At 74.4% G+C, this 55,891-nt stretch carries 56 protein-coding genes (1 of these 56 cut by a window edge); 23 read left to right on the forward strand and 33 right to left on the reverse strand.

From position 1 onward, the window contains the following. The 3 genes from AC0IVP_RS09965 to AC0IVP_RS09975 form a co-directional block, all read left to right on the forward strand. Positions 1–207, forward strand: a 207-nt coding sequence (locus AC0IVP_RS09965; RefSeq protein ID WP_471756322.1) for a hypothetical protein, incomplete at its 5' end; no start/stop codon positions are given. Positions 208–494: 287 nt separating this feature from the next. Continuing rightward, on the forward strand, positions 495–1,964 hold the full coding sequence (gene eccE / locus AC0IVP_RS09970; protein WP_471756324.1) for a type VII secretion protein EccE: 1,470 nt from the start codon (positions 495–497) through the stop codon (positions 1,962–1,964). Beyond that, positions 1,961–2,668, forward strand: a complete 708-nt coding sequence (locus tag AC0IVP_RS09975) for a hypothetical protein (RefSeq protein ID WP_471756326.1) — start codon at positions 1,961–1,963, stop codon at positions 2,666–2,668. Before eccE ends, AC0IVP_RS09975 begins: the two co-directional genes overlap by 4 nt. A 9-nt stretch (positions 2,669–2,677) precedes the next feature. On the opposite strand, the gene AC0IVP_RS09980 is transcribed toward AC0IVP_RS09975, so the two are convergent. Both AC0IVP_RS09980 and AC0IVP_RS09985 read right to left on the reverse strand, forming a co-directional pair. After that, positions 2,678–3,073: a hypothetical protein gene (locus tag AC0IVP_RS09980; protein ID WP_471756328.1), complete on the reverse strand. Its 396-nt coding sequence runs from the start codon at positions 3,071–3,073 to the stop codon at positions 2,678–2,680. Beyond that, entirely contained in the window at positions 3,070–4,026 is a 957-nt protein-coding gene (locus AC0IVP_RS09985) for an SseB family protein (protein ID WP_471756330.1), read from the reverse strand. The genes AC0IVP_RS09980 and AC0IVP_RS09985 overlap by 4 nt, the downstream gene beginning before the upstream one ends. 64 nt (positions 4,027–4,090) lie before the next feature. On the opposite strand from AC0IVP_RS09985, the gene AC0IVP_RS09990 reads away from it, so the two are divergent. Then, positions 4,091–5,752 (forward strand): AAA family ATPase, encoded by a 1,662-nt coding sequence (locus tag AC0IVP_RS09990; RefSeq protein WP_056289845.1) that lies wholly within the window; start codon positions 4,091–4,093, stop codon positions 5,750–5,752. Positions 5,753–5,788: 36 nt separating this feature from the next. Here AC0IVP_RS09990 and AC0IVP_RS09995 read toward each other — a convergent pair whose 3' ends face one another. Further along, entirely contained in the window at positions 5,789–6,733 is a 945-nt protein-coding gene (locus AC0IVP_RS09995; RefSeq protein WP_471756332.1) for an AAA family ATPase, read from the reverse strand. A gap of 129 nt (positions 6,734–6,862) precedes the next feature. On the opposite strand from AC0IVP_RS09995, the gene AC0IVP_RS10000 reads away from it, so the two are divergent. Then, a complete protein-coding gene (locus AC0IVP_RS10000; RefSeq protein ID WP_157518956.1) occupies positions 6,863–7,375 on the forward strand; it encodes a hypothetical protein in 513 nt (170 codons plus the stop codon). Between the two features lie 10 nt (positions 7,376–7,385). Here AC0IVP_RS10000 and AC0IVP_RS10005 read toward each other — a convergent pair whose 3' ends face one another. Then, positions 7,386–8,753 (reverse strand): amidohydrolase family protein, encoded by a 1,368-nt coding sequence (locus AC0IVP_RS10005; protein ID WP_471756334.1) that lies wholly within the window; start codon positions 8,751–8,753, stop codon positions 7,386–7,388. 47 nt (positions 8,754–8,800) lie between these two features. After that, a complete protein-coding gene (locus tag AC0IVP_RS10010; protein WP_157518960.1) occupies positions 8,801–9,670 on the reverse strand; it encodes an MBL fold metallo-hydrolase in 870 nt (289 codons plus the stop codon). Between the two features lie 76 nt (positions 9,671–9,746). On the opposite strand from AC0IVP_RS10010, the gene AC0IVP_RS10015 reads away from it, so the two are divergent. Further along, on the forward strand, positions 9,747–10,262 hold the full coding sequence (locus tag AC0IVP_RS10015) for a hypothetical protein (protein WP_471756336.1): 516 nt from the start codon (positions 9,747–9,749) through the stop codon (positions 10,260–10,262). Between the two features lie 132 nt (positions 10,263–10,394). On the opposite strand, the gene AC0IVP_RS10020 is transcribed toward AC0IVP_RS10015, so the two are convergent. The 4 genes from AC0IVP_RS10020 to AC0IVP_RS10035 form a co-directional block, all read right to left on the reverse strand. After that, positions 10,395–11,774: a M23 family metallopeptidase gene (locus tag AC0IVP_RS10020; protein WP_082556506.1), complete on the reverse strand. Its 1,380-nt coding sequence runs from the start codon at positions 11,772–11,774 to the stop codon at positions 10,395–10,397. 186 nt (positions 11,775–11,960) lie between these two features. Next, a complete protein-coding gene (locus AC0IVP_RS10025) occupies positions 11,961–12,755 on the reverse strand; it encodes an ATP-binding cassette domain-containing protein (protein ID WP_056289858.1) in 795 nt (264 codons plus the stop codon). Then, positions 12,752–13,804, reverse strand: coding sequence for an ABC transporter permease (locus AC0IVP_RS10030; protein ID WP_056289861.1), 1,053 nt, complete (start codon positions 13,802–13,804; stop codon positions 12,752–12,754). Before AC0IVP_RS10030 ends, AC0IVP_RS10025 begins: the two co-directional genes overlap by 4 nt. A gap of 72 nt (positions 13,805–13,876) precedes the next feature. Continuing rightward, positions 13,877–14,839: a sugar ABC transporter substrate-binding protein gene (locus AC0IVP_RS10035; protein WP_056289864.1), complete on the reverse strand. Its 963-nt coding sequence runs from the start codon at positions 14,837–14,839 to the stop codon at positions 13,877–13,879. A gap of 243 nt (positions 14,840–15,082) precedes the next feature. Here AC0IVP_RS10035 and AC0IVP_RS10040 point away from each other — a divergent pair, with 243 nt between their 5' ends. Beyond that, positions 15,083–16,144, forward strand: coding sequence for a Glu/Leu/Phe/Val family dehydrogenase (locus tag AC0IVP_RS10040; protein WP_471756418.1), 1,062 nt, complete (start codon positions 15,083–15,085; stop codon positions 16,142–16,144). Between the two features lie 183 nt (positions 16,145–16,327). Continuing rightward, positions 16,328–16,549 carry a DUF3073 domain-containing protein gene (locus AC0IVP_RS10045; protein WP_056289869.1) on the forward strand — a complete coding sequence of 74 codons (222 nt, stop codon included), beginning with the start codon at positions 16,328–16,330 and terminating at the stop codon, positions 16,547–16,549. 151 nt (positions 16,550–16,700) lie between these two features. Here AC0IVP_RS10045 and purM read toward each other — a convergent pair whose 3' ends face one another. Genes purM through AC0IVP_RS10070 form a run of 5 tightly spaced genes read right to left on the reverse strand, consistent with a single transcriptional unit; the run spans position 16,701 to position 21,821 of the window. Continuing rightward, complete coding sequence (purM, locus tag AC0IVP_RS10050; RefSeq protein ID WP_471756338.1) at positions 16,701–17,756, reverse strand: phosphoribosylformylglycinamidine cyclo-ligase; 1,056 nt, start codon at positions 17,754–17,756, stop codon at positions 16,701–16,703. After that, on the reverse strand, positions 17,753–19,333 hold the full coding sequence (purF, locus tag AC0IVP_RS10055) for an amidophosphoribosyltransferase (RefSeq protein ID WP_471756340.1): 1,581 nt from the start codon (positions 19,331–19,333) through the stop codon (positions 17,753–17,755). Before purF ends, purM begins: the two co-directional genes overlap by 4 nt. 58 nt (positions 19,334–19,391) lie before the next feature. Next, complete coding sequence (locus AC0IVP_RS10060; RefSeq protein WP_471756342.1) at positions 19,392–20,120, reverse strand: DUF72 domain-containing protein; 729 nt, start codon at positions 20,118–20,120, stop codon at positions 19,392–19,394. Positions 20,121–20,127: 7 nt separating this feature from the next. Continuing rightward, entirely contained in the window at positions 20,128–20,736 is a 609-nt protein-coding gene (locus AC0IVP_RS10065; protein WP_471756344.1) for an MBL fold metallo-hydrolase, read from the reverse strand. Continuing rightward, positions 20,736–21,821 carry an S-(hydroxymethyl)mycothiol dehydrogenase gene (locus tag AC0IVP_RS10070; protein ID WP_056289886.1) on the reverse strand — a complete coding sequence of 362 codons (1,086 nt, stop codon included), beginning with the start codon at positions 21,819–21,821 and terminating at the stop codon, positions 20,736–20,738. The genes AC0IVP_RS10065 and AC0IVP_RS10070 overlap by 1 nt, the downstream gene beginning before the upstream one ends. Positions 21,822–22,007: 186 nt before the next feature. Here AC0IVP_RS10070 and AC0IVP_RS10075 point away from each other — a divergent pair, with 186 nt between their 5' ends. After that, entirely contained in the window at positions 22,008–23,414 is a 1,407-nt protein-coding gene (locus tag AC0IVP_RS10075; protein ID WP_056289890.1) for an OFA family MFS transporter, read from the forward strand. After that, a complete protein-coding gene (locus AC0IVP_RS10080; protein ID WP_200938689.1) occupies positions 23,411–23,548 on the forward strand; it encodes an MFS transporter small subunit in 138 nt (45 codons plus the stop codon). Before AC0IVP_RS10075 ends, AC0IVP_RS10080 begins: the two co-directional genes overlap by 4 nt. 69 nt (positions 23,549–23,617) lie before the next feature. Here AC0IVP_RS10080 and AC0IVP_RS10085 read toward each other — a convergent pair whose 3' ends face one another. Genes AC0IVP_RS10085 through purS form a run of 4 tightly spaced genes read right to left on the reverse strand, consistent with a single transcriptional unit; the run spans position 23,618 to position 27,205 of the window. Continuing rightward, positions 23,618–24,016: a sterol carrier family protein gene (locus AC0IVP_RS10085; RefSeq protein WP_157518964.1), complete on the reverse strand. Its 399-nt coding sequence runs from the start codon at positions 24,014–24,016 to the stop codon at positions 23,618–23,620. Further along, the gene (gene purL, locus AC0IVP_RS10090) at positions 24,016–26,286 is read right to left on the reverse strand and encodes a phosphoribosylformylglycinamidine synthase subunit PurL (protein WP_056289893.1); all 2,271 of its coding nucleotides are present in this window, start codon (positions 26,284–26,286) and stop codon (positions 24,016–24,018) included. Before purL ends, AC0IVP_RS10085 begins: the two co-directional genes overlap by 1 nt. Continuing rightward, on the reverse strand, positions 26,283–26,954 hold the full coding sequence (purQ, locus tag AC0IVP_RS10095; protein WP_200938690.1) for a phosphoribosylformylglycinamidine synthase subunit PurQ: 672 nt from the start codon (positions 26,952–26,954) through the stop codon (positions 26,283–26,285). The genes purL and purQ overlap by 4 nt, the downstream gene beginning before the upstream one ends. A gap of 2 nt (positions 26,955–26,956) precedes the next feature. After that, positions 26,957–27,205: a phosphoribosylformylglycinamidine synthase subunit PurS gene (purS, locus tag AC0IVP_RS10100; RefSeq protein WP_056289896.1), complete on the reverse strand. Its 249-nt coding sequence runs from the start codon at positions 27,203–27,205 to the stop codon at positions 26,957–26,959. Positions 27,206–27,380: 175 nt separating this feature from the next. Between purS and AC0IVP_RS10105 the strand changes: the two genes are divergently transcribed. The 5 genes from AC0IVP_RS10105 (at position 27,381) to AC0IVP_RS10125 (ending at position 30,404) form a co-directional block, all read left to right on the forward strand. After that, positions 27,381–27,851 carry a hypothetical protein gene (locus tag AC0IVP_RS10105; RefSeq protein WP_056289900.1) on the forward strand — a complete coding sequence of 157 codons (471 nt, stop codon included), beginning with the start codon at positions 27,381–27,383 and terminating at the stop codon, positions 27,849–27,851. Positions 27,852–27,890: 39 nt separating this feature from the next. After that, positions 27,891–28,421, forward strand: coding sequence for a hypothetical protein (locus tag AC0IVP_RS10110; protein ID WP_471756346.1), 531 nt, complete (start codon positions 27,891–27,893; stop codon positions 28,419–28,421). Then, on the forward strand, positions 28,418–28,894 hold the full coding sequence (locus AC0IVP_RS10115; protein WP_471756348.1) for a hypothetical protein: 477 nt from the start codon (positions 28,418–28,420) through the stop codon (positions 28,892–28,894). Before AC0IVP_RS10110 ends, AC0IVP_RS10115 begins: the two co-directional genes overlap by 4 nt. A gap of 121 nt (positions 28,895–29,015) precedes the next feature. Further along, complete coding sequence (locus AC0IVP_RS10120; RefSeq protein WP_056289910.1) at positions 29,016–29,687, forward strand: PilZ domain-containing protein; 672 nt, start codon at positions 29,016–29,018, stop codon at positions 29,685–29,687. A 69-nt stretch (positions 29,688–29,756) separates the two neighbouring features. Then, a complete protein-coding gene (locus AC0IVP_RS10125; RefSeq protein ID WP_056289912.1) occupies positions 29,757–30,404 on the forward strand; it encodes a PilZ domain-containing protein in 648 nt (215 codons plus the stop codon). Here AC0IVP_RS10125 and AC0IVP_RS10130 read toward each other — a convergent pair. Together AC0IVP_RS10130 and purB are read right to left on the reverse strand one after the other, a co-directional pair. Beyond that, the gene (locus AC0IVP_RS10130) at positions 30,397–31,257 is read right to left on the reverse strand and encodes a phosphoribosylaminoimidazolesuccinocarboxamide synthase (protein WP_471756350.1); all 861 of its coding nucleotides are present in this window, start codon (positions 31,255–31,257) and stop codon (positions 30,397–30,399) included. The two genes, AC0IVP_RS10125 and AC0IVP_RS10130, sit on opposite strands and share 8 nt — an antisense overlap. Further along, a complete protein-coding gene (gene purB, locus AC0IVP_RS10135) occupies positions 31,254–32,561 on the reverse strand; it encodes an adenylosuccinate lyase (protein ID WP_471756352.1) in 1,308 nt (435 codons plus the stop codon). Before purB ends, AC0IVP_RS10130 begins: the two co-directional genes overlap by 4 nt. A 164-nt stretch (positions 32,562–32,725) precedes the next feature. On the opposite strand from purB, the gene AC0IVP_RS10140 reads away from it, so the two are divergent. Further along, complete coding sequence (locus tag AC0IVP_RS10140) at positions 32,726–34,225, forward strand: AI-2E family transporter (RefSeq protein ID WP_471756354.1); 1,500 nt, start codon at positions 32,726–32,728, stop codon at positions 34,223–34,225. Here AC0IVP_RS10140 and purD read toward each other — a convergent pair. Together purD and rsgA are read right to left on the reverse strand one after the other, a co-directional pair. Next, complete coding sequence (gene purD, locus AC0IVP_RS10145) at positions 34,215–35,486, reverse strand: phosphoribosylamine--glycine ligase (protein WP_056300334.1); 1,272 nt, start codon at positions 35,484–35,486, stop codon at positions 34,215–34,217. The two genes, AC0IVP_RS10140 and purD, sit on opposite strands and share 11 nt — an antisense overlap. A gap of 11 nt (positions 35,487–35,497) precedes the next feature. Next, positions 35,498–36,502, reverse strand: a complete 1,005-nt coding sequence (gene rsgA, locus AC0IVP_RS10150; RefSeq protein ID WP_471756356.1) for a ribosome small subunit-dependent GTPase A — start codon at positions 36,500–36,502, stop codon at positions 35,498–35,500. A gap of 103 nt (positions 36,503–36,605) precedes the next feature. On the opposite strand from rsgA, the gene AC0IVP_RS10155 reads away from it, so the two are divergent. Then, a complete protein-coding gene (locus AC0IVP_RS10155; RefSeq protein ID WP_471756358.1) occupies positions 36,606–37,646 on the forward strand; it encodes a glycerophosphodiester phosphodiesterase family protein in 1,041 nt (346 codons plus the stop codon). 131 nt (positions 37,647–37,777) lie between these two features. On the opposite strand, the gene AC0IVP_RS10160 is transcribed toward AC0IVP_RS10155, so the two are convergent. Next, positions 37,778–39,067, reverse strand: a complete 1,290-nt coding sequence (locus AC0IVP_RS10160; protein WP_056300342.1) for an adenylosuccinate synthase — start codon at positions 39,065–39,067, stop codon at positions 37,778–37,780. A 64-nt stretch (positions 39,068–39,131) separates the two neighbouring features. Here AC0IVP_RS10160 and AC0IVP_RS10165 point away from each other — a divergent pair, with 64 nt between their 5' ends. Then, a complete protein-coding gene (locus AC0IVP_RS10165) occupies positions 39,132–39,761 on the forward strand; it encodes a hypothetical protein (protein ID WP_471756360.1) in 630 nt (209 codons plus the stop codon). Between the two features lie 7 nt (positions 39,762–39,768). Here AC0IVP_RS10165 and AC0IVP_RS10170 read toward each other — a convergent pair whose 3' ends face one another. Next, entirely contained in the window at positions 39,769–41,016 is a 1,248-nt protein-coding gene (locus tag AC0IVP_RS10170; protein WP_157519625.1) for an MFS transporter, read from the reverse strand. Positions 41,017–41,166: 150 nt separating this feature from the next. Here AC0IVP_RS10170 and AC0IVP_RS10175 point away from each other — a divergent pair, with 150 nt between their 5' ends. Both AC0IVP_RS10175 and AC0IVP_RS10180 read left to right on the forward strand, forming a co-directional pair. Further along, entirely contained in the window at positions 41,167–42,225 is a 1,059-nt protein-coding gene (locus AC0IVP_RS10175; protein ID WP_056300352.1) for an ABC transporter permease, read from the forward strand. Then, positions 42,222–43,103 carry an ATP-binding cassette domain-containing protein gene (locus tag AC0IVP_RS10180; RefSeq protein ID WP_471756362.1) on the forward strand — a complete coding sequence of 294 codons (882 nt, stop codon included), beginning with the start codon at positions 42,222–42,224 and terminating at the stop codon, positions 43,101–43,103. The genes AC0IVP_RS10175 and AC0IVP_RS10180 overlap by 4 nt, the downstream gene beginning before the upstream one ends. Before the next feature lie 113 nt (positions 43,104–43,216). On the opposite strand, the gene AC0IVP_RS10185 is transcribed toward AC0IVP_RS10180, so the two are convergent. From AC0IVP_RS10185 to pyrE, 5 genes are all read right to left on the reverse strand, one after another. Further along, a complete protein-coding gene (locus AC0IVP_RS10185; protein WP_056300364.1) occupies positions 43,217–43,624 on the reverse strand; it encodes a DUF3151 domain-containing protein in 408 nt (135 codons plus the stop codon). Continuing rightward, on the reverse strand, positions 43,621–44,652 hold the full coding sequence (gene fbaA, locus AC0IVP_RS10190; RefSeq protein WP_056300367.1) for a class II fructose-bisphosphate aldolase: 1,032 nt from the start codon (positions 44,650–44,652) through the stop codon (positions 43,621–43,623). The genes AC0IVP_RS10185 and fbaA overlap by 4 nt, the downstream gene beginning before the upstream one ends. Positions 44,653–44,760: 108 nt before the next feature. After that, the gene (locus AC0IVP_RS10195; RefSeq protein ID WP_471756364.1) at positions 44,761–46,128 is read right to left on the reverse strand and encodes an FAD-dependent oxidoreductase; all 1,368 of its coding nucleotides are present in this window, start codon (positions 46,126–46,128) and stop codon (positions 44,761–44,763) included. Positions 46,129–46,145: 17 nt separating this feature from the next. Then, positions 46,146–47,615 (reverse strand): FAD-binding oxidoreductase, encoded by a 1,470-nt coding sequence (locus AC0IVP_RS10200; RefSeq protein ID WP_471756366.1) that lies wholly within the window; start codon positions 47,613–47,615, stop codon positions 46,146–46,148. Between the two features lie 40 nt (positions 47,616–47,655). Next, a complete protein-coding gene (gene pyrE / locus AC0IVP_RS10205; protein WP_056300374.1) occupies positions 47,656–48,207 on the reverse strand; it encodes an orotate phosphoribosyltransferase in 552 nt (183 codons plus the stop codon). Positions 48,208–48,243: 36 nt separating this feature from the next. Here pyrE and AC0IVP_RS10210 point away from each other — a divergent pair, with 36 nt between their 5' ends. Further along, positions 48,244–48,708: a TspO/MBR family protein gene (locus AC0IVP_RS10210; protein WP_471756368.1), complete on the forward strand. Its 465-nt coding sequence runs from the start codon at positions 48,244–48,246 to the stop codon at positions 48,706–48,708. Between the two features lie 69 nt (positions 48,709–48,777). Here AC0IVP_RS10210 and AC0IVP_RS10215 read toward each other — a convergent pair whose 3' ends face one another. Together AC0IVP_RS10215 and AC0IVP_RS10220 are read right to left on the reverse strand one after the other, a co-directional pair. Continuing rightward, entirely contained in the window at positions 48,778–49,455 is a 678-nt protein-coding gene (locus AC0IVP_RS10215; RefSeq protein WP_471756370.1) for a fasciclin domain-containing protein, read from the reverse strand. Positions 49,456–49,605: 150 nt separating this feature from the next. Further along, positions 49,606–51,300 (reverse strand): molybdopterin-dependent oxidoreductase, encoded by a 1,695-nt coding sequence (locus tag AC0IVP_RS10220; protein ID WP_471756372.1) that lies wholly within the window; start codon positions 51,298–51,300, stop codon positions 49,606–49,608. Between the two features lie 109 nt (positions 51,301–51,409). On the opposite strand from AC0IVP_RS10220, the gene AC0IVP_RS10225 reads away from it, so the two are divergent. Then, entirely contained in the window at positions 51,410–51,865 is a 456-nt protein-coding gene (locus AC0IVP_RS10225; RefSeq protein WP_471756374.1) for a hypothetical protein, read from the forward strand. Between the two features lie 63 nt (positions 51,866–51,928). Here AC0IVP_RS10225 and AC0IVP_RS10230 read toward each other — a convergent pair whose 3' ends face one another. Continuing rightward, positions 51,929–52,735: a hypothetical protein gene (locus AC0IVP_RS10230; RefSeq protein ID WP_471756376.1), complete on the reverse strand. Its 807-nt coding sequence runs from the start codon at positions 52,733–52,735 to the stop codon at positions 51,929–51,931. Positions 52,736–52,819: 84 nt separating this feature from the next. Beyond that, complete coding sequence (gene clpB / locus AC0IVP_RS10235) at positions 52,820–55,438, reverse strand: ATP-dependent chaperone ClpB (protein ID WP_471756378.1); 2,619 nt, start codon at positions 55,436–55,438, stop codon at positions 52,820–52,822. A 177-nt stretch (positions 55,439–55,615) separates the two neighbouring features. Between clpB and AC0IVP_RS10240 the strand changes: the two genes are divergently transcribed. After that, on the forward strand, positions 55,616–55,891 hold the 5' portion of the coding sequence (locus AC0IVP_RS10240) for a MarR family winged helix-turn-helix transcriptional regulator (RefSeq protein WP_056300395.1). 186 nt of this gene lie beyond the right edge of the window; 276 of the gene's 462 nt are visible here — the first part of the coding sequence; its start codon is at positions 55,616–55,618; its stop codon lies off the right edge, out of view.

The following is a 55,891-nucleotide window of genomic DNA, read 5'->3' on the forward strand; positions in this document are numbered from 1 at the left end:
CCACCCGCCGGACCGCCCCCGTCGCCGCGCACCCGCCGGCGACCCGACGACGAGGACGGTGCCCCGGTGGAGAAGGTCGGCGACGCGGAGCTCTTCGACGTGGCCGACTCCGGCGACGGCGTCATCGACCGACCTGCGGAGCGTCGACCCGACCGGCGCCCGGGCCCGGCGATCGGTCCCGACGGCCGCGGCCGGGGCGACCGGTGACCGCGCCTCCTCCGGCGGCCGCCCCGGACCCGTCCCGACCGGCAGCCACCCCGGCCGACCAGCCCGTCGAGGCACCGCGCCCGGCGCGCACCGCGCGGCACGCCGGCCCCGCCGGTGCTGACGCCGGTGCCGTGCTGCGGGCCCCGCGGGCAGCAGCGGCACCCCAGGGCGCGGTGCTCCCGCCCCCGGCGGCAGCCCAGCACCTCGCCGAACCCGCCCCCGCATCGCGGCCGGTGCCCGGTACGGCCGCGGTGGACGCGCAACCGGCCCCTGCTGCGCTCCCCCCGATGCCCTACGGCGCACGCCGGGCAGCCGCCTGGGAGGGCACCGCCCACCAGGTCGGCAGCCCGCAGGCCGGCGACCTGCTGACCACGGTCACCCAGGACACCGGCACCGGGCTCGCCGCCGGGGCGGCGGACACCGCGGCCGCAGTGGTCGCCGAGGAGGCGGCCGCCCCGCAGGCGGAGGCCGCCGCAGCTCCCCAGGGCGCGGCCGTCGCCGCCCTGGACACCGCTGTGGCCGCGCCGGACGGCGACGTGCCGACCCGTCCCCGGCCGACCCGGCCGGTCCGCCGCCGCCGGCCGTGGACGGTCGGCGGCCTGCACGTGCTGCAACTGGTCGTCTGGGAGGCCGCGGTGGCCGCCGTGCTGACGGTGCACCGCCAGTCGCCCGCCGTGCTGGTCCCGGTCGCCGTCGTCGCGACGCTCGCGGTGCTGCTCACCGCCGTCCGGGTGCGGGGCAGGTGGCTGCACCAGTGGCTGGGACTGTGGCTCCGCTTCCGGGCGCGCCGCCGCTCGGTCGCCCTCGGCGGGCCCGGCGACACCACCGCCGACGTCGCCCGCACCGTGCTGGACTCCCTCGCCCGGGGCAGCAGCCTGGGCCTGCTGAGGGTGGGCGACGACGAGGTCGGCACGATCGTGCACACGACCGGTCTCAGCGTCCTGGTCGAGACCAGCCCCGAGGGCGGCGACCCCACCGCCGAGGCCACCCGGACCCTGCCCCCGCTGACCGCCCTGCTGCCCCCCGTCGAGGACGACGACGCGACGGTCCCGGCGTTGGCCGTCCAGCTGCTGGTGCAGACCGTGCCCGCCCCGGCATGGGCGGGCGCCGACGACCCGGCGGCGTTGTCCTACCGGCAGCTCACCGGCGGCACGGTCCCGGCCCGGCGGCGCTGCTGGGTCGCCCTCCAGGTCGTCCGCCGCCCTGACGACGACGGCACCGCCGACCTGGAGGCTCCCCTGGTCAACGGCCTGCGCCGGCTGCGCCGCCAGCTGGAGCGCGCCGGGCTGCGGACCCAGGTGCTCGGGCCCGACGACCTGGCCGCGGCCCTGATCGGCGTCGCGGGCCTGGAGGCCGGCCCCCAGGGCCTCCCACGAGGCGGTGACGCGGCGTTGACCGGCGCGAGGGTCACCGAGACGTGGACCGGTTGGTCCGCCGGCACCGTCGTCCACACGACCTTCCGGCTGTTGGACTGGCCGTCACTGGAGTCCCCGGCCGGCCAGGAACTGGTCGACCGGCTGGGCACCAGCACCGCGGTGTCCACCACCGTGTCGCTGGCCGCCCGCCGGGTCTCGGCCGACCAGGTCGAGCTCGCGACCTCGCTGCGGGTCGTCCTGCCGGGGTCCGCCGCGCTGGACGACGTCACCGCACGGCTGCAGGCCGAAGCCACCTCGTGCGGTGCGCGGGTCGAGCGGCTGGACGGCCGGCAGGCCGCCGGGATGGCCGCTGCCGTGGCGTTCGGGGGGTTCCTCCGATGAGCCCCCGACCCCGGCTGCCCAGCACGGCTCCCGTGGTGCCCCAGGCGCTGGACACCCACCTCGCCGACCTGCCCACGGCCGCGGCGGTCACCCTGCGCACCGGGGGCTCCGGGGTCGTGCTGGGCACGGCACCCGACGGCGGCACCGCCAGCATCGCGCTCTTCCGGCCCGAACCCACCACCGCCGTGGCCGTCGGCGGCCTCCCGCTGGCCCAGCTGCTCGCCTTCCGCGCCCTCGCGGTGGGGGCCCAGGTGTCGGTGGAGACCCGCCGTCCCGCAGCCTGGCAGACCTTCGCCAACCTCTCCCCCGGCGCCACCGGGAGCATCGTCCTGACCCCGCACGCCGACGACGACGCCAACGGCAGCGTGCACACCCCCCGCCTGCTGGTGGTCGACGCGCAGTCCGCGGCCAGCGCCGAGCCCCGGCGGGTGGGCCGGTGGAGCACGGTGGTCACCGCGCACGACCAGCTCAGCAGCTGGAGCGCCCCCCTGCTGGGCACCTGCGACCTGTCCCTGCTGCTGTCGCCGAGCCTGGCAGAGGCCCGGCTCGCCGCCAGTGCGCTGAACCTGCCCGACGCCGCCCGTCAGCTGGCCGGGCACCCGGCGACCACCGTCGTGGTGGCACACCGTGGCGGCTGGCGGACCGTGGAGGTCGGCCCCACCGACGTCGAACGCTGGCTCATCGGGGGGCTGGAGCGCCGCTGAGCCCCCGGGTCAGTCCGTCTCGAGCAGGGCGGTGTCCTCCCGCAGTCCGCGGACGTCGTCCCGGGGCACCCAGCGCCGCCACACCCCGCGGTCCACCCGGTCGAAGCCGGCGGCACGGGCCGCCGTCCAGGACCCGCCGGTGGCCTCGACCAGGAGCTCGTCGGCCCGGTCGTCCAGGACCACGACGTCGGCCCCCCGCCAGGTGCCGACCGTGCGCACCGAGAGGACGGCGTCGCACTCCCGGGCCGGCACCGACCGCACGTGCAGCCCGGGCGCGACCTCCTCGAAGCCCTCCTCGGGAGCGACCGAGCGCAGCCGGACCCGGAGGCCCTCGACGGTGGCCTCCAACGCTGCCGGGTGCTCCTGACCGCGCCAGCGCGCCCGGTGGGTGGCCCAGCCGGTCACGGGGCGCCGCCCTCGGGAGCCGTGCCGTCAGGAGCCGGGCCGTCAGGAGTCGGACCCTCGGGAGCCGCATCCGGGTCGACCCGGACGGCCCACAGCCAGCGGCCGGCGTCCCCGTCCCACTGCGCCCGGCGGCGCTCGGTCCCGTCGGGCGCCATCTCCCAGACCTCGGCCGCGTGCGGCAGCAGCAGGCCGTGCACCCGGTACTCGCGCACCAGGGAGTCCACGTCGGCGGTGAAGCCGAGGCCGGTGAACGGCTCCTCCTCGACCACCCAGCCGCCGACGGCGTCGCGTCGCTCGTCGTCCGTGCCGCCCAGCGGGGTGCGGTGCGCCTCGGGCTCCAGCACGGGCCAGCGCAGCACCAGCAGGGCGCCGTCCTCGGCGAGCAGCTCACCGGCACGGTCCCGCAGGCCCACCGCGCCCAGCAGCGCCTCCGGGGTGCTCAGGTGTGCGGCGTCGTGCAGGTTGTGCACGTAGCCCGACACCCGGCCCGACCGGGTGTTGATCAGCTCGAAGAGCTCGTCGGCGCTGATCGGCCGCTGGACCAGGGTCGGCAGGGTGTCCGGTTCGCGCAGCCGGTCCTCGACCAGCGTGGGGGCCGCCAGCCGGGCCAGCGCACCGGACTCCAGGGAGAACGGGGTGCGCCGTCCGGGGTCGACGGCCAGCCCCCACCGAGGGTCGGGCCAACCGGCGGCGAGCTCGGCGAAGCCCAGCACCCGGGCCCGGGTGGCGGCCCCGCCGGTGGCCTCGACCATGGCCTCCACGGAGGTGAAGGCGAGCACCCAGGTCCGGTCGGGACCAGCCACGGTGGCCCAGGCCGCGGGCTCCCGGCCCTCGGCTGCGGCCTCGGTGACCGGCAGGGCCAGCTCCGCACCGCGCAACAGCTGCAGGCAGGACACCCGGTCCCCGGCAGCCCACAGCTCGCCCAGCTGCTCCTCGAGGGTCGGTTCCGGCACCGGGCCAGCCTAGGGCGCTCTCGGTAGGGTCGCGGGACAGCCACCATCCCGACCCGGCGGAGCGATGACCACGACGTTGCAGGTGTCCACCGACCGGCCCGGTACCTACCCCTCGGTGCGCGAGGCCCTGCTGGACGCTCCCCCCGGCGCCACCCTGGTCGTCGACGCCGGCAGCTGGGCGGAGTGCTTGGACGTCGTCGACCGGGAGGTCACCGTGCAGGCTGCCGACGGCGCGGTCGTCGAGATCGTCGGGGACGGCGGGTACGACCCGACCGTCCGGGTCCGCGGTGGCCGGGTCACCCTGCGCGGCCTCGTCCTGCGGGCCACCGAGGCCGCCGCCGTGGACGTCGCCGACGCCGACCTGGTGCTCACCGACTGCACCCTCTCGGCGACGTACGGCGCAGGTCTGCGCGCCGCCGACCGCGCCCGGCTCACCGTGGCCGACTGCACCGTCGAGGCCGCCCAGCAGGGCCTGGTGCTGGAGGACTGCAGCGGCACCCTCGAACGGACCACCGTGCGTGGCAGCGCCGACGACGCCGTCGTCCTGCGGCTGGGCGCCGAGCCGGTGCTGCGCGACTGCACCGTGGAGGGTGCCGGGCACCGTGGCGTGTACGTCTACCAGTCCGCCCGGCCGACGCTGGAGAGCTGCGAGGTCTCCGGCACCACCGCGGAGGGCGTCGTCGTGGCGCAGGGGGCCCGGGCGTCCCTGGTGCGGTTGCACGTGCACGGCACCGGCGGTGCCGGCGTGGTCTTCGACGCCGGCACGTCGGGCCGGGTCGAGGCCTGCCGGCTGGAGTCCACCCCCGGGCTGGACGTGGCCGAGGGGGCCGAGGTCGAGGTGGTCGAGGCGCCGGCGGCCGCGGCAGCCGGGGTCGGCGCCTCCGACAGCGGCGGCGGGGACCCCGAGCGGGTCGAGGAGCTGCTCGCCGAGCTCGACGCGATGGTCGGGCTGGAGGGCGTGAAGGACGAGGTCCGGTCGATCATCGACGAGATCCAGGTCAACGAGTGGCGGCGCAGCGCGGGGCTCGCGGTGGGCGGCTCCAGCCACCACCTGGTCTTCGCCGGTGCACCCGGCACCGGCAAGACCACGGTCGGCCGCATCTACGGCCAGCTGCTGGCCGCCCTAGGCGCGCTGCCCGGTGGCCCGCTCAAGGAGGTCTCCCGGCGGGACCTGGTGGGGCAGTACATCGGGCACACCGCGGAGAAGACCGCGGCCGTGTTCGACGAGGCCGCCGGTGGCGTGGTCTTCCTGGACGAGGCCTACACCCTGACCCGGCAGGCCGGCGGGGGCGGGAACGACTTCGGTCAGGAGGCGGTCGACATGATCGTCAAGCTGATGGAGGACCGCCGCGACACCCTCGCGGTGATCGCCGCCGGTTACACCGCCGAGATGGTCCAGTTCCTGGACGCCAACCCCGGCCTGGCCTCCCGGTTCGTCAAGACCGTGGAGTTCGAGAACTACGGCGCCGACGAGCTCACGCTGATCACCAGCCGGATGGTGTCCTCGGGGGACTACCGGCTGGACCCCGAGGCCGAGCCGGTGCTGCACGAGCACTTCGCCACCGTCGAGCGGGGCGCGGACTTCGGCAACGCCCGGGAGGCCCGCAAGCTGTTCGAGAAGCTGCGCAAGATCCAGTCCCAGCGACTGCGCCGGCTCGGCGAGCGACCCACGCTCGAGCAGCTGCAGACCATCACCGCCGACGACGTCCGCGCCGCCATCGCCTGAGACGGGGACGTTGGGTCGGGGTGTCTGCCCCGCGCCTCAGGGGGTCGCGAGGGCCGCGCCGAGAGCGGAGGCGGCCAAGCGGGTCGCCGCGGCACGCGTGTGGCTCTCGAGTGCCTCCAGCTGCAGCCTGCTGCCGGTGGCCAGGTGCCGGTCGGCGGGCACGGTGAGGAAGTCCCCTGCCATCCCGGCGAACCGCTCGCGCGCGGCTCCGACGTCGACGGCGCCACCGGGCGACACGTTGGTGACGGCGACGATGCTGCGGTCGGCCAGGGCCTCGAAGCCGGACTGACGCAGCCAGCGCAGGACGTTGTGACTGGCGAGCAAGCCGTCGACGCTGGGGGACGTGGCCAGCACGAGGCTGTGGCAACCGCTGACGACCCGGCGCATCAGCGGCGTCGCCAGGCCCGCGCCGCAGTCGGTGACCATCACCGCGAAGTGCTGGAAGACCGCGTTCATGGCCCGGACGTAGACGTCCTCGGTCAGCCCGGCACTCTGCTCGGGGTCCCGCCCGCTGGGCAGCACCCAGGCGCCGTCCGCCGAGCGGGCCAGGGCGCCGGCGAGCACGTCGAAGCGGCCGGGGTCACCGGCGGTGGCCAGTTCGTGCGCCGAGGCCTGCAGCGGCACCCCGGTGCGCAGCGCCAGGGAACCGAAGGTGGTGTCGGTGTCGAAGAGCAGCACCGGGTCCCGGCGGGACCGGGCCAGTGTGCTGGCCAGCAGCACCGACAGCGTGGTCTTGCCGACCCCGCCCTTGAGCGCGATGACGCCGATCCGCCGGGGGGAGGGCACCGGCGCCGCCAGCAGAGCGGTCCAGGCCGCGACGTCGGCTGCGCCGGCGACGGGCTCACCCTCGGCCAGGCCGCGGCCGAAGAGCCGGCGGCGCTGGGCGGGCCGGGGCGCGTCCAGGCCGGCCACGCCCGGGTCCAGGTGCGGAGCGGAGCTGGTGCCGGAGTAGGGCATCGGGGGGTGGTGCGGTGAGCTCACCGCGCTCGGACCTCCGTGGACTCCATGCGGTCAAGATACGACGCGCAGGCGCATCGCAGCCCGGGACCGGCCGTGTCTCCCCCGGTCGGGTCGTTCTCACCCGGTGACGGCGTCCGTAGCCTGCTCACCATGCGCCTCCGCACCCTCGTGCCCGCCACCCTGTCCGCTGCGGCCCTGCTGCTGCTGCCCGCCTGCGGCGGCAGCGACGACTCCGCGGACGCCTCCTCGTCGTCCGCGGCGAGCACGTCGTCCGCCCCGCAGTCCTCCGAGCCCGCGGACGCCGACACCGAGGCGTTCTGCACCGACGCCCAGGCCGCGCTGACCTCCATCCAGGGCGCCATCACCGCCACCGCCAGTGACCCCACCCAGGCCTCGGCCGCCTTCCAGCAGGCCGCCGACGAGCTGGCCGCGGTCACCCCGCCGGACGAGATCGCCGACGCCTGGCAGACCCTCGGGGACAGCTTCCAGCAGGTCGCCGACAACACCGCCGGCGTGGACATCAGCACCCCGGAGGGCCAGGCCCAGTTCCAGCAGGTGCTCGACGGCCTCGGTGCCGAGGCCGACCCGGCCTCGACGGCCACCGAGACCTACCTGACCGACAACTGCGGCATCACCGACCTGACGCCGGCACCGACCAGCTGACCCCCGGCGGTCAGCGACCGTCGACCAGGACGCGCAGCCGGGCCATCCGCTCGTGCACCTGGTCGACGGTCTCGGCCGCGCCGTCGGACACCAGCCGCGCCCCGTCGGCGACCAGCTCCCCGCCGGACCAGACCGCGTGCAGGTTCCGCAGTGAGCAGGCCAGCACGTAGGTGGCCACGGCGTCCCACACCGGGCCGGTGTCGGGGTCGCGCGGGTCGACGACGAGGAAGTCGGCGAACCGGCCCACCCGCAGGCTGCCCACCCGGTCGTCGATGCCCAGGGTCTCGGCCGAGCCGCGGGTCGCCAGCACCAGCATGTCGTGCACCGGCATCGCCGCGGGGTCCTTGTAGGTCGCCCGCAGCAGCGAGATCCCGGTCCGCATGTTGGCGAAGGGGTCCGAGACGTCGGTGCAGGACTGGTCGTCCAGCCCGATGCCCACCCGCATGCCCGCGGCACGCATCTCCGGGATGCGGGTGACACCGCTGGCCAGGCGCCCGTTGCTCATCGGCTGCCAGCTCACCCCGCAGCCGGCCTCGGCGGCCTGGGCGATGATCTCGTCGTCGGTCTGGATGAAGTGCCCGAAGACGACGTCGGGGCCCAGCACGCCGGCGTCCCGGTACCAGGCGAACTTCGAGCGCTGCAGCTCCACCTCGTGCGGGGTCTCCAGCAGGTGCGGCTGGTTGAGCATCCCGTGCCGCTGCATGGCGGCCAGCTCCAGGTCGGCCGCCGTCGCCTCCGGCGCCCACTGCACGGAGCCCGAGACCGCCAGGCCCAGCAGCAGCGCGGGGTCGGTGTCGGCGGCCATCGCGACCACCTCGTCGAGCTGGGCCAGGGAGTCCGCGTGCGGGACGGCACCCTGGCCGAGCATCAGGCTGTGCACAGAACGCAGCCCGGCGTCGACCCGGGCGCGCAGCTGGGCGTGCTGGTAGGCGCTGTCGGGCAGCGCGGCGGAGAACGACGCGACGCCCGCGGACTCCCGCTCGAAGGACAGGTTCGGGTCGGTGAAGTCGAAGGCGGTGGTGATCCCGTTGCGCAGGAAGTCCTGGCTGCCGTGCCGGGTGAACCAGTACACGTCCTGCGCGTCCCCGGCGTCGGTGTACCGGGTCATGCCCTCGATCCAGCCGTAGAGCGACTGGTCGGCGGCCAGCCCGCGGCTGGCCGAGGTGAACAGGTGGCTGTGCGCGGAGACGAAGCCGGGCCCGACGAGCGCGCCACCGACGTCCAGGGTCCGGTCGGCGGTCACCTCCGGGCCCGGGTCGCCGGCCTCCACGGCGGTGAGCCGGCCGTCGTCCCCGACGGTGAACCAGCCCCGGAAGGACGGCGGACGGTCGGGGTCGCAGGTCAGCAGGACGGCGTTCGTCACGAGCAGGCGGGTCACGCCGCGATGCTCACCCGCGCGCGTTGCGGGGCCGTGACGATCAGGGGTCAGGCCAGTCGCCAGCTGTCCCCGGCGCCGCGCACGACCTGGCCCTGCGCCGACAGCTTGGCCAGCGTGGCCCGGGTGGACTGCGCCGCGGCCGGCCACACCTCGCGGGGCACCGCGGCGTAGACGTGCGTGACCAGCTCGTCCACGGTCTGCGCGCCCGGCAGCAGCGCGTCGACCAGCTGCCACTCCCGGTACGCCCGGTGGGCGGCGTAGAAGCCCAGCACCGCACCGACGTCCTCGGTGAGCTCCGGGCCGTGCCCGCAGTACAGCGCCGAGGGACCCAGGTCGTGCACCCGTCGCAGCGAGTCCAGGTAGGCCAGCACGTCGCCCTCGGGGTGGGTGACCACCGAGGTGCCGCGGCCCAGCACGTGGTCCCCGACCAGCACCGCCCCGGACTCCAGCCGGAACGCCAGGTGGTCCCGGGTGTGCCCCGGGGTGCCGACGACGCCCAGCACGGTCCCGGCCAGCTCCACCCGGTCGCCGTGCTCCAACACCCGGCCGGCGTCCCCGGCGACGTCGCGGGACCCCGCGGCCACCGGGACGCCGAACCGCTCGCCCCACGGCAGTGCGGCCTCGGCGTGGTCGCCGTGGTGGTGGGTGACCAGCACGCCCACCAGCTCGGCGTCTCGGTCGCGGAGCGCGTCGAGGACGGCGGCCAGGTGCTCGGCGTCGTCGGGACCGGGGTCGACGACGACGGCCCGACCGCTGCCCGGGGCACCGACCAGGTAGGTGTTCGTGCCGTCCAGGGTCATCGGCGACGGGTTGGGCGCCAGCACCCGGGTCACCAGCGGCTCGAGCTCGACGGTGCCGACCATCGCGCCCGGGGCGGGCAGCGCCCAGCTGCGGCGGGGGTCCACGGGTGCGTCCACGCAGGCGACCCTAGGCCGCCGCTCCGAACGGCTCGGCGTGGCCGGAGAACACCCGTGGGGCCCGTAACCTGCCCCCATGCGCCTCTCGACCGTCACGAAGACGGCCCTGTCCGCGTCCGCCGCCCTGGTGCTGCTCACCGCCTGCGGGGGTGGCTCCGACGAGGAGCCCGCCGCGTCGAGCAGCAGCAGCGCCGCAGCGACCACCACCAGCCCGAGCGCCGAGCAGAGCAGCTCGGACGCCGACCCCGAGGCCGCCGCGTTCTGCAGCGAGGCCCAGGCGGCCCTCGGCGAGCTGGAGTCCGTGGCGAACACCGCCGACCCGACCACCATCCCCGCGCTGTTCGCCGACGCCTCCGCCCAGCTCAGCGCCATCGAGCCGCCGGCCGAGATCAGCGAGTCCTGGGGCACCCTGACCGGCGCCCTGGCCCAGGTCGTCACGAACATCCAGGGCCTGGACCTCACGACCCCCGAGGGCCAGCAGGCCTTCGTCACCGAGTTCACCACCCTGCAGACGACCTCCACCGACGCCCAGGCCGAGGTCGAGGCCTACGTGACCACGAACTGCGACATCACCGCCGCACCCACCTCCTGACCTCCGACGACAGCGGCCCGGCACCCCTCCGTGGGGTGCCGGGCCGTCGTCGTGGTGCGGGGTCGTCGTGGTGCGGGGTCGTCGTAGTGCGGGGTCGTCGTGGTGCGGGGTCCTCGTCGTGGGGGCGTCGGCTCAGCAGCCGCGGATCGTGACGCCGCGGGCCGCCATCCACGGCACCGGGTCGACCTGACCGCCGTACATGGCACCGCTGGGGTGCACCTCGAAGTGCAGGTGCGGGCCGGTGGACTGGCCCTTGTTGCCGACCTCGGCGATCTGCTCACCGGCCGAGACCCGCTCGCCGGCCGAGACGAAGTACCGGTTGACGTGGCCGTAGACGGTGACGGCGCCGTCGTCGCCACGGATGTAGACGGCCTGGCCGAAGCCGGTGGCCGCGCCGGCCCGCTGGACGGTGCCGGAGGTGGCGGCGTAGATCGGGGTGCCGATCGGGGCGGCGACGTCGACGCCGAAGTGGGTGGTGCCCCAGCGGCTGCCGTAGCAGCTGGAGGTGCGGCCGGCGGCCGGGAGGACGTAGTTCGAGCTGCCCGGGGTGATGGACCCGCCGCCGCCGTAGTCGACGGAGGGGGCACTGCGGGCGCTGCTGGTGGCTGCAGCCGCGGCGGCCGCGGCAGCCGCGGCGGCCTGCGCCTGGGCGGCGGCGGCAGCGGCCTCCTCGGCGGCCTTCTGGTCCAGCCACGCCTGGTAGGCGTTGCGGGCACCCTGCAGCGAGAGCAGCTGCACCTGGGCGGCCTGCAGCTGGGCGTCGTAGGCCTGCTTCTGGGCGGTGGCGGCGGAGACGGCGGCCTCCTGGCCGGCCACCTGGGCGTCGGCGTCGGCCTTGGCGTCGGCGGCGGCCTGCTCGGCGGTGGCGCGCTCGGCGACGGCCTGCCGGGCGGCGGAGTCCGCGTTGGCCTGGGCGACCCGGGCGACCTCGAGGCCGCCGAGGACGTCGAGCTGGTTCTCGGCGACCCAGTCCAGCATCGCGGCCTTCTCGACCAGCTCGGCGGGACCGCCGGCGTCGAGCAGGGCGACCTCGCTGGTGAGGGCGGCGCCGTTCATGTAGCTGTTGCGGGAGAAGTCGCTGAGCCGGCCCTGCGCGGCGGTGACCGAGGCGGTCGCGGTGGCGAGCTGGGCGGCGGTCTCGTCGGCGGCGGCCTGGGCCAGGCCCAGTGCCTCCTCGGCGGCCAGGTAGGCGGTGCCGGCGGCCTCGGCCTGGACCTGGACCTGCTCGAGCTGTGCCTCGGCGCTGGCGACGAGGGCGGCGATCCGACCGACCTCGGCGGCGGCGGCGTCCTGCTGGGCCTGCGCGGAGCCGATCTCGGCGTCGGAGGGGTTGCCCGGGGCGGCGGGGACGGCGAGGGCCGGGCCCGCACCCAGGGTCACCAGCGCGACCGCCAGCAGACCGACGAGCCCGCCGGTCAGGGCCCGACGGGAGCCGCGGGGGGCGGCTCCGGGTCGGTGCGTGGTGGTCGGCGTCCGGTGGTCACCGGAGGCGCGCAGCGGCTGCCGCGGCATGGTCGCTCCCTGGGGAAGAGGGATGGCGTGTGAGCCCGATCAGCGTCCCATCTGCACCACGAGTCACAGGAGCAACACGCAGAGGCAGCACAGGACTCATCAGTTGCTGTCCGCAACCCACACTGTCTGTCCCTCTCCCATCGACCCGTGACGGGTGGGACTTGAGGGACAGGAGGTGGAAATCCCTCAGGAGGGTGGGCGCTCCAGCTCGTGCGCCAGGTCCTCGAGCTCGGCCCCACCGGCCATCATGGCGGTGATCTCCTCGCGGCTGACCTCGTCCTTGCGGAAGTCGCCCAGGCTGCGGCCGCGCTTGAGCAGCACGAACCGGTCCCCCACCGGGTAGGCGTGGTGCGGGTTGTGGGTGATGAAGACGACGCCCAGCCCGCGGTCCCGGGCCTGCGCGATGTACCGCAGGACGACGCCGGCCTGCTTGACGCCCAGCGCCGACGTCGGCTCGTCCAGGATCAGCACCCGGGCACCGAAGTACACCGCGCGGGCGATGGCCACGGACTGCCGCTCACCCCCGGACAGCGTGCCGACCGGCTGGTCGGGGTCCCGGACGTCGATGCCCATCGCGGCCAGCTCGCGCCGGGTGACGTCCTTGGCGGTCGCGGCGTCGAAGCGGCGGAAGGGACCCCACCCCTTCGTCGGCTCCGAGCCCAGGAAGAAGTTCCGCCAGATCGCCATCAGCGGGATCATCGCCAGGTCCTGGAAGACCGTGGCGATCCCGGCGTCCAGCGCCTCCCGCGGGGCACCGAAGCGGACCGGGGCGCCGTCGAGCAGCAGCTCGCCGCGACTGGGCTGGTGCACCCCGGACAGCACCTTGATCAGGGTGGACTTGCCGGCGCCGTTGTCACCGAGCACGCAGGTGACCTCACCGGCCCGCACGCTGGTGGAGATGCCGTCCAGGGCGATCACCGAGCCGAAGTCCCGGCCGATGTCGCGCAGCTCCAGCAGGGGTGCGCCCTCGGGACCGCTCATCGCCGCGCCTCCGCGTAGCGCCGGATCGCGCGGTTGGTGAGCACGGCCAGCAGCAGCATCGCGCCCAGGAAGAAGTAGAACCAGTCCGAGTCGTAGCGCAGGTAGACGATCCCCTGCTGCGTCATGCCGAAGATCAGCGCACCGAGCGAGGCGCCCACGGCCGAGCCGAACCCGCCGGTGAGCAGACAGCCCCCGATGACCGCCGCGACGATGTAGATCAGCTCGTTGCCGATGCCCACGTTGGCCTGCACCGAGGTCTGCCGGACCGCGTAGACGACGCCCACGAACCAGGCCGCCCCGGCCGTGGTCATGAACAGCGTGATGGTGGTGCGGGCCGCCGGCACACCGACGTTGCGGCTGGCCACCTCGTCACCGCCGGTGGCGAAGACCCAGTTGCCGAAGCGGGTGCGCAGCAGCACCCAGGTGGCCAGCAGCGTCACCAGCACCCACCACACGACGGCGATCCGGAACGGCTGCCCGGCGATGGTGAAGGAGGAGGCGAAGACCGCCTCGGCGGACTCGAAGCCCGCGGTCGCGCCGATCCCGCCGGCGTTGACCGTGCCGGTGAACAGCTTGGTCAGCCCCAGGTTCAGCCCCTGCAGCATGAGGAACGTGCCCAGCGTGATGATGAAGCTGGGCAGCCCGGTGCGGACCACCAGGAAGCCGTTGAGCGCACCGATCGCCAGCGCGATCACCAGCGCGACGGCGATGCCCACCCAGATGCTGGTCTCGAACTGCACGCTCACGATGCCGACGGTCAGCGCCGACGTCCCGGTCATCACCCCGGCCGACAGGTCGAAGTGCCCGCCGATCATCAGCAGCGCCACCGCGCAGGCCATGATCCCCAGCGTCGAGGCCGGGTCCAGCCAGTTCGCGATGCCGGCCGGGGACAGGAAGACCGAGGACTGGGCTGCGAAGAACACGAACACGACGACGGCGCCGACCAGCGCGCCGAGCTCGGGCTTGACCAGCAGTCGCTTGAGCAGCCCGACCGAGGCCACCCGCTCGTCCGCCGGGGGGCGGGTCGGTGGCGCGTCCGTCGTCGTCACGGTCTCTCGTCGTCCTCTCGGGGGTGCTCCGGCCGGCCCGGGGTGCGGGCCGGCCGGTCGGTCAGCCGTGCGTCAGCGGGTGCCCGCCGTCGCCAGGTCGGCGATCTCGTCGACGTTCTCGCTGTCCACGATGCCCGGCCCGGTGAGGACCGGCTGCCCGCCACCCACGGTGTTCAGGTTCTGTGCGTACAGCTGCAGCATGACGACCGGCAGGTAGCCCTGCTCGAACTGCTGCTGGTCGACCGCGAAGGAGATGGTGCCCTCCTGGATGCCGGAGATCACGTCGGCGTTCAGGTCGAACGTGGCGATCTCGGCCTCGGAGCCGGCGTCGGTGGCGGCCGAGGCGGCCACCGCGGCGACGGCGGAGTTCAGCGTGAGCACCGCGTCGATGCTCGGGTCGCTCTGCAGCGAGGAGGTGATCGTCGACTCCGCGGCCGCCAGGTCGTTGATGTCGACCTGCAGCGTGGTGACGTCGGAGCCCAGTCCCTGCGAGGCGCCGTCGCAGCGCTGCTCGAGGCCGATGTTGCCCGCCTCGTGCACCACGCACAGCACGTTCGTGCGCCCGTCGGTGGCCAGCCGCTCCCCGGCGCCCTGGCCGGCGATCGTCTCGTCCTGACCGACGTGCCCGATCGCGCCGAACTCGACGGACTCGGCGGCACCGGAGTTGATCGTCACCACCGGGATCCCGGCGGCGACGGCGTCCTCGACGGCGGACTGCAGCGCCTCGGGGTTGGCCATCGAGACCACGATGCCGTCGACGCCCTGGTTCACCGCGGCCTCGATCAGCTGCGACTGCCGCTGGGGGTCGCCGTCGGACTGGTAGTCGACCTCGATCCCGAGGTCCTCACCGGCCTGGACGGCACCGTTCTGCACGACGTCCCAGAAGGCGTCGCCGGGCGACCCGTGCGTGACGACGGCGAAGGTCAGCGAGTCGCCGTCGGCACCGGTGGCCGTCGGCTCGTCACCGCCCGAGCAGGCGGAGAGCAGCAGGGGTGCGGCCAGGGCGAGGGCGAGCAGCCGCTGGGGTCGGGCCATCGTGGGGTTCCTCCGAGTGTGCGTGCGTGCGGCGGGCGCAGCGTGCTCCCGCGGGTCCGTGCCGGCGGGCGGCACTGTGGGCCCGCACGGAGTGTGCGGCACGCGCCCCGCGACCGGGACGTGCGACCCCCCGGACGGAGGACGACGCTCGATGATCCCCCGGCCGGGTCCCCCCGCGCCCGGCGGTGGTCACACCGAGACCCAGTCGTCACCGACGATCCCTAGGCTGGAGCCGTGGACGTCATGGGCTCCGGGCACGAACAGGTCGTCTTCTGCTCCGACCGGGAGTCCGGTCTGCGGGCGGTGATCGCGGTCTACTCGACCGCACTGGGGCCGGCCCTGGGCGGCACCCGCTTCTTCCCCTACGCCTCCGAGGCCGACGCCGTCACCGACGCGCTGGCCCTGTCCAAGGCGATGGCCTACAAGAACAGCCTGGCCGGCCTGGACCTCGGCGGCGGCAAGGGCGTGATCATCGGCGACCCGGCGACCGACAAGACCGAGGCGCTGCTGCGCGCCTACGGCCGGTTCGTCGAGGCGCTCGGCGGCCGCTACCTCACCGCCTGCGACGTCGGCACCTACAACGCCGACCTCGACGTCGTCGCCCGGGAGACCCGCTTCGCCCACGGCCGGTCCCTGGCGTACGGCGGGTGCGGGGACTCCTCGGTGCTCACCGCCTTCGGCGTCTTCCAGGGCATGCGGGCCGCCGCGCAGCACCGGTGGGGCTCGCCGTCCCTGGCCGGGCGCACGGTCGCCGTGGCCGGGGTGGGCAAGGTCGGGTCGTGGCTGGTCGACTCCCTGGTCGAGGACGGCGCCTCCGTCGTCGTCACCGACGTGGACGCCGCCGCCGTCGCCCGGGTCACCGCGAAGCACCCGGGGGTGCAGGCGGTCGCGGACACCGCCGCGCTGGTCCGCACCCCGCACGACGTCTACGCCCCCTGCGCCCTCGGCGGCGCCCTGGACGACGAGACCGTCGCCGTGCTGCCCGCCCAGATCGTCTGCGGCGGGGCGAACAACCAGCTGGCCCACGAGGGCACCGCGCAGCTGCTGGCCGACCGGGGCGTCCTCTACGCCCCGGACTACCTGGTCAACGCCGGCGGGGTCATCCAGGTCGAGGACGAGCGGCACGGGTTCTCCTTCGCCCGGGCCGAGGCCAAGGCGACCACGATCTACGACGTCGCCCTGCGGGTCTTCGCCGCCGCGGACGCCGCCGGGGTCACCCCCGCCGTCGCCGCAGACCGACTCGCCGAGGAGCGGATGTCCTCCGTGGGACGTCTGTCGACCATCCGACTGCCCCTCCGGCACTGAGATCCAGGCCACCCGGAGGCCTCCTGACCAGCCCGTCCGGGGGACGCGCGGGGAGGACGTGTGCCGAGCCCCGTTCCGTGACGTAAGCTCGCCCTCGGACACAATCACTCAGTCGGGGTCGCCACACGGGCCGTCCAAGCCCAGTGCTGGACGCCCGCCACTCCGTAACGAGGGGGTCGAGCCATGGGGCGCGGCCGAGCGAAGGCCAAGCAGACACGCGTGGCCCGTGAGCTCAAGTACAGCTCACCCAATACCGACCTGACTGCCCTGCAGCGGGAACTCGGTGGCCAGCCGTCGTCCTACCCCACCCAGGTGGGCAAGGACGACGCCGAGGACGACGGCGACGAGTTCGCTGCTCGGTGGGTCGACGACGACGCGGACGACGACTGGGCAGCCAGTCGCTGATCCGCTGCGCCGATCGGCCCAGCAGGACGCAACACGCAACAAGCTCACGACACCGCCGCCCCTCGGGACGGCGGTGTCGTCGTGCTGTGCGCCGACAGTCCGACCGCGGGTCGGCTCCCGACCGCCCACCAGGGGCGACCGGGAGCCCCCCTCAGCGGTAGGAGCCGACCAGCCGGGCGGGGGCGGCGGTGGGGTCGGTGCGCTCGCCGACGGTGCCGGCCACCCAGGCGGGGACGCCGCGCTCGGTGAGCAGCGCGACCGTGCGGTCGGCGACCTCGGGGGCGACGGCGGCGACCATGCCGACCCCGCAGTTGAACGCCCGCTCGGACTCGGTGCGCGGCACGCCCTGGGACTCCATCAGGTGCACCGCGGCCGGCAGGGCCCACGTGGAGCGGTCCAGGACCGCCTCCAGGCCGTCGGGGACGACGCGGCCGGCGTTGGCGGCCAGCCCGCCCCCGGTGATGTGCGCGAAGGCGTGCACGGCGTCCACGGACAGCTCGGCGACCAGGGCCAGGCAGTCCAGCGCGTAGATCCGGGTGGGCTCCAGCAGCGTGGCGCCCAACTCCCTGTCCAGCCCGGCCGGGGTGGCCAGCAGGTCCAGCCCGGCGCTCGCGACGACGCGGCGGACCAGGGAGTAGCCGTTGGAGTGGAAGCCCGAGGAGGCCATCGCCACCACGACGTCGCCACTGCGGACCCGCTCGGGGCCGAGCACCGCGTCGGCCTCGACCACGCCGACGGCGGTCGCGGCCAGGTCGTACTCGTCGGCGCCCATCAGGTCGCCGTGCTCGGCGGTCTCCCCGCCGACCAGTGAGGCCCCGGCCAGCCGGCAGCCGGTGGCGATGCCGGTGACGATCGCGGCGATCCGCTCCGGGACGACCTTGCCGCAGGCCACGTAGTCCTGCAGGAAGAGCGGCTCGGCACCGCAGGCCACCAGGTCGTCGACGCACATGGCGACCAGGTCGATGCCCACGGTGTCGTGCCGGTCCAGCTGGCGGGCCAGCGCGATCTTGGTGCCGACGCCGTCGGTGGACGACGCGAGCAGCGGCTTGCGGTACTTCTGGGTGTCCAGCGCGAACAGCCCGGCGAACCCGCCCAGCCCGCCGACGACCTCGGGCCGGTTGGTGGCCTCCACCGCGCTCTTCATCAGCGTGACGGCGCGCTCGCCGGCATCGATGTCGACGCCGGACCCGGCGTAGGTGAACGTCACGGGCGGGTCAGCGCGTCGTCGGCGCCACCGGCGGTGCTGGGGCTGCCGGCCTGCTGGCCGGTCCACCCGCTCACCGCGCGGGCCGCAGCCCGGTCGACGTCGTCGAGCACCGGCAGGGTGCGCCGGCTGATGCCCTCGAGCACGTGCTTGCCCAGCACCTCGGGCTCGCCCAGCGGGATCGGGTACTCCCCGGTGAAGCAGGCCGAGCACAGCCGGTTGGCCGGCTGCTCGGTCGCCGCGATCATCCCGGCCTCGCTGACGTAGCCCAGCGAGTCGGCGTTGATCGAGGCGCGGACGCCGTCGACGTCCAGCCCGTTGGCGACCAGCTCGGCGCGGCTGGCGAAGTCGATGCCGTAGAAGCAGGGCCACTTGACCGGCGGCGAGGCGATCCGCACGTGCACCTCGACGGCACCGGCCTCGCGCAGCATCCGGACCAGGGCGCGCTGGGTGTTGCCGCGCACGATCGAGTCGTCCACGACGACCAGGCGCTTGCCGCGGATGACGTCACGCAGCGGGTTGAGCTTGAGCCGGATGCCCAGCTGACGGATCGTCTGGCTGGGCTGGATGAACGTGCGGCCCACGTAGGAGTTCTTGACCAGACCCAGGCCGTAGGGGATGCCCGAGGCCTCGGCGTAGCCCACGGCGGCCGGCGTGCCCGACTCCGGGACCGGGATGACCAGGTCGGCCTCGACGGCGTGCTCCTTGGCCAGCCGACGGCCGATCTCCACCCGGGCGGCGTGCACGCCACGGCCGGAGATGGTGGTGTCCGGGCGGGCCAGGTAGACGTACTCGAAGACGCAGCCCTTGGGCGAGGCGGGCGCGAAGTGCTGGGAGCGCAGACCGTCCTCGTCGATGGCGATCAGCTCACCCGGCTCGACCTCGCGGACGTAGGAGGCGCCGACGATGTCCAGCGCAGCCGTCTCGCTGGCCACCACCCAGCCGCGCTCCAGGCGGCCCAGCACCAGCGGCCGGACGCCCTGGGCGTCCCGGGCGGCGTAGAGCGTCGTCTCGTCCATGAAGGTGAAGCTGAAGGCCCCGCGCAGGTGCGGCAGCACCTGCATCGCCGCCGCCTCGACCGACAGGTCCTGCTTGGCGGCGATCAGCGCGGTGACGATGTCGGAGTCCGTGGTGGAGGAGAAGGCACCGGAGACGCCCTCGTCGGCGGCCTTGCTCGCCAGCTCCGCGGTGTTCACCAGGTTGCCGTTGTGGCACAGCGCGATGCCGGTGCCCGAGCCCGTCGTCCGGAACGTCGGCTGGGCGTTCTCCCAGGTCGAGGCGCCGGTCGTGGAGTACCGGGTGTGCCCGACGGCGAGGAAGCCGCGCAGGCTGGACAGCGTCGACTCGTCGAAGACCTGGCTGACCAGCCCCAGGTCCTTGTAGACGACGACCGAGGCGCCGTCGGAGACCGCGATGCCCGCTGCCTCCTGCCCACGGTGTTGGAGGGCGTAGAGACCGAAGTAGGTGAGCTTCGCGACCTCTTCGCCCGGAGCCCAGACACCGAAGACGCCACAGGCGTCCTGGGGACCGGAGTCGTGGGGGTCGAGGTCGTGCGTCAGCCGTCCATCACCGCGAGGCACGGGAGCGAGGGTACCGGGGCGAGGTGGACGCGCCAGCCCCGGCGGGGTGACGACGCGCTCATCCCAGCAGCTCACGCAGCCGCCACGCGTCGCGGACGGCGTTCCCCTCCCCGTCGTTGTTGAAGTAGGCGAAGACCTCCACGCCGCCGGCACGCCACTCGCCGATGCGGTCGGCCCACCAGGCGAGGTCCGCGTCGCTGTAGGAACCGGCGTAGAGGTGCTCGTGGTCCGGGCCGTGGAACCGGACGTAGGCGAAGGGCGCGGTCACCCGCAGCTCGCAGGGGATGCCGGCCCCGCTCACGACGCAGTACGCGGCGCCGTACCGGGCCAGCAGCGACCAGTCGTCCTCGTGCTGCCAGCTGGGGTGCCGCAGCTCGACCGCGACCCGCAGCCAGGGCGGCAGCTGCCGCAGGAAGAACTCCAGCCGGGCGTCGTCGCGCTGGTGGTCCGGCCGCAGCTGCACCAGCAGGACGCCGCGGCGGTCGCCGAGCTCGTGCCAGCCGGCGGCGGTCCGCTGCACCCAGGCCTCGGGCTGCAACAGCCGCCTGGCGTGGGTGAGGCCGCGGGCGGCCTTGACGCTCATCTCGAAGCCCGGGGGCAGCCGCTCCCGCCAGCCGGCGAACGTGGTGTCCCGGGGCCAGCGGTAGAACGAGGCGTTGAGCTCGACGGTGTCGAAGTGCTGCACGTAGTGCGCGAGCCGGTCCCGGGACGGCGTCCCCGGTGGGTGGAGGACGCCGTCCCAGTGGTCGTAGCTCCAGCCGGACGTGCCGACCCGGACCTCCGCCACGGCGGACCTAGGAGATGTTCCCGGTCTCCGCGGCGACGGTGGTGTCGTCGCCGTGCCCGGTGCGGACGACGGTGTCGCCGTCCAGGGTCAGCAGCCGCTCCCGGATCGAGGTCAGGATCGTCGGCTTGTCGCTGTAGGACCGCCCGGTGGCCCCGGGGCCACCGCAGAACAGCGTGTCGCCGGTGAAGACGGTGCCCAGCTCGGGGGCGTGGAGGCAGGTGCTGCCCGGGGAGTGGCCCGGGGTGTGCATGGCCACGAGCTGGGTGCCGGCGACGTCGAACGTGGTGCCCTCGACCAGGTCGTGGTCCGGGGCGGCGTCGGGGTGCACGACGTCCCAGAGCATCCGGTCGGCCGGGTTGAACCAGATCGGGGCGCCGGTGGCCTCGCGCAGCGCCACGGCGGCGGTGATGTGGTCGTTGTGCCCGTGGGTCAGCACGATCGCGCCCAGGGTGCGCCCACCGACCGCTGCCAGGATCGGGGCGGCGTCGTGGGGGGCGTCGATGACCAGGACCGTCTCGTCGTCGCCGACCAGCCACACGTTGTTGTCGACGTCGAAGTCCTGCCCGTCGAGGCTGAACACACCGCTGACCACGGTCTTGTCGATGCGCGCCGGCATCAGAACACCACGACCGAGCGCAGCACGTCGCCGTGGTGCATCTTCTCGAACGCGGCCTCGACGTCGCCGATGGCGATGGTCTCGGAGACGAAGGCGTCCAGGTCGAAGCGGCCCTGCAGGTACAGGTCGATGAGCATCGGGAAGTCCCGGCTGGGCAGGCAGTCGCCGTACCAGGAGGACTTCAGTGCACCGCCCCGGCCGAACAGCTCGATCAGCGGGAAGGTGATCTCCATCGTCGGGTTCGGCACGCCGACCAGCACGACGGTGCCGGCGAGGTCGCGGGCGTCGAAGGCCTGCTGGTAGACCGCCGGGTGGCCCACGGCGTCGATGGCGACGTCGACGCCGAACCCGCCGGTGAGCTCCTTGATCGCGGCGACCGCGTCGGTCTCCTTGGAGTTCACCGTGTGGGTGGCGCCCATGCCCGTGGCCCACTCGAGCTTGCGGTCGTCGATGTCGACGGCGATGACCTTCGCGGCCCCGGCCAGCCGGGCGCCGGCGATGGCGGCGTCACCGACACCACCGCAGCCGAAGACGGCGACGGTGTCGCCGCGGCCCACGCCACCGGTGTTGATCGCGGCACCGACGCCGGCCATCACGCCGCAGCCCAGCAGGCCCGCGGCGGTCGGGGAGGCGGCCGGGTCGACCTTGGTGCACTGCCCGGAGTGGACCAGCGTCTTCTCGGCGAACGCGCCGATGCCCAGCGCCGGGGACAGCGGGGTGCCGTCGGCCAGGGTCATCTTCTGGGTGGCGTTGTGGGTGTCGAAGCAGTACCAGGGCTTGCCCTTGGCACACGCCCGGCACTTCCCGCACACCGCGCGCCAGTTGAGGATCACGAAGTCACCCACGGCGACGTTCTCCACGCCCTCGCCGACCGCGGAGACCACGCCGGCGGCCTCGTGGCCGAGCAGGAACGGGAACTCGTCGTTGATCCCGCCCTCCCGGTAGTGCAGGTCGGTGTGGCAGACCCCGCACGCCTGCACGTCCACGATCGCCTCACCCGGACCCGGGTCGGGGATCAGGATCGTCTCCAGCGAGACGGGGGCACCCTTGCTGAGGGCGACGACGCCCTGGACCTCGTACGGCATGCGGCCGAGCTTATGGGTGGTCCCCGCCGACCGCGTCCGGGCCTCCGTCCGTCGGCCAGGTGACGTTCTGGTCTCGCTCACCCTGCGATTGGTTGCAACGCGAACTACCGTCGCCTCCGGCATGGCCCGCGTCACAGCGGGCACCCAGCGTCTCCGGGGCTCGGCCCCGGTTCAGGAGGACCGTCGGTGGCTGTTCCCAGCTTCCTGGCTCGCGAGCGCATCATCGCGAAGCCGGGCTTCAACCGGTGGCTCATCCCACCGGCCGCCCTGGCCGTGCACCTGTGCATCGGCCAGGCGTACGCGACCAGCGTCTACAAGACCGCCCTGGTCGAGCACTTCGACGCCAGCCTGACCTCGATCGGCGTGGTCTTCTCCATCGCCATCGTGATGCTGGGCCTGTCGGCCGCGGTCTTCGGCACCTGGGTGGACCGCAACGGCCCGCGGGCGGCCATGTTCACCGCCGCCTGCTTCTGGTCCGTCGGCTTCCTGGTGGGCGCCCTCGGCATCGCCACCGACCAGCTGTGGCTGCTGTACCTGGGCTACGGCGTGCTCGGCGGGATCGGGCTGGGCATCGGGTACATCTCGCCGGTCTCCACGCTGATCAAGTGGTTCCCCGACCGCCCGGGCCTGGCCACCGGCATGGCGATCATGGGCTTCGGTGGTGGCGCGCTCATCGCGACCCCGCTGTCCCGCCAGCTGATGAGCCTCTACGACCCGGCCTACGACGGCACCGCGGCCACCGTGCCCAGTGGCGGCGCCGTGGCCGGGCTGTTCGTCACCCTCGGCCTGGTCTACCTGGTCTACATGATGGCCGGGGCGTTCATCGTCCGCGTGCCGGCCGACGGCTGGAAGCCCGACGGCTTCGACCCGGCCTCGGTCAAGCAGAAGTCGCTGGTCACCACCGACAGCGTGTCCGCGGCCAACGCGATCAAGACCCGGCAGTTCTGGCTGCTGTGGGTGGTGCTGTTCTGCAACGTGACCGCGGGCATCGGCATCCTCGAGCAGGCCAGCCCGATGATCCAGGACTTCTTCCGCGAGGGAGACGCCTCCACCGTCGCCGCCGCGGCCGGAGCTGGGTTCGTCGGTCTCCTGTCGCTGTTCAACATGGCCGGCCGGTTCGTCTGGTCCTCGACCTCGGACAAGATCGGCCGCAAGCCGATCTACATGGTCTACCTCGGCGTCGGGCTGCTGCTCTACGTCGCCCTGGCCACCGTCGGCAGCTCGGCGACCTGGCTGTTCGTCGTCCTGGCCGCGGTGATCATCAGCTTCTACGGCGGCGGGTTCGCCACCATCCCGGCCTACCTGCGCGACCTCTTCGGCACCTACCAGGTCGGTGCCATCCACGGCCGGCTGCTCACCGCCTGGGCCGCGGCGGGCGTGGCCGGGCCGTTGATCGTCAACGGCGTCCTGGACACCCAGGGCACCCCCGGTGAGCTGGTCGCGGCGGACTACCGGATCGCCCTGTTCATCATGGTCGGCCTGCTCGCCGTCGGGTTCGTGGCCAACCTGCTCGTGACCCCGGTCGCCAGCAAGTGGCACGAGCCCAAGACCGACACCACCCCCGCCACCCCGGAGAGGAGCGCCGCCCGATGAGCTCACCCCAGCGCACGCAGTCGTCCACCCCGACCCTGCTGATCGTCATCGCCTGGCTGCTGGTCAGCATCCCGCTGGCCTACGGCCTGGTCCGCACGGTCATCACCGCCGCCCCGCTGTTCACCGGCGGCTGACCCGCCCGGTCCACCCCGACGCCCCGTCCACCCCCGCGGTGGGCGGGGCGTCGTCGTGTGGGGGCGCCCTCAGGCGGGCGGGCCGCTGCGGAAGGGCCGCAGCGGGAGCAGCTCGGCGAGGTCGGCGCGGTTGCCGCTGGCGGCCACCCGCCCCTCGGCGACGGCCTGGTCCCAGGTCTGCAGCCCGCAGGCCATCCGCAGCCACGTGGCGGCGTCGGTCTCGACCACATTGGGCGGGGTGCCGCGGGTGTGCCGCGGCCCCGGGATGCACTGCACGGCGACGTGCGGGGGCACCCGCACCTCCACCGACCGACCGGGCACCTGCTGGGCCAGCCAGCGCGCCGTCGTCTTGACCGCGGCGCCCAGGACCGCGCGGGGAGGCTGGTCGGCCTCCCCGCGCAGCCAGGGCAGCGCGGGCAGCAGCGCGTCGCGCAGCGCCTCGGCCGGGATCGGCGGCGTCCCGGCCATCAGCTCGTCGGGACGGCGCCCGTCGGGACGGCACCGACGGTGGCCTCGGGTGTGTCGAAGAGCGCCGGGAGCGTCGTCGACCAGGTGGTGCGGAGCTCGGCGAGCGGCAGCTCGACCAGCCCCTCCACGACGAGGGCGTCCCCGCCGGTGGTGCCCAGCTCGGTCGCCGGGACCCCGCGCCCGCGGGCAGCGGCCAGGACCGTGGCCGGGTCCGAGGTGGTGACGACGGCGCGGGCCACCGACTCGGAGAACAGCGCGGCCGTGGCGTCACCGCGGACCGACACCGTCGCACCGACGCCGTACCGCAGCGCGGACTCGCTCAGCGCCTGGGCCAGGCCGCCGTCGGAGAGGTCGTGCGCGGAACTGACCAGCTCGTCGGCGGCCAGGTCGGCGAGCAGCTCGCCCAGGGCGCGCTCGGCGTCCAGGTCCAGCTGCGGCGGGAGCCCGCCGAGGTGGCCGTGCACGACCGAGGCCCAGGCGGACCCGCCGAACTCCGGCCGGGTCTCCCCGAGGAGCACGAGGGTCTCCCCCGCGGTCTTCCAGCCGCCGGACACCCGGGTGCGGACGTCGTCGTGCACGCCCAGCACGCCGATGACCGGCGTCGGGTTGATCGGCACGTCGCCGGTCTGGTTGTAGAGGCTGACGTTGCCGCCGGTGACGGGCAGACCCAGCGCGCGGCAGCCGTCGGCCAGGCCGCGGACGGCCTCGGCGAACTGCCACATGACCTCGGGCTCCTCGGGGGAGCCGAAGTTCAGGCAGTTGGTGACGGCCAGCGGGACGGCGCCGGAGACGGCGACGTTGCGGTAGGCCTCGGACAGGTTGAGCTGGGCGCCGGTGTAGGGGTCCAACCGGGCGAAGCGGGCGTTGCCGTCCAGGGCCAGCGCGATGCCGCGGTGCGTGTCCTCGTCGATCCGGACGACGCCGGCGTCCTCGGGCTGGGCCAGCACGGTGTTGCCCTGGACGTAGCGGTCGTACTGCTCGGTGACCCAGGACTTGTCCGCGCCGTCCGGGCTGCCGACGACGGCCAGCCAGTCCGCGCGCAGGTCGGTGGACTCGACCGGCGGGACGGCGGCCTGCAGGGCGTCCAGGTCGGCCGGGCGGGCCATCGGGCGGTGGTAGACCGGGCCGTCCAGGGCCACGGTGCGCGGCGGGACGTCGACGATCTGCTCGCCGTGCCAGTCGACGGTGAGCCGGGTGCCGTCGGTGACCTCGCCGATGACGGTGGCCAGCACGTCCCACTTGGCGCAGACGGCGAGGAACTGCTCGACCTTGGCGGGCTCCACGATCGCGCACATGCGCTCCTGGGACTCGCTCATCAGGATCTCGGCGGCGGTCAGCGTGGAGTCCCGCAGCGGGACGGTGTCCAGGTCGACGTGCATGCCGCCGGAACCGGCCGCGGCCAGCTCGCTGGTGGCGCAGGACAGCCCGGCACCGCCGAGGTCCTGGATGCCGGTGACCAGGTCGGCGGCGAAGATCTCCAGGCACGCCTCGATGAGCAGCTTCTCGGTGAACGGGTCGCCGACCTGGACGGCGGGGCGCTTGGCCGGGCCCGCCGCGTCGAAGGTCTCACTGGCCAGCACCGAGACCCCGCCGATGCCGTCGCCGCCGGTGCGGGCGCCGAAGAGCACGACCTTGTTGCCCACGCCCTCGGCCTTGGCCAGCCGGACGTCCTCGTGCCGCATGACGCCGACGCACAGGGCGTTGACCAGCGGGTTGCCGGCGTAGCAGTCGTCGAAGAGCAGCTCCCCGCCGATGTTGGGCAGGCCCAGGCAGTTGCCGTAGCCGCCGACCCCGGCGACCACGCCGGGCAGCACCCGGGCGGTGTCGGGGGCGTCGGCGCGGCCGAAGCGCAGCGAGTCCATGACGGCGACCGGGCGGGCGCCCATGGTGAGGATGTCCCGGACGATGCCGCCGACGCCGGTGGCCGCGCCCTGGTAGGGCTCGATGTAGCTGGGGTGGTTGTGCGACTCGACCTTGAAGGTCACCGCGTAGCCGTCGCCGACGTCCACGACACCGGCGTTCTCGCCCATGCCGACCAGCAGCGCCTCGCTGCGGGGCAGGTCGCCGAAGGTGCGCAGGTGGACCTTGGAGGACTTGTAGGAGCAGTGCTCGCTCCACATGACCGAGTACATGGCCAGCTCGGCGGTGGTGGGCCGGCGGCCGAGGATCTCGCGGATCCGGGCGTACTCGTCCTCGCGGAGCCCGAGCTCGGCCCAGGGCTGCGGCTCGTCGGGGGTCTGTGCTGCGTGGGAGACGGTGTCGACGGTCATGCGGAGAGGACTCCCTGGAGCACCGAGGTGAAGAACCCGAGCCCGTCGACCGAGGGCCCGGTGAGGTCCTCGACGGCGTGCTCGGGGTGCGGCATGAGGCCCACGACGCGGCCGTCGGCGCTGGTGACGCCGGCGATGTCGCGGGAGCTGCCGTTGGGGTTGCCGCCCACGTAGCGGACGACGACGCGGCCCTCGCCCTCGAGGGCGTCGAGGTCGGCGTCGGAGCCGACGTAGCGGCCCTCGCCGTTCTTGACCGGGACGACGATGGTCTGGCCCTGCTCGTAGGAGGAGGTCCAGGCGGTGTCGGCGCGCTCGACGAGCAGGCCCTGGTCGCGGTTGCGGAAGTGCAGGTGGCTGTTGCGGGTGAGGGCGCCGGGCAGCAGCCCGGCCTCGCACAGCACCTGGAAGCCGTTGCAGATGCCCAGCACGGGCAGGCCCTGGCGGGCCCGGTCCACGACGGTGCGCATCATCGGGGCGCGGGCGGCGATGGCGCCGGCGCGCAGGTAGTCCCCGTAGGAGAACCCGCCGGGCAGCACGACCGCCTCGACGCCGGCGAGGTCGTCGTCGGCGTGCCAGAGGGCGACCGGTTCGGCCCCCGCCAGCCGGACGGCGCGGGCGGCGTCGACGTCGTCGAGCGAGCCCGGGAAGGTGATGACGCCGATGCGCACGCTCAGACCCCCGGGGTGGGGTCGAGGTGCAGCTCGACGTCCTCGATGACCGGGTTGGCGAGCAGGGTCTCGGCGATCTCCCGCAGCTGAGCGGCGTCGGGGGTGCCCTCGACGTCGAGCACGAAGTGCTTGCCCTGCCGGACGCTGGTCACCCCGCCGTGGCCCAGGCGACCGAGGGCGCCGAGCACGGCCTGCCCCTGGGGGTCGGAGATCTCTGGCTTCAGGACGACGTCGACCACGACACGAGGCACGACCAGGAGGGTACCGGGGCCTGGACCGGCGTTTCCCCGGTGCGTACGGCGGCCCGGGACCCCGACTCGTCGACGGAGTTCGCCGTTCGAGTGTGTTTCGGAACCCTGCCTGCCGATAGCGCTCGGGAGACGACCGGACGATCACGTTCCGGTGCACACCAGTCCGAGGAGTCCAGTGAACCTGCGCAAGCGATCCGGCGTCCTCGCCCTGCTGCTCGTCGCCATGCTCGGCGGCGGGGTGGCCTTCGCCGCCTGGATGGTCAGCGGCGGCGGGTCCGTCAACGGCGTGGCCGGGACGACGGTGGACTTCGCCGTCGTCGCCAGCACCCCGGCGTCCTCCCTGCTCTACCCCGGCGGGACGGCCGACCTGGCCGGCACCGTCACCAACCCCAACGGCTTCCCGGTGCGCATCACCCAGGTGGTCCTCCAGACGCCCACCACGAGCTCGGGCACCTGCACGGCCGGCAACATCACGCTGCCCCGGACCACCATCACCGGCCTGGCGATCGACGTGCCGGCGAACTCGACCACCACGGTGCTGACCCTGCCCGCCGCCGTCTCGATGCTGCCCACGGCCGCGGACGGCTGCAAGCAGGTGACGTTCACGGTGCCGGTCACCGCCACGGGCACGACCCTCCCCGTCTGACGTGCGGCGGGGAGCTCCCCGGTGGGGAGGGGTGCGGCCGTGAGCGGACGGCACCGCCGGGGCACGGGCCGCCGCGGGGCGGGACGGGTGGCGGTCCTCGGGACCGCGCTCGCCCTCCTGTTCGGCGGCACCGGGGCCGCCTGGGCCGCGTGGAGCGCGTCGGGTGGGGGCGCCACGCAGGCCAGCGCGGTCACCCCGGTCGCCCTGACCGTCACCGCGGTGCCCCAGGGCAACCCGGTCTTCCCGCGCACCGGGACCACGTACGCCAACCCGCTGACCGGGACCATCGGCTTCACGATCACCAACGCCAACCCCTACCCGGTCTCGCTCACCACGCTGACCCTGGGCAACGGGGTGGCCGCGGACCAGACGGCGTGCCCCGCCGGGAACGTGCTGCCGGTGGTGACGACGATCGACCGCTCCGGCGTCGCCGCGATCGTGGTGGCCGCCAACTCCACCAGCACCCCCGTCGTGCTGACCGGTGCGGTCTACATGCGGGCCGAGGCCCCCGGCGGCTGCGCCGGAGCGACCTTCACCGTGCCCGTGACGCTGTCGGGCACGTCGCTGTGAGTCGGCCGACCCGGCCGACGCGGCCGACCCGGAGCCCGCGCCGTGCCCTCGCCGCCGTCGTCGGCACCGCGGTCCTGCTGGTCGGCGGCGCCACCGCGTCCCGGGCGTCGTGGGCCGCGAGCACGGCCGTCGGGAGCTCGGCCTCCGTGGTCGCCGCGACGGTCCCCTCGGTGGCACCCGTCGTCGCCAAGCGGACCGACGGGACCCTCGGCTTCTCCGTGGCGGTGTCCTGGACCGCGGTGACCGTGGAGGGCACCCCCGTCCGCGGGTACGAGGTGGCCCGCTACGTCACCCCGCTGCTCGGCACCCCGACCCGCACCCCCGGCTCCGGAGCCTGCGACGCGGTCCTGACCGTCACCTCCTGCCTGGACACCGGCAGCCTGCTGGGCCTCGGCGGCGCCCTGACCTACGTCGTCACCCCGGTCTTCGCGACGAACTGGCGGGGCACGCCGGCGCCCTCGAACACCGTGTGACCGGGCCGCCGCGCCCCCCGTCAGCGGGAACGCCCGGTTTCGGGGCGATTCCGGGTCGGTCCTGCCGATGGATCCCCCGACGACGCCACCGAGGCGGAGCGGAACAGGTGGGAGCAGGCACGTGACCGACGTCCAGGCTCCCGGCCTGTCCCGGCCCGAGAGCGGCGGCACCGTCGAGGTGGTCGTCGACGGGTCCACCACGCTCGCGCACAGCACCGTGGAGAGCAGCCTCGAGCAGGAGCTGGTCCTCGAGGTCGGCGTCGACGCCTCCGGTCGCCGGGTGCGGCTGTCCCTGGGCGCGGAGGTGTCGGTCTGGTGGAGCCCCACCGACGTCCCGGTCCGCTGCCGGCCCTACCAGGTCGCCGACGTCCGGGGCGGGACCGTGCCGACCTGGCGGCTGCGCCCGCTCGGCCCGGCCGACGACGGCGACCGCCGCTCCAGCCCGCGCGCCCCGCTGCACGTCCCGGTCGGGCTGGCCATGCCCTCGGGGATGCTGCTGGGCGAGACCGCCGACGTCAGCGAGGGCGGCCTGCGCGCCGTCTTCGTGGCCGAGCCCACCGTGGGCTTCGGCGACGTCGTCCACCCCCTCCCGGACGCCGGGGAGCGCGCCATGATGGCGATCGTGCTCGACGGCACCCGGGTCGAACTGCGCTGCCGGGTCGTGCAGCGCCAGCGCCTGGCCGACGGACGACGCACCCTGCGGGTCGCCTTCGAGGACCTGCCCGACGACGTCCGGGCCCGGCTGCGGTCCGCGACCGCCCTGGAGATCGGCCGCCGCGCGGCCCGGGTCTGACCCCCGCACACCCACCCACCGACCCCGCACCGCGGCCGGCCGCCGCCGGACACCACGAGAGGACCCACCTTGGGACTGGCCAGCGCGATCGGCCGCGACCGACCCGACAGCGGTGCCCGGCTCACCGTGGTGGTCGACGACGCCCGGATGTCGAGCCAGACCCGCTGGTCCAGCGAGACCGAGCTGACCGCGGCCGTCGCCCGCACCCGGGACGGCCGGCGCGTCCGGCTGGCGCTGGGCAGCGAGATCACGCTGTGCTGGTCCCACCTCGACGGCGTCCGCAGCCGCCGCTACCAGGTGGTCGACGTCCTCGGCGGCGGCGACCCGCAGTGGCGGCTGCACCCGCTGGCCCCCGCCGAGAGCGGCAACCGCCGCTTCGCCCCGCGGGCCGACGTCGCCGTCCCGGTGGGCGTGCAGGGTGACGCCGGCCTCGTCGTCGGCACCACGCTGGACCTGTCGGTCTCCGGCGCCCGGATCGCCTTCCCCGCCAACGTCCCGGGCACCCCGTTGCGGCCGCTGCCCGACACCGGTCAGACCGCGCGCGTCGTGCTGGTCCTGGACGACGTCCGACTGGAGCTGGTCGCCGAGGTCGTGCGCCTGGACGCCCGGTCCGACGGCAGCCGCGAGATCCGGGCCGCCTTCAGCGACCTGGACGAGGCCGCCCGCGACACCCTGCGGGCCGCCGTCGACCAGCTGCTGGCCGCGCCGGTCAGCTGAAGGGCGTGCCGGTCAGCTGCTCGTAGGCGGCCACGTAGCGCTCACGGGTGGCCGCGACGACGTCCTCGGGCAGCTCCGGGGCCGGGGACCGACGGTCCCAGCCCGAGGAGGTCAGCCAGTCCCGGACGTACTGCTTGTCGTAGGAGGGCTGCGCGGCACCCGGCGACCAGGTCACCGCCGGCCAGAACCGCGAGGAGTCCGGGGTGAGGACCTCGTCGGCCAGCACCAGCCCACCGTCGGCGACGCCGAACTCGAACTTGGTGTCGGCCAGCACGATGCCCGCGGCCGAGGCGGTCTCCGCCGCCCGCCGGTAGAGCGCCAGCGTCAGGTCGCGCAGCTGGGCGGCCTGATCGGCCCCGACCAGCTCGACGGTGCGGGCGAAGGTGATCGCCTCGTCGTGCTCCCCCACGTCGGCCTTGGTCGAGGGCGTGAAGACCGGCTGCGGCAGCCGGGACCCCTCGACCAGCCCGGCCGGCAGCTCGACGTCCTGGATCGCGCCGTGCGCCTGGTACTCCACGGTGCCCGAGCCCGACAGGTAGCCGCGGGCAACGCACTCGACCGGGGCCATCTCCAGCCGGCGGACCAGCATCGCCCGCCCGGCCACCTCGGCCGGCACGTCGGTGGCGCTGAGCAGGTGGTGGGTGGCACCGAAGGCGGCCAGCACGTCGGCGAGCTGGTCGAACCACCACACCGACAGCTGCGTCAGCACCCGCCCCTTGTCCGGGATGGGGGTGGGCAGCACTGCGTCGTAGGCCGAGATCCGGTCCGAGGCGACCAGCAGCAGCCGGCCCTCGCCGGCGTCGTAGACCTCGCGCACCTTGCCCCGGGCCAGCAGCGGCAGGTCCAGGGTCACGAGAGGGCGGCCAGGCGCTCGAACAACGGGTCCAGGTTCTGCACGTACCGCTCGGGCCGGCAGATCTCGTCCAGCCGGGCCTCGTCGAGGGTCACCCCGTCGGCGTCGGCCTTCGCGCGCAGCGTCTCCCGGAACGGCGTGCCGGTCTTCCAGGTCTCCATCGCCGCGGTCTGCACCAGGGCGTAGGACTGCTCGCGGCCCATCCCGGCCTCGACCAGCTCCAGCAGCACCGAGGAGGTGTAGATCAGCCCACCGGTGGAGTCCAGGTTGGCCCGCATCCGGTCCGCGTCGACGACCAGGTTCTCCACCAGGCCGGCGGTGAGGTCCAGCAGGTAGTCGGTGGTGATGGAGGCGTCGGGCAGGAAGACCCGCTCGGTCGAGGAGTGCGAGATGTCGCGCTCGTGCCAGAGCGGGATGCCCTCCATGACCGGCACGATCGCCGCCCGCACGACCCGGGCCAGCCCGGCGATCCGCTCGGAGCGGATCGGGTTCTTCTTGTGCGGCATCGCGCTCGAGCCCTTCTGGCCCGACCCGAACGCCTCCGACAGCTCGCGCACCTCGGTCCGCTGGCCGTGCCGGACCTCCAGCGCGATCGCCTCGCAGACCGTGGCGATGATCGCCAGCGCCGAGACCCACTCGCTGACGCCGTCGCGCAGCACGACCTGGGTGGAGGCGTCCGCGGCGCGCAGGTCCAGCGCCTGCGCCACGGTGACCTCGACCGAGGGGTCGATCAGGGAGTAGGTGCCCACGGCACCGGAGATGGCGACGACGCCGACGGCGGCCCGGGCGGCGCGCAGCCGGTCCCGGGAGCGGGCAGCGGCGAAGGCCAGGTCGGCGACCCGGTGGCCCCACACGTCGGGCTCGGCGTGCACGCCGTGCGTACGGCCGACCTTGAGCGTGCCCCGGTGGGCCAGCCCGTGGTCGCGCAGCGCGGCGACCAGGCGGTCGGCCTTGGCCAGCAGCACGTCGGTGGCGTCGGTGAGCTGGACGGCGAGCGCGGTGTCCAGCAGGTCCGAGGAGGTCATGCCGTGGTGCACGTAGGCCGCGGCCGAGCGGGGCTCGGTGTTGTCGGCCCAGGCGGTGAGGAAGGCGATGACGTCGTGCTGGGTGGTCGCCTCGATCTCGGCGACCCGCTCCGGCGTGGGTGCGGGTGCGTTGCGCACCGGCTCGACGACGTCGGCGGGCACCCGGCCGGCGGCGGCGTGCGCCTCCAGGACCAGCGTCTCCACGCGGCACCACAGCTCGTACTTGTGCTGCTCGCTCCAGACACGTCCCATCTCGGGCAGCGTGTAGCGCTCGATCATGCGGGTACCTGCTCGTCTCGGTCGGTCGTTGCTCGCAGCACGGGCCCATCCTCGCGCACGGCCAGCCTCAGACCCGAACGCCCCTGCCCCCGGCAGGCTCGACCCGCCCGCTCCGCGTCACCCACCACCGCCCCACCCGGGCCCGGCACTCTCGAGGTCCCACCGTGTTGAACCGAGCCCGTTCCCTCACCGACCGGGCCCGCGAGCGCATCCGGGCCGCCCGCGAGCACGACCCGCACGCCCTGCCCGAGGGCACCGTCCTGCTGATGGAGGACGGCAGCCGCGCCGTCGTCGAGCACGTGCCCGACGACCGGCCCGGGACGCCGTCGCAGGAGCAGGGCGCCGCGGCCGCGGCGAGCGAGCGTCCCGTCGACCCCGGGGCCGACGCCGAGGACGTGCACCCCGCCGGCAGCCCGCACCCCGACGCCCCCGACGTCGACAGCCCCGGCGGTGTGAGCGGACCCCCGCGGGCCGGTGGCCGGGCCCCGCTGCCCGGCCGGGACCGCAGCCGCGGGTCGCTGCTGGCGCCCGAGGAGTCCCGCGAGGTCGTCGCCGAGGTGCCCAACGCGCTGCGGATCACCGCGGCCTGGTCCTGGCGGGCGATCGCGGTGGGCGCCGCGCTGTACCTGGTGCTGGTCGGCGCGGCCTACATCGCGGTCGTCGTCGTGCCGGTCATCGTGGCCCTGCTCCTGGCCGCGCTGCTGCAGCCCGGTGCGGCGCTGCTGCACCGCAACGGCTGGCCCCGCGCGCTGGCCGCGGCGGTGATGCTGGTGATCGGCCTCGGCGTCGTCGCCGGGATCATCACCCTGGTCGTGGAGCAGTTCGCGGCCGGCTACGACGACCTGGCCGGTCAGGTCGGCGAGGGCCTGGACCAGATCCAGCGCTTCGTCGTGGACAACCTGCCGGTCTCCCAGAGCCAGCTCAACGACGCGATCGACTCGGCGGTGACCAGCGCCCAGGACGCGATCGTGAACAACCGCGACACCCTCACCGCGGGTGCCCTCACGACCGCCGCGACCCTCGGGGAGGTGCTCACCGGCTTCGCGCTGACGCTCTTCACGCTGTTCTTCTTCCTGCTCGACGGCCGCGACATCTGGCTGTGGATCGTCGGCCTGAGCCCGGTCAACTCCGCGGCCTACATCGACGAGGCCGCCCGCCGGGCCTGGCGCACGCTGATCTCCTACGTCCGCGCGACCGTCGTCGTCGCCGCCTTCGACGCCGTGTTCATCGGCATCGGGCTGACCCTGCTGGGCACCCCGCTGGTGGTGCCGCTGGCCGCGCTGGTCTTCCTCGGCGCGTTCATCCCGATCATCGGGTCGTTCCTGGCCGGTTCGGTCGCCGTGCTGGTCACCCTGGTCGCCGTCGGACCGGTCAAGGCGCTGATCGCACTGGGCATCATCGTGCTGATCATGCAGCTGGAGGGCCACGTCCTGCAGCCGCTGCTGCTGGGTCGGGCCGTCTCGGTGCACCCGCTCGCGGTCGTGCTGGCCATCGCCGCCGGCCTGCTGGTCGCCGGCATCTTCGGCGCCCTGATCGCGGTGCCGGTGATCGCCTGCGGCAACGTCGCCGGCACGTACCTCTCGCGCCGCCACCAGGGCCCGCGGCCGCCCGAGCCGGACACCCGGCGGCACCGGGCCGCGGTGACGGCGTCGGCTAGACGGTGATCCGGCCCTCGAGGGCGGCCAGGCCGATGTCGGTGCGCCAGTGCGCGTCGGCCAGCGCGACGCCGGCGACCCGCTCGTAGGCCACCCGGCGGGCGTCGGCCAGGTCGCTGCCCACCGCGGTCACCGCCAGCACCCGGCCACCGGCGGAGTGCACGCTGCCGTCGGCGGCGACCCGGGTGCCGGCGTGCAGCACGCCCTCGCCCTCGGCCCCGGTGACGACGTCGCCCGTGCGCGGCGCCTCGGGGTAGCCGGGCGCGGCGACGACGACGGTCACCGCGGCCCCCTCGGCCCACTCCAGCGGCGGGTGCGCCGCCAGGGTCCCGGTGGCCGCGGCCTGCAGCAGGCCGGCCAGCGGGGTGCGCAGCAGGGGGAGCACGACCTGGGTCTCCGGGTCGCCGAAGCGGGCGTTGAACTCCACCACGCGCACCCCGCGGGAGGTCAGCGCCAGCCCGGCGTAGAGCAGGCCGCTGAAGGGCTCGCCGCGGCGGGCCATCTCGTCGACGGTGGGCTGCAGCACGGTGGCCAGCACCTCCTCGACCAGACCGGCCGGCGCCCACGGCAGCGGGGCGTAGGCCCCCATGCCGCCGGTGTTGGGGCCTCCGTCGCCGTCGTCGCGGCGCTTGTGGTCCTGCGCGGGCAGCAGTGGCAGCACGGTGGTGCCGTCGGTGACGGCGAACAGCGACACCTCGGGGCCGTCCAGGAACTCCTCGACCAGCACCGAGTGCCCACCCGCCAGCACGGCGAGGCCGTGGGCCAGGGCGGCGTCCCGGTCGGGGGTGACCAGCACGCCCTTGCCGGCGGCCAGGCCGTCGTCCTTGACCACGTAGGGGGCGCCCGGGGCGTTGACCGCGGCGACCTCGTCCAGCGCGGTGTGCAGCTCGGCCTCGCCGCCGATGGCCCAGGCCCGGGCGGTGGGGACGCCGGCGGCGTCCATCACGTGCTTGGCGAAGGCCTTGGAGCCCTCGATCTGCGCGGCCTGGGCGGAGGGCCCGAAGCAGGCGATCCCGGCCTCCCGGACGGCGTCGGCGACCCCGGCGACCAGCGGCACCTCCGGTCCGACGACGACCAGGTCCGCGGCCCACTGCGTGGCCAGGGCGGCCACGCCCACGGGGTCGGTGGCCTGCACCGGCAGCGCCTCGGCGAGCGCGACGGTGCCGGCGTTGCCGGGGGCGCAGGCCAGCGCGGTGACCGCGGGGTCGTCGTGGAGGGCCACGCACAGGGCGTGCTCCCGGGCACCGGAGCCGATCACGAGCACGCGCATGGTGGGGCACGCTACCGGGACGGCCGTCGCCGCAGCTCCCGCGCCCGTGCGCGCAGTCGCCCGTGCTCCAGCGCGCGGGCCTGCGCGTCGGCCCGCAGCTCCTGGCGGTGCGCCTGGGCCTGCAGCGTGCGCCAGGCGGTGTAGCGCGCCGGGTCCAGCGTGCCGTCGCTGATGCCGGCGGCGACCGCACAGCCGGGCTCCGTGCGGTGCGCGCAGTCCCGGAACCGGCAGCCGGCGGCCAGCGCGGTGACGTCGGCGTAGGCGGCGCCCAGCCCCGCGTCGTCGTGCAGTGCCAGCTCGCGCATGCCGGGGGTGTCCACCAGCAGGGCGCCGCCGGGCAGCCGGTGCAGCTGGCGCGCGGTGGTGGTGTGCCGGCCCCGGCCGTCCTCCCGGGTGCCCGCGGTGGTGGCGACCAGCTCCCCCGCCAGCGCGTTGGCCAGGCTGGACTTGCCGACGCCGGACGGGCCGACCAGCGCGGCGGTCGTCCCCGGGGTGAGCAGGGCGCCGAGGGCGTCCAGGCCCGCACCGGTCGCGGCGCTCACCGCCAGCACCTCGACGCCGACCGCGTCCTCGGCGACCGTCGCGACCCCCACCCCGACCTCTGCGCACAGGTCGGCCTTGGTGAGGACGACGACCGGGCGCGCACCGCTGGACCAGGCGACCGCCAGGTACCGCTCGACCCGCCGCAGCCGGGCCGCCCCGGTCAGGGAGTCCACGACCAGCACCAGGTCCAGGTTGGCCGCCACCACCTGGGCGTCCGAGCCGCGGCCGGCGACGGTGCGGGTGAAGGCCGAGGTCCGCGGCAGGACGGCGACCGCCCGGCCCTCGCCGACGGCGACCCAGTCACCGACCGCGACCGGACCCACCGCCCGTGCGGTGGGCAGGCGGGACTCCACGGCGCCGTCGTCCACGGTGAGCAGGCCGCGGTCGACGCGGGTGACCCGTGCCGGGCGCGTGCCGCCCGGCAGGCCGGTCGCGCGGTCCGCCGTCCAGCCCAGCGCTGCGAGGTCCTCCACGGCGGCGATGCTGCCCGCGGCCCAGCCGGCTGTCGCCCTGTTTTCAGGTGGTTGCCAGCCGGCGTTGGCCCGGGCGACACCTGGGCACGGTGTCCTGGGAGTCATGCGTGAGACCGGCCTGCGGGCCGTCCCTGCCCCGCCGCGGACCGTGCCGCGCCGGCACCCGGTGGTCGTCGGCCACCGCGGGGCGCCGGCCCACCGCCCCGAGCACACCTGGTCGGGCTACTCCCTCGCCCTGGACCTGGGCGCCGAGCTGATCGAGCCCGACGTCGTGGTCAGCCGGGACGGCGCCCTCGTCGTCCGGCACGAGAACGAGCTGTCGCTGTCCACCGACGTCGCCGCGCACCCGGGGTTCGCCGACCGGCGGCGCACCCAGGACGTGGCGGGTGAGGTCTACACGGGCTGGTTCGCCGAGGACTTCACCCTCGCCGAGCTGCGCACCCTGCGCGCCGTCGAGCGCTGGCCGCAGCTGCGCCCGGGCAACACCCGCTTCGATCGCACCGAGCCGGTGCTCACCCTGGCCGAGGTGGTCGCGCTGGCGACCTCCCGCGGCGCCCGGGTGCAGGCCGAGCTGAAGAACCCGACCTGGTCGGCGGCCCAGGGCCTGCCGATGGTCGAGCTGGTCGTCGCCGAGCTGCGCGCACTGGGCGCCACCGGCCCGGACTCCCCCGTCGTCCTGCAGAGCTTCGACGTCGAGGGCGTGCAGGCCCTGCGCGCGGCCCTCGGCGCCACCGCGCCGCCGCTGGTCCAGCTCGTCGACGGCGGGGCGGTGCACGACCACCTCGTCACCCCCGCGGGACTGCGCGGCATCAGCACCTACGCCGACGGGATCGGGCCGGCCAAGAGCCGCATCCTGACCCTCGACGACACCGGTGCGCTGACCGGCGTCACCGACCTGGTCGCCCAGGCGCACCGCGCCGGCCTCACCGTCACGCCCTGGACGGTGCGCGCGGAGAACCGGTTCCTGCCCGTGCACCTGCGCCGCGGCACCGACCCCGGCGCGCGCGGCGACGTCGGCGCCGAGACCCGGCTGCTGCTGGCCCTGGGCGTCGACGGGGTCATCACCGACAGCCCGGAGGTCGCCGTCCGGGAGCGCGCCGAGCTGGCCGCCCCCGCCCTGGCCCCGGTACGCCCCCGCGCCTGACGCACCGCACCGCACCCGCTGCCGCCCGAGCGTGGATCAGGGGCGTTCACCAGAGTCCGTCCTCCCACACCACGTGTCGTGTGGGAGGACGGACTCCGATCAGGTCCCCTGATCCACGGTCGGCGGAGGCCTCAGTCGAGCAGGTCGTGGATCAGCACGTTCTCGTCGCGGCCGGGGCCGACGCCGATCACGCTGATCCGGGCGCCCGAGAGCTCCTCCAGCCGCTTGACGTAGGCCTGCGCGTTGGCGGGCAGCTCGTCGAAGGTGCGGCAGTGCGTGATGTCCTCGAACCAGCCCGGCATCTCCTCGTACACCGGCTTGGCGTGGTGGAAGTCGGTCTGGGTCATCGGCATCTCGTCGTGCCGGACCCCGTCGACCTCGTAGGCCACGCAGATCGGCACCGTCTCCAGGCCCGACAGCACGTCGAGCTTGGTGAGGAAGTAGTCGGTGATGCCGTTGACCCGGCTGGCGTACCGGGCGATGACGACGTCGAACCAGCCGCAGCGGCGGTCCCGCCCGGTGGTCACGCCGACCTCGCCGCCCTGCTTGCGCAGGTACTCGCCGTTGCTGTCGAAGAGCTCCGTCGGGAACGGGCCGGAGCCGACACGGGTCGTGTAGGCCTTGAGGATGCCCACCACGCGCTCGATCCGGGTGGGCCCGATCCCCGAGCCCGCCGAGGCGCCACCGGCGGTCGGCGAGGACGACGTCACGAACGGGTAGGTGCCGTGGTCGACGTCGAGCAGGGTGCCCTGCGAGCCCTCCAGCAGCACCCACTCGTCGCGGTCCAGGGCGTTGCCCAGCAGCAGGCGGGTGTCGGTGATCCGGTGCTTGAGCACCTCGGCGTAGCCCGCGTACTCCTCGACGACCTCGTCGACGTCGATGGCCTTGCGGTTGTAGACCTTGACCAGGATCTGGTTCTTCTCCCGGAGCACGGCCTCGAGCTTGTCCCGCAGGATGCCCAGGTCGAGCAGGTCCTGCGCGCGGATGCCCACCCGGGCGACCTTGTCGCCGTAGCAGGGGCCGATCCCGCGACCGGTCGTGCCGATCTTGGACTTGCCCAGGAACCGCTCGGTGACCCGGTCCAGGGCCCGGTGGTGCGGCATGATCAGGTGCGCGTCACTGGAGATGACCAGCCGCGAGGTGTCCACCCCGCGCTCCTCCAGCCCGGCCAGCTCCCCGATCAGGACCTGCGGGTCGACGACGACGCCGTTGCCGATGACGGGCGTGCAGCCCGGCGTCAGGATCCCCGAGGGGATCAGGTGCAGGGCGTACTTCTCGCCGTCCGGGGTGATCACGGTGTGCCCGGCGTTGTTGCCGCCCTGGTAGCGCACGACGTAGGGGACGCGGCCACCGAGGATGTCGGTCGCCTTGCCCTTGCCCTCGTCGCCCCACTGGGCACCGATCAGCACGACAGCCGGCATCGGGTGGATCTCCTTCTCGCTGCGGTACCGGAGGCTCCCGGCTGGCAGGTGGCAGGGTATCGCTGTGCCCGTCGTCCCGTTCGACCTGCGCGGTCTGGCCCCCGGTCAGGGCCCCTCGCGCCGACACGTCGCCTCCGTCGTCGACGCGGTGACCGGCCCCGATGCCGTCGTCGCCGTCCGGGGCCCGGTGCAGGCACTGGCCGCGGTGCTGGCCCGGCTGTGGAAGACCGACCGGCTGGCCGACGTCCCCGTGGCCTGGGAGCCCGTCGACGACGCCGACTGCCGCGGACTGGCCCGGGACCTGCAGCTGGGCACCGGCACGACCCGGGAGCTGTCGCTGGTCCGCGACGACCACGGCGGGGTGCTGCTGCACCACGGCCGGATCGAGGCCGCCGGGGAGCCGCGCCGCGCGCTGGCCCGCCGGTTCGGCGCCCAGGCCCACCACGACGACGCCCGGGTCGCCGACGGCAGCATCACCCGGATCGAGGTCCGGCCACGCTGGGACGCCGTGGACAGCCTGTCGGTCGCCGTCCTCACCGTGCCGCTGCGCCGCCCGGGCCGCACGACCGGGCGGGCCCTGCAGGTGGCCTGCGACCCCGCCCGGGTGGTCCGGGACGGCGTGCCGCTGGAGCGCGACGTCGTCCGGTGGACCTGGTACGCCGACGACCGGGTGCGGTGGCGGCTCCAGCCCTGACCGGGTCTCAGCGGCCGGTCTCGGCCTCCGGGACGAGCACCGGCGCGAGCGGGGCCGCGTGCTCGGCGCCGGCCGCCCGCAACGCCGCCCGCCCCGGGCCCGCGGCGAGCACCATCAGCACCAGGCCCAGCCCGGCCAGCACCAGGACCGGCACCCCGCCGCGCAGCGCGTCCCCGCTGACCAGCGCCAGCACCGTCGGGACGACGAAGCCCGCGTACACCGGCAGGTAGAACGCCGACAGCAGCGCTCCGCGGCGGTCCGGGGGCGCGACCCGGTCGCAGACGGCGACACCCGACGTCATGCCCAGGCCCTCGCCCAGCCCGATCAGCAGGCAGGCCGGCAGCACCCACGGCCATCCCCCGGGCTGCACCGCCAGGTACCCCAGCCCGCAGCCCAGCGCCGCCAGCAGCGCGGCGAGCGGCCCGGCCCGCACCGGGCCCAGCCGGGTGGCCAGCGGCGTCACCAGGGCGGCACTGCCCTGCACCAGCAGCGCCGAGACGCCCACGAGCGCGAACACCGCCCCGAAGCCGGCGTCGGCCACCAGCAGCGGGAAGACCGTCAGCGACAGGACCGCGTAGGTGTAGACGGTCAGCCCGACCGGCACCAGGTAGGCCCAGTAGGCCCGCCGGGCCACCCGCGGCACCCCGAGCGCCAACCGGCCCGGACGACGCTCCAACACCGTCTCCGGCACCCCGCGCAGGCCCAGCAACCCGACCAGCAGCAGCACCGCCGCAGGGGTCAGCGCGACCAGCTGCGGGGCAGGCCCCCACTGCACCAGCAGCCCGGCGACCAGCGGCCCCGCGGCGAACCCGGTCGCCATCGCCGCACTGGCCACCGCGGCGGCACCGCGGACCCGGCGGGCGGCGTCCGGACCGTCACCGGCGGACAGCTCCCGCAACCACACCGTGCCCACGGTGAACACCGCGCCGCTGGCCAGGCCCTGCGCGACCCGGCCCACGACCAGCAGCGGCACCCCACCGACGTCGGCGCTGATCAACACCAGCGTGCACAGCAGCGCCGCCAGCACCCCGCCGACGACGACCCGCCGCCGGCCGTCGCGGTCCGACAGCGGACCGGCCAGCAGCAGCGAGGGCACCAGCCCCGCGGCGTAGGCGGCGAAGAACAGGGTCAGGGTGAGCGCGCCGAGGTCGAGCTCGTCGGCGTAGCGCAGCAGCAACGGGGACGGCGCCTGGGTGCTCACCGCCGTGGCGAAGAGGGCGAGGAGCAACCGGCGACGCTGCCGGGAGGGGGCCATCTGCGCACCGTAGGGGCTCGGCACGCGGGGGGCCCTCGCCGACGGGGCCGGACGGGGTGGAGACTGGGCCGCACCGCCCGCGCCGAGGAGGACCCCGCTGCCCTCGCCCGAACGCACCCCCGGTCCTCCCCCAGCCCCGGGGACGCACCGGTGAGCGTCGAGTCGCCGCCCTTCGGGCCCCGGTCGGCCCCCGCCCGGCGCTCACCGGGACGACGCCTGCTGGACCGCGCCCTCGCCCGGCCCAGCCTGGCCTCGCTGATCGCCACCGTCGCCGTCTCGGTCTTCTTCGCCGTGCAGGCACCGTCGCTGGTGAGCACCGAGGGCCTGGCCACGGTGCTCGACGTCGGCGCCCTGCTGGGGATCGGCGGGGTCGCGGTGGCGATGCTGCTCATCGCCGGGCAGATCGACCTGACGGTGGGCGTCGTCGGAGTGGGCAGCAGCCTGGTCGCCGCGCTCCTGGTGCAGGCCGGCTGGGGGCTCTGGCCCGCCCTGGCGGTCTCGCTCCTGTCCGCACTGCTCGTCGGGCTGGTCAACGGTGTGCTCGTGGTCAGCACCGGCCTGCCCAGCTTCCTGGTCACCCTGGCCACGTTCCTGGTGCTCCAGGGCACCGCGCTCGCCGTCACCGACGCCGTCGCCGGCCGGGCCAGCGTCGGCGGGCTGTCCGCAGCCCCGGACTGGGCGTCGGTGAAGGCCGTCTTCGGGGCCACCCTGGAGGTCGGGGACGGGGTCTTCCGGGTGTCCCTGCTGTGGTGGGTCGGCGTCACCGCGCTGGCCAGCTGGGTGCTGTGGCGGACCCGCTTCGGCAGCGCCGTCATGGGCGTCGGCGGCGCCCCGCGGCCGGCCCGGGAGCTCGGCGTCCCGGTCACCCGGACGACGGTCGTGCTCTTCCTGGTCACCGCCGCGGCCGGCTGGCTCATCGGCACCCTCGGGCTGGTCCGGTTCAGCGGCGTGATGGTCGACCCCACGCTGGGCAACGAGATCGAGTTCCTCGTCGTCGCGGTCATCGGCGGGTGCCTGCTGTCCGGCGGCTACGGCTCGGCAGTCGGTGCCGCGTTGGGCGCGCTGCTCTACGCGGTGGCCCGCGAGGGCATCGTGCTCGCCGGCTGGGACCCCCGCTGGTTCCAGGCGTTCCTGGGCGTCCTGCTGCTGCTGGCCCTGCTGGCCAACGGCGTGGTCCGGCGACGGCTGCTGGCGGTGCCCCGGTCGTGAGCCAGCCCCCGCTCCCGTTCGCGGAGTTCCCCGACGAGCGCCCGGCCCACGACGCCGTCACCGGCGACCCGACCGCGCCCCCCGCGGGCACCCCGGTGCTGGAGCTGCGGGCGCTGACCCGGCGCTTCGGCAGCGTCGCCGCCCTCAACCGGGTGTCGGCGTCCCTGCGGGCCGGCGAGGTCACCTGCGTGCTCGGCGAGAACGGGGCCGGCAAGTCCACCCTGGTCGCCGTCCTCGCCGGGGTGCAGCGCCACGACGAGGGCGAGCTGCTGCTCGACGGTTCCCCAGTGCGTTTCCGCTCCCCCGCCCAGGCCCGCTCCCGCGGCATCGCCACCGTCTGGCAGGACCTCGCCGTCGCCCCGCTGATGAGCGTGTGGCGCAACTTCTTCCTGGGCTGCGAGCCGACCTGCGGGGTCTGGCCGCTGCGCCGGCTGGACCGCGAGGGCGCCCGGGAGACCACCGTGCGCGCCATGGCCCGGGTCGGCGTCGTCGGGATCGACCCCGACCAGCCCGCCAGCGCCCTGGCCGTCGGTGAGCGGCACAGCCTGGCCATCGCCCGCGCCCTGCACTTCGGCGCCCGGGTGCTGGTGGTCGACGAGTCCTCCGCACCGCTGACGGTGTCCCAGCACGCGCTGGTGCTGTCCTCGGTCAGCGCCGCCCGCGACCAGGGCCTCGCCGTCGTGCTGGTCACCCACAACACCCAGTACGCGCACCTGGTCGGCGACCGCTTCCTGCTGCTGGCCGGCGGTGCCGTCGCCGGGAACCTCACCCGCGACGACGTCGACGTCGACGACCTCACCCGCCTCGTCTCCGGCGGCGGCGACCTCGCCGTCCTCACCGAGACCCTCCGCGCCGCCCACCCCGACCTCCGCCGCTGACCCGGCGGCGCCGCCGTCGCCTGACGCCCATCCGGTCACCCTGGAGGGACCCGGTCACCGTGTGCGGTGACCGGGTCCCTGCCAGGTGACCGGCTGGACGCGGGGCGAGCTGTCTACGGGGCGAGGGTGGGGTCGCAGTCGCGGAGGAGCTCGGTGAGGCGCTGGGTCTCGGCGGTCTCGCCGATGGCCTCGCTGGCCTTGGCCAGCTCGGTCACGCAGCGCAGGAAGCCCTGGTTGGGCTCGTGACGCCACGGGACGGGGCCGTAGCCCTTCCAGCCGTTGCGGCGCAGGGCGTCGAGGCCGCGGTGGTAGCCGGTGCGGGCGTAGGCGTAGGCCTCGATGGTGCGACCGCCGGCGAGGGCCTCCTCGGCGAGGGCGGCCCAGGCCGCACTGACCGTGGGGTTCGCCGCGGCGACCTCGGCGGCGGGGGTGCCGGCGGCCAGGGCCGCGGTCGCCTCGGGGGTCTCGGGCAGCAGGGTCTCCGGGGGCGGACCGAGCAGGTCCCGGTGGCCGTGGGTCATCCCTGGGACTTCCCGGCCGACAGCAGGTCCTCGCAGGCGACCTGGATGCGGGCGGCCATGCCGATCTCGGCGGCCTTCATGTAGGTGCGCGGGTCGTAGACCTTCTTGTTGCCGACCTCGCCGTCGACCTTCAGCACGCCGTCGTAGTTGCTGAGCATGTGGCCGGCGATCTGGCGGGTGAAGGCGTACTGGGTGTCGGTGTCGACGTTCATCTTCACCACGCCGTAGCTCAGCGCCTCGCGGATCTCCTCCTGCGAGGACCCCGAGCCACCGTGGAAGACCAGGTTGAACGGCTTGCTGCCGGCCTCCAGGCCCAGCTCGGCGACGACGACGTCCTGGCCCTCCTTGAGGATCTCCGGGCGCAGCTGCACGTTGCCCGGCTTGTAGACCCCGTGGACGTTGCCGAAGGTCGCGGCCAGCAGGTAGACGCCCTTCTCACCCAGGCCCAGGGTCTTCGCGGTCTGCACGAAGTCGCCGGGGGCGGTGTAGAGCTTGTCGTTGATGTCGTGGGAGACGCCGTCCTCCTCGCCACCGACGACGCCGATCTCGATCTCCAGCACGATCTTCGCCGCGGAGGTCTTGGCGATGAGCTCCTCGGCGATGGACAGGTTCTCGTCCAGGTCGATGGCCGAGCCGTCCCACATGTGCGACTGGAACAGCGGGTCCTGCCCGCGGTCCACGCGCTCCTGGGACAGCGCGATGAGCGGCCGGACGTAGGTGTCCAGCTTCTCCTTCTGGCAGTGGTCGGTGTGCAGCGCGACCTGCACCGGGTACTGCTTCGCGACCACGTGGGCGTACTCCGCGAGCGCGCTGGCGCCCACGACCATGTCCTTCACCCGGGTGCCGGAGATGAACTCCGCGCCGCCGGTGGAGAACTGGATGATCCCGTCGCTGCCGGCGTCGGCGAACCCGCGCAGCGCGGCGTTGACCGTCTCCGAGGAGGTGCAGTTGATGGCCGGGTAGGCGAATCCGCCCTCCTTCGCCCGGCTGATCATGTCGGCGTAGACCTCGGGGGTCGCGATGGGCACGGTGACGCTCCGATCGAAGAGAGGACGAGCTGCTCAGCCCCAGTATCCCGCCCGGGGTGAGGACGACGACAGCGGGCGACCGCCCGGGTGGACCCGGACCGGGCGCCCTCAGCCCCGCTCGGCGCGGCTGACCACCCGCGCGGCGACCGCGACGGCGTCGTAGGTCGGGGAGAAGGGCGGCGCGTAGGACAGGTCGGAGCCGGCCAGCTCGTCGGCGGTCATGCCGGCCCAGACGGCGGTGGCGATGACGTCGATGCGCTTGCCGGCGCCCAGCCCGCCCACGACCTGGCCGCCCAGCAGCCGTCCGGACGCGGCCTCGGTGACCAGCTTGACGGCGATCTCCTCGGCTCCGGGGTAGTAGCCGGCCCGGGTGGTGGCCTCGACGACGTCGCTGCGGAAGTCGAACCCGGCGGCCTCGGCCTGCGTGGTGCACAGGCCGGTGCGGCCGATCTCCAGCGGACCGACCTTGGTGATCGCGGTGCCCAGCACCCCGGCGAACCGGGCCGGGCGGCCGGCGATGACGGAGCCCGCGACCCGGCCCTGCTTGTTGGCGTGGGTGCCCAGCGCGACGTGGACCGGCTCGCCGGTGATCCGGTGGTGGGTCTGCACGCAGTCCCCGGCGGCGAACACGTCGGGGTGGGTGCGGCTGCGCATGGTGGCGTCGACGTCGATCCCGCCGGTGACGCCGATGCCGAGCCCGGCGGCCTCGGCCAGCCGCACCTCGGGGCCCATGCCCAGGCCCAGCACCACGATGTCGGCGTCGTGGGTGCCCTCGTCGGTGCGCACGCCGCAGGCGCGCCCGTCCGGGCCGGTCAGCACCTCGCGGACGGCCTGGTCGGTGTGCACCGTCAGGCCCATCGCGCGCATGCCGGCGCACACCCGCTCGCCCATGTCGGCGTCGAGCAGGCCCATCGGCAGCGGGTCGGCCAGCACGACGCTGACGTCCAGGCCGCGGGCCTGCAGCACCTCGGCCATCTCCAGGCCGATGTAGCCCCCGCCCATGACCACGGCCTTCGGCGTCCGGTCGGTGGGGAGGTCGTCGAGGGCGGCGCGGATCGCCTGGCCGTCGTCGAGGCGGTGGACGCCGTACACCCCGGGGGCGTCCAGGCCGGGGATCGGCGGGCGGGTGGGCCGCCCTCCGGTGGCGATCAGCAGCGTGTCGTAGTCGAAGGTCCGGCCGTCGGCGGCGGTGACCCGGTGGGCCTCGAGGTCGATCGCCTCGGCCCGGGTGCCGGTGTGCACGGTGATCCCGCGCTGCTCGTGCTCGGCGGGGGTGCGGGCCACCAGGTCCGACCGGGCCCCCACCAGGCCACCGATCCAGTAGGGGATGCCGCAGGCGGAGAACGAGGTGTCCTGCCCCTGCTCGAGGACGACGACGTCGAGGGAGTCCGCGTCCCGGATCCGCCGCGCCTGGGCCGCGGCCGACATGCCGCCCGCGTCACCCCCGATGACCACCAGTCGTGCGCGCCCCGTCATGGGGCCAGCGTCCCAGGTCAGCGCAGCGAGGCGGCGCCCGCCAGGTCCGACACCGACGCCGGGCCCGTCGAGGGGCGGAACACCTTGCCCGGGTTGAGCAGCCCCTGCGGGTCCAGGGCGGCCTTCACGGCCTGGTGCACCGACAGCGACACCGGGCCGATCTCGCGCTCGAGCCACTCGGTCTTGAGGTTCCCGACGCCGTGCTCTCCGGTGATGGTCCCGCCCAGGGCCAGCCCCAGCTCCAGGACGTCGTCGAAGGCGGCGAAGGCCCGGGTGCGCTGGTCGTCGTCGGTGGGGTCGAAGACGACGGTCGGGTGCATGTTGCCGTCCCCGGCGTGGCCGACGACGCCGATGACCAGGCCCCGCCGGCGGGCGATGGTGTCGCAGCCGTCCAGGAACGCGGCGATCCGGGAGCGGGGCACGGCGACGTCGTCGATGAGCGTGGTGCCCAGCCGCTCCAGGGCGGGCAGCGCCATCCGCCGGGCGGTGAGCAGCAGGTCGCCCTCGGCCGGGTCGTCGGTGACGTGCACCAGGTCCGCGCCGGCGTCCCGACAGAGCTGGGCGAGCACCTCCATCTCGGCGACGGCGGCCGCTCCCCCGGCGTCGGACTGGGCCACGAGCAGGGCGTGGGCGTCCCGGTCCAGGTCGGCCTTGAGCATGTCGTCGACGGCGCGGATGCAGGTCCGGTCCATGACTTCCATCAGGCTGGGGACGACGCCGCAACCCACCGCGGCCTCGACGACCTGGCCGGTCTGGGCGGTGGTGGAGAACGTGGCGACCAGGGTGACGGGCACCTGCGGGGCCGGCCGCAGCGACAGCGTCGCCTCGGTGATGACGCCGAGCGTGCCCTCCGACCCGACGAACAGGCGGGCCAGGTCGTACCCGGCCACGCCCTTGACGGTGCGCCGACCGGTGCGCAGCACCCGGCCGTCGACGAGGACGACCTCCAGGCCCAGCACGTAGTCGGTGGTGACGCCGTACTTGACGCAGCACAGGCCACCGGAGTTGTTGGCCAGGTTGCCGCCGATCGTGCACCAGTCGTAGCTGCTGGGGTCCGGGGGGTAGAACAGCCCGTCACCGGCGACGGCGTCCCGCAGTGCCTTGTTCACCACGCCGGGCTGCACGACGGCCAGCCGGTCGGCGGTGGACACCTCGAGGACGGCGTCCATCCGGGTGAGCACCAGGGTGATCGCGCCGTCGATGGCGTTCGCCGCGCCCGCGAGCCCGGACCCGGCCCCCCGGGGCACGACGGGCACGGCGTGCGCCGAGGCGATCCGCATGACCGCGGAGACGTCGGCGGTGGTCCGCGGCAGCACCACCGCGGCCGGCGTCCCGGAGGGCGCCAGCATGGCCTGGTCCCGGGCGTAGGCGGCGGTGACGTCGGGGTCGGTGAGCACGCTGTCGGCGCCCAGGGCGTCGATGAGCTCGTCGAGCCAGGGCGGGGTGGGCGCGTCCAGCGACGTCGTCGTCGCGGTGATGGCGGTCACGCTGCCACCGTACGACGCCGGGCCACGCGACGCCGGGGCGTCAGGCGAGGCCGAGGTCGGACAGCTCGAAGGCGGCCAGGTAGGTGTAGCCGGCGGCCTCGACGGCGGCGCGGGCCCCGCGGTCCACGACGACGGCGACGCCGACCACCTCGGCCCCGGCCTCGGTCAGCGCCTCGGCTGCGGTGAGCGGGCTGCCACCCGTCGTCGACACGTCCTCCACCACGAGCACCGTCCGGCCGGCGACGTCGGGGCCCTCGACCCGGCGCTGCATGCCGTGCGCCTTGCCCTGCTTGCGGACCACGCAGGCGTCCAGGAAGCCGACGCCGTCACTGGCCGCGTGCAGCATCGCGGTGGCCACCGGGTCGGCGCCCAGGGTCAACCCCCCGACGACGTCGTAGGACAGGTCGGAGGTGAGCTGGCGCATGACGCGCCCGACGAGGGGTGCGCCCTCGTGGTGCAGCGTCAGCCGGCGCATGTCGATGTACCAGTCGGCCTCGCGCCCGGAGGACAGCGTCACCTTCCCGTGCACCACGGCCAGATCGGTGATGAGCTCCTGCAGGCGGGTCCGGTCGGGGTGGTGCGCTGCCGTCATGCGCCCGACGGTATCGCTGGGCGATCATCGACGCCCATGACCACCTCTTCGGACCGCGTCTCCGCCGCCGCCCTCGCGATCGGCTCGGCGGTGGTGGGCGGTCTGGCCACCGACCCGGGCAGCCGCTGGTTCCGGCGGCTGGACAAGCCGGCGTTCTACCCACCGCCGCAGGCCTTCGGGATCGTGTGGAGCGCGCTGTACACGGGCATCGCCTGGGCCGGCGGTGAGGTGCTCAGCCGGGCCGACGCGCAGCAGCGGCACGACTTCGCCCGCGCCTACGCGGTCAACCTGGGCCTGAACTCGGCCTGGACGCCGCTCTTCTTCCGGGCGCACCGGCCGTGGCTGGCCACGTTGGAGTCCGCGGCACTGACCGTGTCCACGGTCGACCTGGTCCGCCGGGCCGACCGGGTCAGCCGGCCCGCGGCGGCCGCGCTGGTGCCCTACGCGGCCTGGACGGCGTTCGCCACGGTGCTGTCGGGGGCCATCGCCCGTCGCAACTGAGGCACCGCACGCGACAGGGCCGCCGTCCCACGTGGGGACGGCGGCCCTGTCGGGTCGTGCGGGGTGCGATCAGGCAGCGGCGGGCTTGAGGACCTGGTCGAGGATGTAGACGGTGGCGTTCTCGGTCTGCACGTTGCCGCAGATGACGTTGGCGTCAGCAGCGCCGAGCAGGGTCTGGTCGGCCGAGATGGTGAAGGCCTCGTCCGAGCCGTCGATGGTCACGGTGTCGCCGAGCAGGGTGGTCTGCTCGCCGGCCAGCGCGTCGGGGGCCAGACGCGAGCCGATGACGTGGTGCTGCAGGACCGAGGTCAGCTGCGGGACGTCGGCCAGCAGGCCGTTCAGCGCGTCGGCCGGGACGGCCTCGAAGGCCGGGTTGGCCGGCGCCAGGACGGTGATGTCCTGAGCCGAGTTCAGGGTGTCGCCCAGGTTGGCGGCGGTGACGGCGGCCACGAGGGTCGACAGCACCGGGTTGCCGGAGGCGGCGGTGGCGACGGGCTGGGCGCTCATGGTGTCGAAGGAGCCCTCGCCGTCGGCGGGGACCAGGCTGCAGGCGTCGCCGAAGGGGGCGTCGGCCGAGGCCTCGGTGGTCTCGGGGGCCGAGGACTCGGTGGTCTCCTCTGCGGCCGAGGACGACGAGGTGCCGGCGGCGTCGGTCGACGCGTCGTCGGAGCCGCAGGCGGTCATCGTCAGGGCGAAGGCGGAGGTGGCGGCGATCAGGGCGCCACGGGTGAGACGGGTGCTCTTCATGGGGTGGTGCTCCTCGTACTCGTGCGACGGCGTGTCGCGGGTGGGGTGTGTCCCGGCGGGACCGGGGCGCCTCCGGCCGGGTGGCCGTTGACGAGCTTTATGGGTGTGACCAGCGTAAAGACCGCTGAAACACAGATCAGTGGTTCGTGATCAGGTCGAGACCATCCGGATGGAGTGCAACCCGGTGGCACCGTCGGGGAACGGTGCGACCCGCTCCTCGGTCTGCGTGGTGCCCTCGGTGTCGGTCGCCCGGACGGTGAACTGGTGCTGGCCGGGCGCGAGGTCCAGGGGCAGGACCCACTGGCGCCACAGGTCGGCGTTGACCTCGGGGGACAGCTGCGCCTCCACGTAGTCGGCGTCGTCGACCTTGACCTCGACCTTGGCGATCCCCCGGCCCTGCGCCCAGGCCACCCCGGCGACCGGCGTGGGGCCGGCCGGCACGTTGCGGAGGGCAGCCGGGGTGTCGATCCGGGAGAAGACCTTGATGGGGGCGTCGGTGGCCCAGTCGCGCTCGGTCCAGTAGGCGTCGACCGCGTCGTAGGTGGTGGCCTGGATCTCGGTCATCCACTTGCAGGCCGACACGTAGCCGTAGAGGCCGGGGATCAGCATCCGGACCGGGAAGCCGTGCTCCACCAGGAGCGGCTCGCCGTTCATCCCGATCGCGATGAGCGCGTCCTCAACGTTCAGGGCGCTCTCGGTCGGCGTCCCGATGGTCATGCCGTCGGAGGAGCGGCACAGCAGCTGGTTCGAGCTGGACTGCACGCCGTTCTCGCGGAGGAAGTCGCCCAGCGGGATGCCGATCCAGCGGGCGGTGCTGGACAGCCGGCCGCCCACCTCGTTGGAGACGCAGGTCAGGGTGATGTCCCGCTCGACCAGGTCGTCGCGCTCGAAGAGCTCGGCGAGGGTGAAGCTGCGCGGGCTGTCGAACATCCCCGACAGCGTCAGCGTGTACTCCGACGGGCTGATCTGCGGCACGGTGATCGCGGTGTCGACCCGGTAGAAGTCGCGGTTCTCGGTGAACAGCGGCGTCAGGTCGGGCACGTCGGCGGACATGTCCGCGCCGGCCGGCAGGGCGGGGGCCGCGCTGGAGGGCGTGGGCAGGGCCAGGTCGGACCGGGCCCCGGCGACGTCGAATCGGCGCTGCAGCAGGCGACCACCCCCACCGGTGACGACGGCGGCCCCGACGGCCACCCCGCTGGTGAGGAAGAACCCGCGCCGGTCCAGGGCGAAGCCCTTGCGGTCGGTCTTCCCGAGGACGTCGCGCAACCGGGCCACGATGGCCTCGTCGGCGTGCTGGGTGCTGCGGGTGGCGCCACCGGGCGCGCCGACACCGCTGGAGGGGGTGTGCACCGCAGCCGGGGTCAGGGGCGCGATGAGGTAGAGCAGGGCGACGGCGCCGACCAGGGCGCCCACCAGGGAGGGCAGCCCGTCGAGCAGGCCACCGGCGGGGCGGGTCACCGCGGCGATGACGCCGATGACACCGAAGAGGCCGATGCCGATGAGGCCGAGCAGCCGGCTGCGGAGCGAGACGAGGCCGACCACCAGGGCGTAGAGGGCGATGACCACCAGCACGCCGCCGACCAGGACGATCTTGTCGTCCTCGCCGAACTGCTCGATGGCGAAGCTCTTCAGCGACTCGGGGGTCAGCGTGATGGCCGCGTTGCCCACCGCCACGACGGGGCTGGAGGCGGGACCGACGAGGCCGGCCACCAGCTCCGCGACGCCCAGGGCGACGGCAGCGGCGAGCAGACCGGCGAGTGCCGCCAGCAGGCGGCGCAGGCGACGGGCGCCGCGGGTGGGCTGCACGTCGTCGCCGGCAGCTGCGGCCGGGGACTGCTCGGTCATGGTCACGGTGGGTGTTCGGGCCCAGACGCCGATCGGTTCATCACGAACGTGTAACGACTCTGCGACCGGGCTGGGGATCGGCTGACGGTCCCCGTGCCAGGGTGGCCGGGTGACCTCCTCGGCCGCCTCCACCCCGTCCCCCGCCCCGACGTCCGTGCGGGTCGCCGTCGGGCTGCTGGGCGCCGTGGCCGTCCTGCTGCTCATCAGCGCCGGCCTCACCCTGGCCGGCCGGGACACCGTCGTCGAGCAGTTCCTCACCGCCCAACCCGACCTGGCCCGCGACGAGGTCGAGCGAGCGGTGGTGCTGGGCCAGGTCCGCTACCTGCTGGTGGCGGTCGCGGCGGCGGTCGCCGCCGTGTCCCTGCTGCGGCGCCGCTCGTGGGCGCGGTGGCTGGGCGTGCTGGCCGCGGGCTTCCTCGGGCTGCTCACCCTGCTGTCGGTCGTCTCAGCCGGGGGCACGACCGTGTTCTCCCTGCTGGTGGTGGTGCTGTGCGTCGGGGCGGTGAGCAGCCTGCTCGCGCGCACGACGGCGGCCTGGGCACCCGGTCGCCGCGCGGCCGGCTGACCCCACGGACGCGGACGGCCCCACCCGCAGAGAGCGGGTGGGGCCGTCCGGTGGCGACTGGGGTCAGCGGCCCTTCATGGCCGTGTACCACTGACTGGAGGCCTTCTGGGCCAGGAAGAAGATGCCCACGGCGATCAGCAGCAGCTGGAGGACGCCGGTGATGGTGATCAGCGCGACCCCGGTGCTGGCGATGTTGAACACCGACAGCAGGCTGAGCCCACCCAGCACGAACAGCGTGATCCGCGCCCAGTTCTTGCCCTGGTAGGCGAACCAGATGACCGCGCAGTAGGCGGCGAAGAACACCAGCCCGAAGACGGCGGCCGTCGCGGCGACGCCCGAGCCGAGCCCGGCCAGCTCGGCCGTGTCCGGGTCCAGGCCGGCGTCCCGGGCCGCGTTGTCGGTGATCGCGTCCAGGTTCGCGAAGGTGACGATCGAGCTGATCAGCCCGATGACCGTGGCCGCGACGAACGCGTAGACGCCGTTGGTCACCGTGGACGGGCGCGGCGGACGGGCACCCGCCGGACCCCAGCTGGCCGGCGGCGCGGCCGGGAACCCGCCCTGCCCGTAGCCGGGCTGCTGCTGGCCGTAGCCCGGCTGCTGGCCGTGGCCCTGCTGCTGCCCGTACCCCTGCTGCTGGCCGTACCCCTGCTGGCCGGGGCCCTGCGGCGGCTGCTGGCCGTACTGCGGGGGCTGCTGTCCGTACCCGGGCTGCTGACCCGGTGCCTGCTGTCCCCAGCCGGGCTGCTGGCCCGCACCGGGCTGGCCGGGCTCGCCGCCCTGACCGGGTCGGCCCTGGTCCCATCCGCCTGACGTCACGTCGTCGTCCTCCTCCTCGCCGGGGTGCCGGGGGTCGCCCGGCGTGGTGATCATGGGGCACCCGGCCCACCTGCGCAGCAGGTGACACACCCCTGCCCGGTCGGTCGTGCACGACCGACCGGACGGGGGAGACGCACGTCAGGCCGGCACCCGCGCCGCCCGCCGCACCGTCAGACCCCCGTCGGCCGCACCGACGCCCAGGGACGCGGTGTCGGGCTCGGCGACGTCGACGAGCACCCCGTCGCCGTCCCGGACCTCGCCGGACAGCAGCGCGCGGGCCAGCTGGTCGCCGATCGCGGACTGCACCAGCCGGCGCAGCGGTCGGGCGCCGTAGACCGGGTCGAACCCGTTCATCGCCAGCCACTCCCGGGCCGCGTCGGACACCTGCAGGGACAGCCTGCGGGCGGCCAGCCGGCGGGCCAGCACGCCGACCTGGATGTCCACGATGCCGGTCAGCTCGTCGGTGCCCAGCGAGTCGAAGACGACCACGTCGTCGAGGCGGTTGAGGAACTCGGGCTTGAAGTGCGCCCGGACCACCTCGTCCACGGCCCGCCGCTTGGCGTCGGCCGGGACCGACTGGTCGGCGATGACCTGCGAGCCCAGGTTCGACGTCAGCACCAGGATGGTGTTGCGGAAGTCCACCGTCCGGCCCTGGCCGTCGGTCAGCCGGCCGTCGTCGAGCACCTGCAGCAGGACGTCGAAGACGTCGGGGTGGGCCTTCTCGACCTCGTCGAGCAGCACCACCGTGTAGGGACGACGACGCACCGCCTCGGTCAGCTGGCCGCCCGCCTCGTAGCCCACGTAGCCGGGGGGCGCCCCGACCAGCCGGGACACCGAGTGCTTCTCGGAGTACTCGCTCATGTCGATGCGGACCATCGCCCGCTCGTCGTCGAAGAGGAACTCCGCCAGCGCCTTGGCCAGCTCGGTCTTGCCGACACCGGTGGGGCCCAGGAACAGGAAGGACCCGGTGGGGCGGTCGGGGTCGGCCACCCCGGAGCGGGCCCGGCGGACGGCGTCGGACACCACCCGGACGGCGGCCGGCTGGCCGACGACGCGGCCGGCGAGCACGTCCTCCATCCGCAGCAGCTTGGCGGTCTCGCCCTCCAGCAGCCGGCCGGCCGGGATGCCGGTCCAGGACTGCACGACCTCGGCGATGTCGTCGGGGCCGACCTCCTCCTTGAGCATCGAGGCCTCCGCGGTCGCGCCGGACGCCTCGGCCAGGGCCTTCTCCAGGCTGGGCAGCTGGCCGTACCGCAGCTCCGCCACGCGGGCCAGGTCGCCGTCCCGCTCGGCACGCTCGGCCTCCTGGCGCACCGTCTCCAGCCGCTCCTTGGTCTCCCGGATGCGGTCGATGGCGCCCTTGTCCTGCTGCCAGCGGGCGGTCAGCTCGTCGAGCAGCTCGCGCCGGTCGGCCAGGTCCTCGCGCAGGGCGACCAGCCGGGCGGCGGAGGACTCGTCGTCCTCCTTGGCCAGCGCCATCTCCTCGATCTCCAGCCGGCGGACCACCCGCTCGACCTCGTCGACCTCGACCGGGCGGCTGTCGATCTCCATCCGCAGCCGGCTGGCGGCCTCGTCGACCAGGTCGATGGCCTTGTCGGGCAGGAACCGGGCGGTGACGTACCGGTCGGACAGGGTGGCGGCGGAGACGATGGCGGCGTCGGTGATCCGGACGCCGTGGTGCACCTCGTAGCGCTCCTTGAGCCCGCGCAGGATGCCGATCGTGTCCTCGACGGTGGGCTCGCCGACGAGGACCTGCTGGAACCGGCGCTCCAGGGCGGCGTCCTTCTCGATGTGCTCGCGGAACTCGTCCAGCGTGGTGGCACCGACCATCCGCAGCTCACCACGGGCCAGCATCGGCTTGATCATGTTGCCGGCGTCCATGGCGGAGTCACCGGAGGCACCGGCCCCGACGATGGTGTGCAGCTCGTCGATGAAGGTGACGATCTCGCCGTCGGACTCGGTGATCTCGGTCAGGACCGCCTTGAGGCGCTCCTCGAACTCGCCGCGGAACTTGGCCCCGGCGACCATCGCGGACAGGTCCAGGCTCATCAGCCGCTTGCCCTTGAGGCTCTCCGGGACGTCGCCGGCGACCATCCGCTGCGCCAGGCCCTCGACGATCGCGGTCTTGCCGACGCCGGGCTCCCCGATCAGCACCGGGTTGTTCTTGGTCCGACGGGACAGCACCTGCACGACGCGGCGGATCTCGGTGTCCCGGCCGATGACCGGGTCCATCTTCCCGTCGCGGGCCCGCTCGGTGAGGTCGACGGCGTACTTCTCCAGGGCCTCGAAGGTGCCCTCGGGGTCCGCGGAGGTGACCTTGCGCGAACCCCGGACGGTCCGGAAGGCGGCCAGCAGCGAGTCGGCCGAGGCCCCCGCGCCGGTCAGCACCGACCCGGCCTCACCGCCGACGGTGGCCAGCCCGACCAGCAGGTGCTCGGTGGAGACGAACTCGTCGCCCAGCGCCGAGGCCTGTTCGCCGGCGGCGTTGACCACCCGCAGGAGGTCCCGGGACGGCGCGGGTGCCGGCACGCTGGACCCGGACACACTGGGCAGCCGGCGCACGGCGGCCTCGGCCTTGGCGCGGACCTCCCCCGGGATCGCGCCGGTGGCCTGCAGCAGCGGAGCGGTGATGCCGTCGGCCTGGTCGAGCAGGGCGACGAGCAGGTGCAGCGGCTCCAGGCTCGCCTGGCCGCGGTCGACCGCCAGCCGCTGGGCCGCGGCGATGGCCTCCTGCGATCGGGTGGTCAGCTTGTCCATGGTCGGGACGGGGTCCTCTCGGTCAGGTGGTGTCGGTGGGGTGGTGTCGGTGGGTGGTGCTCGCTGACTCCGTCAACGGAGCAGGACTTGAGTCTGTTCCGCTCAACTCTGTCCGTCCAGTCCGGATCCGGGACATTCCGGAACGCAATCCGGTGGTCCACGACTTAGGCTTGCCCGATGTCGGACTCCCCGTCGCCGAGCGTCGCTCTGGACGACCAGCTCTGCTTCGCGCTCTACGCCGCTTCCCGGGCCGTGACGGCCCGCTACCGTCCGATGCTGGACCAGATGGGGCTGACCTATCCCCAGTACCTGGTGATGATGCTGCTCTGGGAGACCGACGGACAGACCGTGGGCCAACTCGGTTCCCGACTGGCCCTGGACTCCGGGACGCTGTCCCCGCTGCTCAAGCGGCTCACCGCCGCCGGCCTGGTCACCCGGCACCGCCGCGTGGAC

It is taken from the genome of Klenkia sp. AC732 (genome assembly GCF_979256525.1).

Coding starts and splice junctions, on each gene's coding strand:
- AC0IVP_RS10025 (WP_056289858.1), bottom strand. CDS start 12,755: ATGAGCGGTCCCGAGGGCGCACCCCTGCTGGAGCTGCGCGACATCGGC.
- AC0IVP_RS10015 (WP_471756336.1), top strand. CDS start 9,747: ATGCGCCTCTCGACCGTCACGAAGACGGCCCTGTCCGCGTCCGCCGCC.
- AC0IVP_RS10040 (WP_471756418.1), top strand. CDS start 15,083: ATGGGCTCCGGGCACGAACAGGTCGTCTTCTGCTCCGACCGGGAGTCC.
- AC0IVP_RS10210 (WP_471756368.1), top strand. CDS start 48,244: ATGACCACCTCTTCGGACCGCGTCTCCGCCGCCGCCCTCGCGATCGGC.
- purD (WP_056300334.1), bottom strand. CDS start 35,486: ATGCGCGTGCTCGTGATCGGCTCCGGTGCCCGGGAGCACGCCCTGTGC.
- AC0IVP_RS10020 (WP_082556506.1), bottom strand. CDS start 11,774: ATGCCGCGGCAGCCGCTGCGCGCCTCCGGTGACCACCGGACGCCGACC.
- AC0IVP_RS10000 (WP_157518956.1), top strand. CDS start 6,863: ATGCGCCTCCGCACCCTCGTGCCCGCCACCCTGTCCGCTGCGGCCCTG.
- AC0IVP_RS09975 (WP_471756326.1), top strand. CDS start 1,961: ATGAGCCCCCGACCCCGGCTGCCCAGCACGGCTCCCGTGGTGCCCCAG.
- AC0IVP_RS10215 (WP_471756370.1), bottom strand. CDS start 49,455: ATGAAGAGCACCCGTCTCACCCGTGGCGCCCTGATCGCCGCCACCTCC.
- AC0IVP_RS10070 (WP_056289886.1), bottom strand. CDS start 21,821: ATGCCGTACGAGGTCCAGGGCGTCGTCGCCCTCAGCAAGGGTGCCCCC.
- AC0IVP_RS10155 (WP_471756358.1), top strand. CDS start 36,606: ATGCGTGAGACCGGCCTGCGGGCCGTCCCTGCCCCGCCGCGGACCGTG.
- AC0IVP_RS10065 (WP_471756344.1), bottom strand. CDS start 20,736: ATGCCGGCGCGCATCGACAAGACCGTGGTCAGCGGTGTGTTCAGCCTC.
- eccE (WP_471756324.1), top strand. CDS start 495: ATGCCCTACGGCGCACGCCGGGCAGCCGCCTGGGAGGGCACCGCCCAC.
- AC0IVP_RS10080 (WP_200938689.1), top strand. CDS start 23,411: ATGAGCTCACCCCAGCGCACGCAGTCGTCCACCCCGACCCTGCTGATC.
- AC0IVP_RS10220 (WP_471756372.1), bottom strand. CDS start 51,300: ATGACCGAGCAGTCCCCGGCCGCAGCTGCCGGCGACGACGTGCAGCCC.
- AC0IVP_RS10045 (WP_056289869.1), top strand. CDS start 16,328: ATGGGGCGCGGCCGAGCGAAGGCCAAGCAGACACGCGTGGCCCGTGAG.
- AC0IVP_RS10160 (WP_056300342.1), bottom strand. CDS start 39,067: ATGCCGGCTGTCGTGCTGATCGGTGCCCAGTGGGGCGACGAGGGCAAG.
- AC0IVP_RS10230 (WP_471756376.1), bottom strand. CDS start 52,735: ATGATCACCACGCCGGGCGACCCCCGGCACCCCGGCGAGGAGGAGGAC.
- AC0IVP_RS10035 (WP_056289864.1), bottom strand. CDS start 14,839: ATGGCCCGACCCCAGCGGCTGCTCGCCCTCGCCCTGGCCGCACCCCTG.
- AC0IVP_RS10085 (WP_157518964.1), bottom strand. CDS start 24,016: ATGGCCGGGACGCCGCCGATCCCGGCCGAGGCGCTGCGCGACGCGCTG.
- AC0IVP_RS09990 (WP_056289845.1), top strand. CDS start 4,091: ATGACCACGACGTTGCAGGTGTCCACCGACCGGCCCGGTACCTACCCC.
- pyrE (WP_056300374.1), bottom strand. CDS start 48,207: ATGACGGCAGCGCACCACCCCGACCGGACCCGCCTGCAGGAGCTCATC.
- AC0IVP_RS10185 (WP_056300364.1), bottom strand. CDS start 43,624: ATGACCCACGGCCACCGGGACCTGCTCGGTCCGCCCCCGGAGACCCTG.
- clpB (WP_471756378.1), bottom strand. CDS start 55,438: ATGGACAAGCTGACCACCCGATCGCAGGAGGCCATCGCCGCGGCCCAG.
- purL (WP_056289893.1), bottom strand. CDS start 26,286: ATGACCGTCGACACCGTCTCCCACGCAGCACAGACCCCCGACGAGCCG.
- purB (WP_471756352.1), bottom strand. CDS start 32,561: ATGATCGAGCGCTACACGCTGCCCGAGATGGGACGTGTCTGGAGCGAG.
- AC0IVP_RS10195 (WP_471756364.1), bottom strand. CDS start 46,128: ATGACGGGGCGCGCACGACTGGTGGTCATCGGGGGTGACGCGGGCGGC.
- AC0IVP_RS10170 (WP_157519625.1), bottom strand. CDS start 41,016: ATGGCCCCCTCCCGGCAGCGTCGCCGGTTGCTCCTCGCCCTCTTCGCC.